The 56112-nt window shown below is 53.8% G+C and carries 64 protein-coding genes, 1 pseudogene and 1 riboswitch (1 of these 66 only partly in view); of the genes and pseudogenes, 58 read left to right on the top strand and 7 right to left on the bottom strand.

The features are described from left to right. Together MOMUL_RS06640 and MOMUL_RS06635 are read right to left on the bottom strand one after the other, a co-directional pair. Window positions 1-200, bottom strand: the beginning of a protein-coding gene (locus tag MOMUL_RS06640; RefSeq protein WP_062283145.1) for a S66 peptidase family protein. It extends 778 nt beyond the left edge of the window; only the first 200 of its 978 coding nucleotides appear in the window; it begins with the start codon at window positions 198-200; the stop codon falls past the left edge of the window. Between the two features lie 181 nt (window positions 201-381). Continuing rightward, entirely contained in the window at window positions 382-624 is a 243-nt protein-coding gene (locus MOMUL_RS06635; protein WP_054936558.1) for a DUF1540 domain-containing protein, read from the bottom strand. Between the two features lie 243 nt (window positions 625-867). Between MOMUL_RS06635 and MOMUL_RS06630 the strand changes: the two genes are divergently transcribed. From MOMUL_RS06630 to MOMUL_RS06605, 6 genes are all read left to right on the top strand, one after another. Continuing rightward, complete coding sequence (locus MOMUL_RS06630) at window positions 868-1104, top strand: SHOCT domain-containing protein (RefSeq protein WP_062283142.1); 237 nt, start codon at window positions 868-870, stop codon at window positions 1102-1104. 54 nt (window positions 1105-1158) lie between these two features. Beyond that, on the top strand, window positions 1159-2055 hold the full coding sequence (htpX, locus tag MOMUL_RS06625; RefSeq protein WP_062283141.1) for a zinc metalloprotease HtpX: 897 nt from the start codon (window positions 1159-1161) through the stop codon (window positions 2053-2055). Next, the gene (gene pspAB, locus MOMUL_RS06620) at window positions 2052-2624 is read left to right on the top strand and encodes a PspA-associated protein PspAB (RefSeq protein ID WP_062283138.1); all 573 of its coding nucleotides are present in this window, start codon (window positions 2052-2054) and stop codon (window positions 2622-2624) included. Before htpX ends, pspAB begins: the two co-directional genes overlap by 4 nt. A 23-nt stretch (window positions 2625-2647) precedes the next feature. Beyond that, window positions 2648-3349 (top strand): PspA/IM30 family protein, encoded by a 702-nt coding sequence (locus tag MOMUL_RS06615; RefSeq protein WP_062283135.1) that lies wholly within the window; start codon window positions 2648-2650, stop codon window positions 3347-3349. Next, window positions 3346-3624: a PspA-associated protein PspAA gene (gene pspAA / locus MOMUL_RS06610; protein WP_062283132.1), complete on the top strand. Its 279-nt coding sequence runs from the start codon at window positions 3346-3348 to the stop codon at window positions 3622-3624. Before MOMUL_RS06615 ends, pspAA begins: the two co-directional genes overlap by 4 nt. A gap of 523 nt (window positions 3625-4147) precedes the next feature. Further along, window positions 4148-5446 (top strand): S-layer homology domain-containing protein, encoded by a 1299-nt coding sequence (locus MOMUL_RS06605; RefSeq protein WP_062283129.1) that lies wholly within the window; start codon window positions 4148-4150, stop codon window positions 5444-5446. Here the strand turns inward: MOMUL_RS06605 and MOMUL_RS06600 are convergent. Continuing rightward, window positions 5408-6013 carry a DedA family protein gene (locus MOMUL_RS06600; protein ID WP_062283126.1) on the bottom strand — a complete coding sequence of 202 codons (606 nt, stop codon included), beginning with the start codon at window positions 6011-6013 and terminating at the stop codon, window positions 5408-5410. The two genes, MOMUL_RS06605 and MOMUL_RS06600, sit on opposite strands and share 39 nt — an antisense overlap. 235 nt (window positions 6014-6248) lie before the next feature. Here MOMUL_RS06600 and MOMUL_RS06595 point away from each other — a divergent pair, with 235 nt between their 5' ends. The 35 genes from MOMUL_RS06595 to MOMUL_RS06425 all read left to right on the top strand — a co-directional run bounded on the left by MOMUL_RS06595 (window position 6249) and on the right by MOMUL_RS06425 (window position 36072). Further along, the gene (locus MOMUL_RS06595) at window positions 6249-6821 is read left to right on the top strand and encodes a xanthine phosphoribosyltransferase (RefSeq protein WP_062283382.1); all 573 of its coding nucleotides are present in this window, start codon (window positions 6249-6251) and stop codon (window positions 6819-6821) included. A 315-nt stretch (window positions 6822-7136) separates the two neighbouring features. Next, complete coding sequence (locus MOMUL_RS06590; protein ID WP_062283123.1) at window positions 7137-7616, top strand: 4Fe-4S dicluster domain-containing protein; 480 nt, start codon at window positions 7137-7139, stop codon at window positions 7614-7616. Between the two features lies 1 nt (window position 7617). Beyond that, window positions 7618-9417 (top strand): aldehyde ferredoxin oxidoreductase family protein, encoded by a 1800-nt coding sequence (locus MOMUL_RS06585; RefSeq protein WP_062283120.1) that lies wholly within the window; start codon window positions 7618-7620, stop codon window positions 9415-9417. A gap of 3 nt (window positions 9418-9420) precedes the next feature. Then, window positions 9421-9690 carry a MoaD family protein gene (locus MOMUL_RS06580; protein WP_062283118.1) on the top strand — a complete coding sequence of 90 codons (270 nt, stop codon included), beginning with the start codon at window positions 9421-9423 and terminating at the stop codon, window positions 9688-9690. Window positions 9691-9784: 94 nt separating this feature from the next. Continuing rightward, window positions 9785-11008 carry an NAD(P)/FAD-dependent oxidoreductase gene (locus tag MOMUL_RS06575; protein WP_062283115.1) on the top strand — a complete coding sequence of 408 codons (1224 nt, stop codon included), beginning with the start codon at window positions 9785-9787 and terminating at the stop codon, window positions 11006-11008. A gap of 211 nt (window positions 11009-11219) precedes the next feature. Beyond that, entirely contained in the window at window positions 11220-11450 is a 231-nt protein-coding gene (locus MOMUL_RS06570; RefSeq protein WP_161484968.1) for a hypothetical protein, read from the top strand. A 56-nt stretch (window positions 11451-11506) separates the two neighbouring features. Further along, window positions 11507-11902, top strand: coding sequence for a type VII toxin-antitoxin system MntA family adenylyltransferase antitoxin (mntA, locus tag MOMUL_RS06565; protein ID WP_062283109.1), 396 nt, complete (start codon window positions 11507-11509; stop codon window positions 11900-11902). A 1-nt stretch (window position 11903) separates the two neighbouring features. Next, the gene (gene hepT / locus MOMUL_RS06560) at window positions 11904-12365 is read left to right on the top strand and encodes a type VII toxin-antitoxin system HepT family RNase toxin (RefSeq protein WP_062283106.1); all 462 of its coding nucleotides are present in this window, start codon (window positions 11904-11906) and stop codon (window positions 12363-12365) included. 74 nt (window positions 12366-12439) lie between these two features. Further along, window positions 12440-14350 (top strand): sigma 54-interacting transcriptional regulator, encoded by a 1911-nt coding sequence (locus MOMUL_RS06555; protein ID WP_062283103.1) that lies wholly within the window; start codon window positions 12440-12442, stop codon window positions 14348-14350. A 265-nt stretch (window positions 14351-14615) separates the two neighbouring features. Then, the gene (locus MOMUL_RS06550; RefSeq protein WP_062283101.1) at window positions 14616-15935 is read left to right on the top strand and encodes a four-carbon acid sugar kinase family protein; all 1320 of its coding nucleotides are present in this window, start codon (window positions 14616-14618) and stop codon (window positions 15933-15935) included. 18 nt (window positions 15936-15953) lie between these two features. After that, window positions 15954-16976, top strand: a complete 1023-nt coding sequence (pdxA, locus tag MOMUL_RS06545; RefSeq protein ID WP_062283099.1) for a 4-hydroxythreonine-4-phosphate dehydrogenase PdxA — start codon at window positions 15954-15956, stop codon at window positions 16974-16976. 34 nt (window positions 16977-17010) lie between these two features. Next, a complete protein-coding gene (locus MOMUL_RS06540; protein ID WP_084785510.1) occupies window positions 17011-18075 on the top strand; it encodes a uroporphyrinogen decarboxylase family protein in 1065 nt (354 codons plus the stop codon). A gap of 108 nt (window positions 18076-18183) precedes the next feature. Continuing rightward, window positions 18184-19227, top strand: coding sequence for a TRAP transporter substrate-binding protein (locus MOMUL_RS06535; protein WP_062283095.1), 1044 nt, complete (start codon window positions 18184-18186; stop codon window positions 19225-19227). Window positions 19228-19290: 63 nt separating this feature from the next. After that, window positions 19291-19776 (top strand): TRAP transporter small permease, encoded by a 486-nt coding sequence (locus MOMUL_RS06530; protein WP_062283092.1) that lies wholly within the window; start codon window positions 19291-19293, stop codon window positions 19774-19776. Window positions 19777-19779: 3 nt separating this feature from the next. Further along, window positions 19780-21057, top strand: coding sequence for a TRAP transporter large permease (locus tag MOMUL_RS06525; RefSeq protein ID WP_062283089.1), 1278 nt, complete (start codon window positions 19780-19782; stop codon window positions 21055-21057). 14 nt (window positions 21058-21071) lie between these two features. Further along, window positions 21072-22205, top strand: a complete 1134-nt coding sequence (locus MOMUL_RS06520; protein ID WP_062283086.1) for a uroporphyrinogen decarboxylase family protein — start codon at window positions 21072-21074, stop codon at window positions 22203-22205. Window positions 22206-22258: 53 nt separating this feature from the next. Next, entirely contained in the window at window positions 22259-23452 is a 1194-nt protein-coding gene (locus MOMUL_RS06515) for a hydroxyacid-oxoacid transhydrogenase (RefSeq protein WP_062283083.1), read from the top strand. A gap of 24 nt (window positions 23453-23476) precedes the next feature. After that, a complete protein-coding gene (locus tag MOMUL_RS06510) occupies window positions 23477-24454 on the top strand; it encodes a thiamine pyrophosphate-dependent dehydrogenase E1 component subunit alpha (protein ID WP_236713016.1) in 978 nt (325 codons plus the stop codon). Window positions 24455-24479: 25 nt separating this feature from the next. Next, entirely contained in the window at window positions 24480-25451 is a 972-nt protein-coding gene (locus tag MOMUL_RS06505; RefSeq protein ID WP_062283081.1) for an alpha-ketoacid dehydrogenase subunit beta, read from the top strand. Between the two features lie 32 nt (window positions 25452-25483). Then, a complete protein-coding gene (locus MOMUL_RS06500; protein WP_062283078.1) occupies window positions 25484-26638 on the top strand; it encodes a dihydrolipoamide acetyltransferase family protein in 1155 nt (384 codons plus the stop codon). A 44-nt stretch (window positions 26639-26682) separates the two neighbouring features. Further along, window positions 26683-27861: a uroporphyrinogen decarboxylase family protein gene (locus MOMUL_RS06495; RefSeq protein ID WP_153018275.1), complete on the top strand. Its 1179-nt coding sequence runs from the start codon at window positions 26683-26685 to the stop codon at window positions 27859-27861. 20 nt (window positions 27862-27881) lie between these two features. Then, the gene (locus MOMUL_RS06490; RefSeq protein ID WP_062283073.1) at window positions 27882-28649 is read left to right on the top strand and encodes an SDR family NAD(P)-dependent oxidoreductase; all 768 of its coding nucleotides are present in this window, start codon (window positions 27882-27884) and stop codon (window positions 28647-28649) included. A 67-nt stretch (window positions 28650-28716) separates the two neighbouring features. Next, window positions 28717-29451: a 3-oxoacyl-ACP reductase family protein gene (locus MOMUL_RS06485; RefSeq protein ID WP_062283072.1), complete on the top strand. Its 735-nt coding sequence runs from the start codon at window positions 28717-28719 to the stop codon at window positions 29449-29451. A 50-nt stretch (window positions 29452-29501) separates the two neighbouring features. After that, window positions 29502-30779, top strand: a complete 1278-nt coding sequence (locus MOMUL_RS06480) for a nickel-dependent lactate racemase family protein (RefSeq protein WP_062283069.1) — start codon at window positions 29502-29504, stop codon at window positions 30777-30779. 116 nt (window positions 30780-30895) lie between these two features. Next, the gene (locus MOMUL_RS06475; RefSeq protein WP_062283066.1) at window positions 30896-31153 is read left to right on the top strand and encodes a ribbon-helix-helix domain-containing protein; all 258 of its coding nucleotides are present in this window, start codon (window positions 30896-30898) and stop codon (window positions 31151-31153) included. Then, window positions 31113-31607: a type II toxin-antitoxin system VapC family toxin gene (locus MOMUL_RS06470; protein WP_084785509.1), complete on the top strand. Its 495-nt coding sequence runs from the start codon at window positions 31113-31115 to the stop codon at window positions 31605-31607. The genes MOMUL_RS06475 and MOMUL_RS06470 overlap by 41 nt, the downstream gene beginning before the upstream one ends. A 12-nt stretch (window positions 31608-31619) precedes the next feature. Continuing rightward, complete coding sequence (locus MOMUL_RS06465; RefSeq protein ID WP_062283060.1) at window positions 31620-31820, top strand: hypothetical protein; 201 nt, start codon at window positions 31620-31622, stop codon at window positions 31818-31820. Between the two features lie 86 nt (window positions 31821-31906). Continuing rightward, window positions 31907-32698, top strand: a complete 792-nt coding sequence (locus MOMUL_RS06460; RefSeq protein WP_062283057.1) for a hypothetical protein — start codon at window positions 31907-31909, stop codon at window positions 32696-32698. Continuing rightward, complete coding sequence (locus tag MOMUL_RS06455) at window positions 32699-33370, top strand: MBL fold metallo-hydrolase (protein ID WP_062283055.1); 672 nt, start codon at window positions 32699-32701, stop codon at window positions 33368-33370. Window positions 33371-33507: 137 nt separating this feature from the next. After that, window positions 33508-33768, top strand: a complete 261-nt coding sequence (locus MOMUL_RS17275; protein ID WP_236713015.1) for a ribbon-helix-helix domain-containing protein — start codon at window positions 33508-33510, stop codon at window positions 33766-33768. Beyond that, window positions 33768-34097: a type II toxin-antitoxin system PemK/MazF family toxin gene (locus MOMUL_RS06445; protein ID WP_062283050.1), complete on the top strand. Its 330-nt coding sequence runs from the start codon at window positions 33768-33770 to the stop codon at window positions 34095-34097. Before MOMUL_RS17275 ends, MOMUL_RS06445 begins: the two co-directional genes overlap by 1 nt. Further along, window positions 34094-34735, top strand: coding sequence for an IMPACT family protein (locus MOMUL_RS06440; RefSeq protein ID WP_062283048.1), 642 nt, complete (start codon window positions 34094-34096; stop codon window positions 34733-34735). The genes MOMUL_RS06445 and MOMUL_RS06440 overlap by 4 nt, the downstream gene beginning before the upstream one ends. A gap of 54 nt (window positions 34736-34789) precedes the next feature. Then, the gene (locus MOMUL_RS06435) at window positions 34790-34996 is read left to right on the top strand and encodes an AbrB/MazE/SpoVT family DNA-binding domain-containing protein (RefSeq protein WP_062283046.1); all 207 of its coding nucleotides are present in this window, start codon (window positions 34790-34792) and stop codon (window positions 34994-34996) included. Beyond that, window positions 34993-35178 carry a PIN domain-containing protein gene (locus MOMUL_RS06430; RefSeq protein ID WP_062283043.1) on the top strand — a complete coding sequence of 62 codons (186 nt, stop codon included), beginning with the start codon at window positions 34993-34995 and terminating at the stop codon, window positions 35176-35178. The genes MOMUL_RS06435 and MOMUL_RS06430 overlap by 4 nt, the downstream gene beginning before the upstream one ends. 258 nt (window positions 35179-35436) lie before the next feature. After that, window positions 35437-36072, top strand: coding sequence for a cell wall hydrolase (locus tag MOMUL_RS06425; RefSeq protein WP_236713014.1), 636 nt, complete (start codon window positions 35437-35439; stop codon window positions 36070-36072). Here the strand turns inward: MOMUL_RS06425 and MOMUL_RS06420 are convergent. Then, entirely contained in the window at window positions 36054-37301 is a 1248-nt protein-coding gene (locus MOMUL_RS06420) for a competence/damage-inducible protein A (RefSeq protein ID WP_084785508.1), read from the bottom strand. The genes MOMUL_RS06425 and MOMUL_RS06420 overlap by 19 nt on opposite strands. Before the next feature lie 57 nt (window positions 37302-37358). Further along, window positions 37359-37490 (bottom strand): hypothetical protein, encoded by a 132-nt coding sequence (locus MOMUL_RS17520; RefSeq protein ID WP_269085191.1) that lies wholly within the window; start codon window positions 37488-37490, stop codon window positions 37359-37361. A gap of 204 nt (window positions 37491-37694) precedes the next feature. On the opposite strand from MOMUL_RS17520, the gene MOMUL_RS06415 reads away from it, so the two are divergent. After that, window positions 37695-38858 carry a S1C family serine protease gene (locus tag MOMUL_RS06415; RefSeq protein ID WP_062283038.1) on the top strand — a complete coding sequence of 388 codons (1164 nt, stop codon included), beginning with the start codon at window positions 37695-37697 and terminating at the stop codon, window positions 38856-38858. A 182-nt stretch (window positions 38859-39040) separates the two neighbouring features. Here MOMUL_RS06415 and MOMUL_RS06410 read toward each other — a convergent pair whose 3' ends face one another. Then, window positions 39041-40543 carry an amino acid permease gene (locus MOMUL_RS06410; protein ID WP_062283036.1) on the bottom strand — a complete coding sequence of 501 codons (1503 nt, stop codon included), beginning with the start codon at window positions 40541-40543 and terminating at the stop codon, window positions 39041-39043. A gap of 112 nt (window positions 40544-40655) precedes the next feature. Between MOMUL_RS06410 and MOMUL_RS06405 the strand changes: the two genes are divergently transcribed. From MOMUL_RS06405 to MOMUL_RS06395, 3 genes are all read left to right on the top strand, one after another. After that, window positions 40656-42392: a M1 family aminopeptidase gene (locus MOMUL_RS06405; protein ID WP_062283033.1), complete on the top strand. Its 1737-nt coding sequence runs from the start codon at window positions 40656-40658 to the stop codon at window positions 42390-42392. Window positions 42393-42462: 70 nt separating this feature from the next. Further along, a complete protein-coding gene (locus MOMUL_RS06400; RefSeq protein ID WP_062283030.1) occupies window positions 42463-43404 on the top strand; it encodes a polysaccharide deacetylase family protein in 942 nt (313 codons plus the stop codon). An 85-nt stretch (window positions 43405-43489) separates the two neighbouring features. After that, window positions 43490-43578: riboswitch (cyclic di-GMP riboswitch) on the top strand. Window positions 43579-43652: 74 nt separating this feature from the next. Further along, on the top strand, window positions 43653-45443 hold the full coding sequence (locus tag MOMUL_RS06395) for a methyl-accepting chemotaxis protein (protein ID WP_062283027.1): 1791 nt from the start codon (window positions 43653-43655) through the stop codon (window positions 45441-45443). A 60-nt stretch (window positions 45444-45503) separates the two neighbouring features. Here MOMUL_RS06395 and MOMUL_RS15695 read toward each other — a convergent pair whose 3' ends face one another. Beyond that, complete coding sequence (locus MOMUL_RS15695; protein WP_084785507.1) at window positions 45504-45731, bottom strand: DUF1540 domain-containing protein; 228 nt, start codon at window positions 45729-45731, stop codon at window positions 45504-45506. Between the two features lie 123 nt (window positions 45732-45854). Here MOMUL_RS15695 and MOMUL_RS06390 point away from each other — a divergent pair, with 123 nt between their 5' ends. The 13 genes and pseudogenes from MOMUL_RS06390 to MOMUL_RS06330 all read left to right on the top strand — a co-directional run bounded on the left by MOMUL_RS06390 (window position 45855) and on the right by MOMUL_RS06330 (window position 55990). Further along, the gene (locus MOMUL_RS06390) at window positions 45855-46343 is read left to right on the top strand and encodes a chemotaxis protein CheW (RefSeq protein ID WP_062283025.1); all 489 of its coding nucleotides are present in this window, start codon (window positions 45855-45857) and stop codon (window positions 46341-46343) included. Further along, entirely contained in the window at window positions 46340-48394 is a 2055-nt protein-coding gene (locus MOMUL_RS06385; RefSeq protein ID WP_062283023.1) for a chemotaxis protein CheA, read from the top strand. Before MOMUL_RS06390 ends, MOMUL_RS06385 begins: the two co-directional genes overlap by 4 nt. Next, window positions 48378-49430 (top strand): protein-glutamate methylesterase/protein-glutamine glutaminase, encoded by a 1053-nt coding sequence (locus MOMUL_RS06380; protein ID WP_153018274.1) that lies wholly within the window; start codon window positions 48378-48380, stop codon window positions 49428-49430. The genes MOMUL_RS06385 and MOMUL_RS06380 overlap by 17 nt, the downstream gene beginning before the upstream one ends. 213 nt (window positions 49431-49643) lie before the next feature. Then, entirely contained in the window at window positions 49644-49934 is a 291-nt protein-coding gene (gene flgM / locus MOMUL_RS06375; RefSeq protein WP_062283018.1) for a flagellar biosynthesis anti-sigma factor FlgM, read from the top strand. Then, window positions 49931-50341, top strand: coding sequence for a flagella synthesis protein FlgN (locus MOMUL_RS06370; protein WP_062283016.1), 411 nt, complete (start codon window positions 49931-49933; stop codon window positions 50339-50341). The genes flgM and MOMUL_RS06370 overlap by 4 nt, the downstream gene beginning before the upstream one ends. Window positions 50342-50454: 113 nt before the next feature. Continuing rightward, window positions 50455-52239: a flagellar hook-associated protein FlgK gene (gene flgK / locus MOMUL_RS06365; RefSeq protein ID WP_062283014.1), complete on the top strand. Its 1785-nt coding sequence runs from the start codon at window positions 50455-50457 to the stop codon at window positions 52237-52239. A gap of 46 nt (window positions 52240-52285) precedes the next feature. Next, window positions 52286-53188, top strand: coding sequence for a flagellar hook-associated protein FlgL (flgL, locus tag MOMUL_RS06360; RefSeq protein WP_062283012.1), 903 nt, complete (start codon window positions 52286-52288; stop codon window positions 53186-53188). Between the two features lie 121 nt (window positions 53189-53309). After that, window positions 53310-53735, top strand: a complete 426-nt coding sequence (fliW, locus tag MOMUL_RS06355; protein WP_062283009.1) for a flagellar assembly protein FliW — start codon at window positions 53310-53312, stop codon at window positions 53733-53735. Window positions 53736-53821: 86 nt separating this feature from the next. Further along, window positions 53822-54058, top strand: a complete 237-nt coding sequence (gene csrA / locus MOMUL_RS06350; RefSeq protein WP_062283007.1) for a carbon storage regulator CsrA — start codon at window positions 53822-53824, stop codon at window positions 54056-54058. A gap of 99 nt (window positions 54059-54157) precedes the next feature. Continuing rightward, window positions 54158-54784, top strand: a complete 627-nt coding sequence (locus tag MOMUL_RS06345) for a Uma2 family endonuclease (protein WP_062283004.1) — start codon at window positions 54158-54160, stop codon at window positions 54782-54784. Window positions 54785-54927: 143 nt separating this feature from the next. Next, window positions 54928-55223: pseudogene (locus MOMUL_RS16900) on the top strand (hypothetical protein); the annotation flags it as partial. 93 nt (window positions 55224-55316) lie between these two features. Continuing rightward, window positions 55317-55514 (top strand): type II toxin-antitoxin system HicA family toxin, encoded by a 198-nt coding sequence (locus MOMUL_RS06335; RefSeq protein WP_062282998.1) that lies wholly within the window; start codon window positions 55317-55319, stop codon window positions 55512-55514. Window positions 55515-55540: 26 nt separating this feature from the next. Continuing rightward, on the top strand, window positions 55541-55990 hold the full coding sequence (locus MOMUL_RS06330) for a type II toxin-antitoxin system HicB family antitoxin (RefSeq protein ID WP_062282995.1): 450 nt from the start codon (window positions 55541-55543) through the stop codon (window positions 55988-55990). Window positions 55991-56112 lie beyond the last annotated feature (122 nt).

Genomic DNA, 56112 nt, shown 5'->3' with positions numbered 1-56112 from the left:
CCGGCATCGCTGCCGGCCAGGTAACCGGCGGCCTTGCTTATATGGGCCCCGGTACGGACGCGGTAGCCCAGGCTGCGCCAGAATTGGATGCCCCGGGCCAGGTACGCCGGGTCCGGCAAGGGACTGGCCGGGGCAATGATACCGATGGTATCGCCCTCCACAAGGGCCGGGGGTTTTAAAATGGGGGTCGGTCCGGACATGGCACTTCCCTCTGCCTGGAGTATCAATTCCTGCGCGCCTGGTTTACTTACATTACGTCCAGGCCGGCCTCCGGTTGGCCCTGGTTTAACTGGCACCGGGCCCCCCTGATCCATATTATATGCTCCACTAAAATAAAAACGGCAGGGTTTACCTGCCGTTTGCCAATTTAAACGGGCAGTGCTATTTGCGGGTGATGCCGTCGGCATTCTTTTCAGCAGAGCCCTTGGCAATGAAAGTCTTGCAGCAGGTTTCCGCCGAAGACTTAACAGGGGTGGCTGAAATAGTGCCGGCCATGGGGGCATCGACATTCTGGGGTTGAGAGTTACTCATGGCGTCGGAAGTAACCAGGATCTGTGAAGCATCACAGACATTACCACTGGACCAGTAATGGCAGTTGTTAACGCTGCAGGTAATGCGCGGCATAAAAGGCACCTCCAATAATTAATCTGGCCTTCTAAAGAAAATATCCCCCGGCAGCAGCCTTTTTATGCGCTTAAATACCATTAGATAATTTATATCCCACCGGTATATACTAATTTTGAAGTTTTGGTGAAGTTCCTTGACAGAGGTGAAGCCGGTAAATAAGATAAAGTTAAGCTTTACATATGGGGGGTATGCCAAAATCGACCCTGAACTTGCCAAAAATGGTTGAGGAGGTTATGATATATGATGTGGGGATATTATGGCAATTGGGGGATGGGCCTCTGGATGCTAGTCTGGTGGGTTTTACTAACCGGGATCCTGGTCCTGGCGGTCTATGGCCTGGTAAGCCTGTTTAACCGCCGCACCGGACAGCAGCCCGTGCTGCGTCCCGACCCCCTGGGGATTTTAAAGGAACGTTATGCAAGGGGTGAAATAACCACCGACGAGTATCACCGCATGCGTGAGGAACTCAGGGAATAGATTTGTAGTTGGAACACTTACCACATCTTACTTCTATTTTCGGGGAGGGTGGCTATGCGACGCCAACTTGGCAGCGATGCCGGTTTAACGGCGCGGATGTTTTTAACCATGTTTTTGCTGGCAGCCCTGTATCTCTTCTTCCTGGCCGTCCTGTGGCAGGCCGGGGTCAGTTATACAGGTATGATCATTTTTGTCGGGATCATGCTGGCCGTCCAGTATTACTTTTCCGACCGCATGGTGCTCTGGTCCATGGGCGCCCGGGAGGTGTCACCCCGCGAGGCCCCGGAGCTCCATGCCCTGGTGGAAAGGCTGGCCGCCCTGGCCGACTTACCCAAACCCAGGGTAGCTATTGTTGATACTCCCATGCCCAATGCCTTCGCCACCGGCCGTAATCCGGCCAATGCCGTCGTGGCAGTGACAACCGGCATCCTGGAACGCCTGGACCCGCCGGAACTGGAGGCCGTCCTGGGCCATGAATTGAGCCATATCAAAAACCGGGATATGACGGTGCTGACGCTGGCCAGCTTTTTTGCTACCGTCGCTTCCTTTATTGTGCAAAACTTTTTCTACTGGGGCGGCGCCTTTGGCGGCCGCGACCGGGACGAGCGCAACAATACCATGCTGGTTTACTTGGTGTCCCTGGTGGTCTGGCTGGTCAGTTACTTCCTCATTCGTGCCCTGTCCCGTTACCGGGAGTTTGCCGCCGACCGGGGTTCGGCCATCCTTACCGGTTCGCCGGGCCAGCTGGCCTCCGCCCTGGTAAAGATCAGCAGCAGCATGGCGCGCATCCCCGACCGGGATTTACGCCAGGCCGAGGCCTTTAACGCCTTCTTCATTATCCCGGCCTTAAATGGCAACAGCATCATGGAGCTTTTCTCTACCCACCCGTCCCTGGAGCGCCGCCTGGCCTACCTGCGTAAACTGGAGCGGGAAATGGAGGATTGGCGGTGAGCTTATGGGACGCCCTCCTGGGGCGGACCCGGGTACCGCCGGCGCGGACGGAGCCCCTTTTTGCCCTGAGCACGGCCATTATTACCTTGGAAAGCGAGCTGGGCTGGCAACCCGGCGGCCGGGCCGGGGTGGTGCTGCGGCCTGGGGAAGATAGTTTTTTTGCCGGCGCCCGGGAAGAGACGGAGGAACTGGTATCCCTGGCCGCCCGGGAAATGGAGGGCACCCTGGAGAGTAAAAAGGATGAGTATGGCTACCAGTGGCTCATCTTCGCCGACCGCGACTGGGAGGACCTGGTGGCCCTGGCCCACATGGCCGGCCAGAATTTTAAGGACAAGGGCGCCGGCGACCGCCTGCTGGCGGCGGTTTTTAAGCTGCAGAAAAAGGACCAAGTCCTCTATCTCATTTTTAGCTATAAGCGGGGAGCCTTTTATCCCTTTATCCCCGTTGATGAACGGAATAAGAAGCGGGATAATGCCGGGGAAATGCGCCTGGCGGCTTTAATGGAGAAGGAGCTTCCCTGGGAAAAGGATCTAACCCGCTGGTATCCCCTCTGGGGTTGCCCGGTATAACCCACGAAAGGAGCTTTTGTACTATGGGCATCCTGTCGCGTATGTCGACAATTTTCAAATCCAAGATGAATAAGATCCTCGATCAGGTAGAAAACCCCCAGGAAACCCTGGAATATTCCTACAACCGCCAGCTGGAAATGCTCCAGAACGTCAAACGTAACCTGGCTGATGTCGTTGCTTCCAAAAAACGCCTGGAACTCCAGGCCGTCAAGCTGAAGGATAGCCAGAAAAAGCTGGAAGAACAGGCCCGCCAGGCCCTGCAGCTGGGACGGGAGGACCTGGCCACCACCGCCCTGGAGCGGAAAGCAGCCATCCAGCAGCAGCTGGATGGCCTGGAAGAGCAGATTAAAGGGCTGGAGGCCGAACAGGCCAAACTGGCTGCCGTGGAGGCCAAACTCCAGGCCAAGGTAGAGGCCTTCCGGACCAAGAAAGAAATAATCAAGGCCCAGTATTCGGCGGCCCAGGCCCAGGTCAAAATCGGGGAAGCGGCTACCGGCCTGTCGGAAGAGCTGGCCGACGTCTCCCTGGCCATCCAGCGGGCCGAAGAAAAAACTGAGCAAATGCGGGCCCGGGCGGCAGCCATTGACGAACTGGTAAATTCCGGAGTGCTGGAAGACGCCCTGCAAACGGCCGATCCCCTGGAGAGGGAATTGAAGCAGGCCAGCGCTGCCAGCCAGGTCCAGGCGGAACTGGAACGCTTGAAGAAAGAGGTGGGCAAAGCTTGATTATCCGCATTTTAACGGAAGGTCAGTACCGGCTGGAAGGGGAGGCCTTGAGCGAACTCGACCGTTTGGATGACAGGCTGCTGGATGCCCTGGCGGCAGGTAACCGGGAGGAATATGATACTAATTTCCGGGAGGTCCTGGCCTTGATCCGCGGCCGGGGCAGCCGCATTCCCGATACCGAACTGGTAGAATCGGATCTCATCCTGCCGGCACCGGACACCACCTTTGAAGAGGCCCGGAGCCTCTTTGCCGGTTACCCGCGGCAGCTGAGTTAAGCTAAAATATAGGCGCTGAAAGGCAGGCAGGTATCTTTTTGAGATACCTGTTTTTTTGTTGGCGCAAAATGGTAAGATATAGTATAATAGGAATTAAATGGAGTCACAACCATCGAAAGCATAAAAATTGCGGGCTGGCATTTGTCTGAAGCGAGCGAGCTTCTACCGAGCGGCGAAGCGGTCCTGGCGAAGCCGAGGGATGATAAGCGGGGCCGAGGACAGAGAGGCCTGCGGCCGGATTCTAAAGGCAAGGACGCCGAATAGGCCGCCCAGCACTCACAGTAACCAAGTTACAGTAACCAGTTCTTCGGTTTATGCAGTCGCACTACCTTTGGAGGTACCTGAGTTTAGTGAGTGCTGGGCGCCCGAGCCCGAGGCTGACCCAGCACTCAACTCGCAACGGTTTTGTTCGCGAAGAGACACCTATTACAAACGAGTTGAGTGCTGGGCGCTCCGCGAGGACTTTGGTGCGAGCTAGACAATGCCAGCCTGTGACAAAGTTATTTTTGCGGGAGGGGAGAAAATGCGGAAAGCTAGTTTGGCCGGGCTAATCATGTTTTTCCTGCTCCTGCCGTGGGGAACGGCCTGGGCCGGGCCGGCGGCGAGCTCACTGCTGGCCCTGTTGCCGCCTGAACAGGCCAGGGCAGCAGCATTAACCCGGGGCGGTTTTGCCGTTATGCTGGCGGCAGCGGCTCAGATTAAAAGTGAGGCTGCTGGCGACAACCTGCCCGGAGACGTCCCGGCCGGTAGCTGGTATGCACCGGCTTTAAAGGCCCTCTGGCAGGAGGGGATGATCCATGGCTATCCCAACGGCACCCTGCGTCCCGACCAGGAGATAACCACCCTGGAGGCTGTTATTCTCACCGCCCGGGTCCTGGGGTTACCCAATGAGATCAGTTCGCCCGCTACCGCACTGCAACCGGGGGATATACCCTACGGCTTCAACCAGTATGCCTTTTTCCAGCGCCAGGGGTTACTGCCGCCGGGGGGACCAATGGCCGTCCTGGAACCGGCAGCAGCGGCTGGCTGGCTGGCAGAAGTCTTTAGCTCAGACCCCAGGGCGAAAGATCTGATGGATAAATGCCGCCAGGCCCTGGCCCGGCAGCAGGGTATTGCTACCCGGGGTGAGGCCAGTATTAAATTTCACAGCCGGCCGGGTTTGCCGGCTACGATGGAACTGGACCGGCTGGCAATTAAGGGAGAGGTTCTCAATGAACTTCTCCTGCCGGGGCAAATGCACCAGGTTGCTGAGCTGGAACTGGAAAGCCGTAAGACCCTGCGCGTAGAACAGGTTGTTAGCAATGGCAGCCTGTACCGCCGGGTTACAGAGGCTCCGGGCCAGCCCGGTGACTGGCAGCAGTTAAACCTGGCTCCCGATGTTACCCTCTTAATGCGCCAGCAGCAAAACCTGGGGTTGCCGGCAGGAATCTTTCCCTACTTGCACTATCGCTTCCTGGGAGTAACCAAAGTTGCAGGCCAGGAGGTCCTGGGGATCAGTTTTTATACCCGCCTCAATACACCCGGGAGTGTTACCGGCCTCTTACCGCCGGCAGCCCTGGGCGAGGGCCTGGAAGCCTACCTGAACCCGCCTGGCAAACTTGTCCGTTCCTTCTCTTACTGGGGTTTAGTTTACATTAATCCCCAAACCTTTTTACCCGTCAGGAGCGTTATTAACCTCATCCTGGCCTTTGCTCCTGCTTACCGGGGGCAGCCGGCACCTATGGCGGCCATGGAGATGCGCTACCAGGTAGACAGTTATACCTATCAGGCCATTAAGATTAACCTACCGTTTCCGGTGCCGCCGCCAGTAAAGGAACACTAGCAGGATGAGGCCTGCGACGATAACCACATCAAAGCGGTGGAAAAGGGGACCCAGGGCTTCCCAGTTGGCCCCCAGCTGGCGGCCGGCGTAGACCAGGAAGATGGACCAGGGCAAGGAGCCCAGGAAGGTATAAATGACAAAGCGGCCAAAGGGCATGGCGGCAATGCCGGCCGGCAGGGAAATAAAGGTCCGGATGACGGGCATCAGCCTGGTAAAGAAGACGGTTGCTTCGCCGTAGCGCTGAAACCATTTTTCCGCTACGGCGAATTCTTTTTCGGAGAAAAAGAAATAGCGGCCATACTTTCTTAAGAAAGGGCGACCGCCCCAGAGACCCACAAAGTAGGCGATAATGGAACCAATGGTACCGCCAATGGTACCGGCCAGGACGGTACCCCAGAAACTGAGCTGGCCGGTGCTTACCAGGTAACCGCCAAAGGGCAGGATAATTTCGCTGGGGAGAGGTATGCAGGCGCTTTCAATGGCCATACCTATGGCTATACCTGTATAGCCGAGGCTGGCAATGAACTCCGTAATGGCATGAAAAACCGGCGCTAAAAGATTCGTCAAGGCAGGTTTCTCCTCCTCAGGTGGGTTCTACCCGCTGGTATCTGCTGGCGTTCTGGATAATTATATCAGGCTTACAGGCAGGTAACAAGGCTTTATTCAAATCCAGCAAAGTTCGTTGCTTTTGCCCGGCTTTTCCTGCCGAACAACCTTCTCATTTGGCCCGGCTTACGCTATAATAGCATTATCGTAATAACGTTCAACGAGCAGGGGGAGGAGCAAAGAAGCTTTGTCTGTTGTGGAATTGTTAAAAGAAAAAATCCGCCAGGAAGGGCGGGTTATTTCCGACGATATTTTGAAGGTAGATTCCTTTTTAAACCACCAGATTGACCCTATCCTAATGTTAAAAGTTGGTGAGGAGTTTGCCTGCCGGTTTGCCGGCAGCGGTATAACCAAGGTCCTGACGGTGGAAGCTTCCGGGATAGCCGTAGCCTTGATGACGGGCCTCTGCCTCAAGGTACCGGTGGTTTTTGCTAAAAAAAAGCAGCCTTCCACCATGGAAGGTGATACTTACTGCGGCCGGGTGCGTTCTTTTACCAAAGAGGAGGTCATAGACATAGTAGTGGCCGGCAGTTACCTGGGACCGGAAGACCGGGTGCTGATTATCGATGACTTCCTGGCCTCCGGGGAGGCGGCCAGGGGATTGTTAAAGATTATCGACCAGGCCGGGGCCACCCTGGTGGGTATCGGTACTGTCATTGAAAAGGTCTTCCAGAGTGGCGGCGAGACTTTGCGGGAGCAGGGCATCCGGGTGGAGTCCCTGGTGCAGATCGGCAGCCTGGCCGGGGGGCAAGTTGAATTTTTAAATTAATTTTACACAAGTTAGCAGGATTTTTTTACCGGGCGGCGAAGATATAAACTAAACAAGTGGATTAGCTTACTTCCGAGTTGCCGCTTCCCTCCGGGAAGGGCAAACGTCAGGGCCGGGGAGCAATCCCTTGACCTGCTATTGGGCAAAGGAAGGTACTCTTGTGAGGAGGGAGTACCTTTTTGTTTTACTGCGTAAATAACACCGGCCCGCGAAAGAGTTATTTTCGGGAAAAAAGGCCTCGAGAGGGGGTGATGCCACAGGGATGTCGCAAAAAATGACGAATATATGCTGAAAATCGCGAAAGGAGGAATTATTTTGGCCAAGGTACTGGTCGTAGATCAGGACAAGTGCACTGCCTGCCGCCGCTGTGAACTGGCCTGTTCCTTAAAACATACCGGGGAATTCAACCCGGCGGCAGCCCGGCTGTCGGTGGCAGCCTTCCTTGATGATGATTATTACCTGCCGGTAGTCTGCCAGCACTGTGATGAGCCAGCCTGCCAGGCCGTCTGCCCGGCCGGGGCCATCAGCCGTGATGAGAAAACCAATGCTGTGGTGATTAACGAGGACCGCTGCATCGGCTGCCGCATGTGTATCATGGCCTGCCCCTTTGGTGCGGTTGATTATTCGGTAGCGGAGCAGAAGGTAGTCAAATGCGACCTCTGCCAGGGCGAGCCGGAGTGCGTCCTGAACTGCCCCTGGGGCGCCCTGGAGTATAAAGAACCGGCCGGCCAGGCCCTAGGCAAGCGGCTGCAAATAGCCCGCAGGGTCCAGGCTGCTCTACGGGAGGTGGTCTAAGATGTACGGCTGGATTGGCCAACTGCTGAGGGTTAATTTAAGCAGCGGCGAGTGCCGGGTTGAAAAGTTAGACCCTGCCCTGGCCCGGGATTATGTCGGCGCCAGGGGCCTGGCCAGCAAGATCCTTTATGATGAAATTGACCCTAAGGTTGATCCTCTAGCACCGGAAAACAAGCTCATCTTTATGACCGGTCCCCTGACCGGGACCATGGCCATTTCCGGCAGCCGCTATAACGTCGTCACCAAGTCGCCCCTTACGGGAGCCATTGCTGCCTCCAGCTCCGGCGGCTACTTTGGCGGCGAACTGAAATATGCCGGCTTTGACGGGATTATTTTTGAGGGCAAGGCAGCCGAACCTGTTTACCTCTGGATTGAAGATGGCTCTTGTGAACTGCGGCCGGCCGGGGAGCTGTGGGGTAAGAATACCCACGAGACGGAAGATGCTATAAAAGCAGCCACCTGCCCCAATGCCAGGGTGGCCTGCATCGGCCCGGCGGGGGAAAAGCTGGTTCGCTTTGCCTGCGTTATCAATGACAAGCACCGGGCTGCCGGCCGTTCGGGCGTCGGCGCCGTCATGGGCTCGAAGAACCTGAAGGCCGTCGCCGTCCGCGGCCATGGTGGCATTAAAGTTGCCGACGGGCCGGACTTCCGGGATGCGGTCCTGGCGGCCCTAGCCAAGATTAAGGCCAACGACGTTACCCACGGCGGCCTCCCAACCTATGGTACCGGCGTGCTGGTCAATGTTATCAACGCCCACGGCGGCCTGCCGACCCGTAACTTCCAGACCGGCATTTTTGCCGGGGCGGGCAAGATCAGCGGTGAGGCCCTGGCCGAGAACTACCTGGTACGCAAGAAGGGCTGCCTGGCCTGCCCCATCGCCTGCGGCCGCGCCACCCTGGTGCCAGGGGGCCCCTATGCCGGCCACGGCGAAGGGCCGGAGTACGAAGCTCTCTGGTCCCTGGGGGCTGACTGCGGTGTAGACGACTTAGCGGCGGTGACCAAAGCTAATTACCTGGCCAATGAGCTGGGGTACGATCCTATTTCCTTCGGCGCTACCCTGGCCTGTGCCATGGAGCTTTATGAGAAGGGTTACCTGCCGGCGAAGGATACTGAGCTGCCTCTGGAATTTGGTAACGCCGCCGTACTGGTAGAGACGGCCCGCAAGGTGGGTTACCGCGAAGGCATCGGTGACCTCCTGGCCGAGGGCTCTTACCGCCTGGCAGAGCGTTACGGCCACCCGGAGCTCTCCATGAGCAGCAAGAAGCAGGAATACCCGGCCTATGACCCGCGGGCCATCCAGGGCATCGGCCTGAATTATGCCACATCCAACCGCGGCGGCTGTCACGTCCGTGGCTACACCGTAGCTTCCGAGGTCATGGGTGTGCCCGTCCAGACCGACCCCCAGTCCCCGGAGGGCAAGGCGGCCCTGGTTAAAGCCTTCCAGGACCTGACCGCCCTGGTGGATGCCAGCGGCATGTGCCTCTTTACCACTTTCGCCCTGGGAGCGCCGGATGTCGTCAGCATGCTGGCCCCGGCCACCGGCGTGCCCTATACCGAAGCCAGCGGCATCCTGGCCGGAGAGCGCATCTTCAACCTGGAGCGGCTCTTCAACTTTGCCGCGGGGCTAACGAAAGCCGACGATAACTTGGCGCCGCGGCTCCTGGAGGAACCCATGCCCGAAGGACCGGCTAAGGGTAAGACTTCCGCCCTGGCGCAGATGCTGGCCGAATACTACCAGGTGCGCGGCTGGGACGAGGAAGGCCGGGTAACGGCAGCCACCCGGGAACGGCTGGGGCTGTGAGGAATGGAAGTAGAACTCCTTAGTTTCTTACAGCGGGCGGCCGGGGAAAGCCGGGTAGATGTAGAAGCAACTACCGTCGAGCAGCTCCTGGCTGCCCTTATCTCCCGTTACGGGGAAACTTTCCGCCGGGAACTCATGACCCCGGAGGGAAAGCTGAAGGCTGGCATAGCCATCCTGGTGAACGGCCGCAATATCAACTTCCTTAAGGGGTTGGCCACTCCCTTAAGCCCGCGGGACAAAGTAACCATAATACCGCCCGCCGCCGGAGGCTAGGGAGAAGGGAGTCCGGGGCTCCAGGGCCTTCTTCTATGCTGGGCTCGGGGGCGCAGGTTATCATCCTCACCAGCTTGTCTTGGAGGCTAACGTAATGCGCTATCTGATTATCGGCAACAGTGCTGCCGGGGTGGCCGCGGCCCGGGCTGTCCGCCGCGCCGACCCGGCCGGGGAGATCACCATTGCCGGCGACGAACCTTATCCTTACTACGCCCGCGTCCTTACCTCCTATTACCTCGGCGGCCTGGTCCCACGGGAAAGGCTCTGGCTGGCGGGTGAAGAGTGGTATAGTGAGCAACGGATTCAGCTTATCACCGGCCGGCGGGCAACCGCTATTGATATCCAGCGCCGGCTGGTAACCCTGGATGACGGGGCAGAACTTTATTATGACCGCCTGCTGGTAGCCACCGGCGCGGCACCACAGCAAATTGACGTTCCCGGCAGCAACCTGCCCGGTGTTTTTACCCTGCGGACCCTGGACGACGCTGCCGCCATCCGCAAATTCGCCCGGCCTGGGGGGCAGGCGGTGGTCGCCGGCGGTGGCCTGGTAGGCCTCAAGGCGGCTGAAGGTCTGCATGCCAGGGGTCTCAAAGTGCGCCTGATAGTGTCCTCGGGGCGGCTCCTTTCCCAGGCCCTGGATGATACCGGCGCGGAACTGGTGCGCCGGGCCATGGCTGCCGCCGGCTTTACCATCCACCTGCGGGAAGATGTCATCGCCCTGGAAGGGCACGAAAAAGTGACGGGAGTAGTTTTGCGCTCCGGGGCTGCGGTGCCGGCGGATGTCGTGGTCGTGGGTAAAGGGGTACGGCCCAATGTGGACTTCCTGCAGGGCAGCGGGATAGAGGTGGACCGCGGTGTCCTGGTGGATGATTACCTGGCTACAAGCATTCCCGGCATCTACGCCGCCGGGGACGTGGCCCAGGCCTACGACCGCGCCTGGCAAAACCGGCGCCTCAACGCCATCTGGGGCAACGCCGTAGAGCAGGGCCGCCTGGCCGGGCTCAACATGGCCGGTCACCAAACGGCCTACCGGGGCGGTATTGGCCAGAATTCCCTGGTGGTCAGCGGCCTGGGGGTCATCAGCGGCGGCATCGTCAACCCGCCGGGAGAGGGGTATGAGGTGGTGACCAGCCTGGACGAAAAGCGGTCCTGCTACCGCAAGGCCGTCCTCCGGGGCCGGCGGCTGGTCGGTATGGTCGCCGTCGGTCCACCCCTGGGTGCCGGGGGCTTCCAGTCCCTCATCGGCCGGGAAATAAAGGAAAAATATGTCGCCAGTTTCCTGGACGGCAGCTTCACCTGGGCCATGGTGGGGCGGTAGCAGGAGGGCACCTGTTTTTCAACCCATGGAGCGGAAAGTTTCGCGAGATTAGGCTCGGTAGTTAACTTAAAGAGTGGGTATTCAAGCCCGCTCTTTATATTTTTTGTAGTTATTTGCTTCCGCTAGAAATTATGCTAAACTAAAAACAAAGAGCGTGATAAATTGGATGAATATTATACTCTCCCGGAGATTTTACAGTAAAAACTCGGAGATGATGGTGCTAGGAATGGGGAACCTTCTAACTGCCGGCGCGAAAAATAATAAAGAGGATACTGTAGAATTTGTCGCTGAGCGGATAGAACGCCGGCTGGCAGAAACGAAAGCGGATATTGAGGCCAGAATTGCGGCCATGGAAACACGGCTTACGTGGAGGCTATTTGCCTTCTGGATAGGCCAGGCAGCTTTTTTCTATGGACTGGTAAAAGTATATCTGGTTAAGTAGGGGGCGGGATAACAGGGCCCCCTTTATCACAAATTATTGAGATAGGTGAGATCAGTATGGATAAAAAAATCTATATGCAATTAAAAGATTACTTTAGCGAGCAACAAAATATACGTATGGCCTTTTTATTTGGTTCCCGGGCCAGGGAGCGGGCAAGAGCCGACTCGGATGTAGACATCGGGGTATACCTTGAGCCCGGTTATACCAGGCGGGATATTTACCAGATGTGGAACGAACTCGAGGATATGCTGGGCCTTAAAGTAGACCTCCTGGTTCTAAATGAAACAACGCCCTCCCTGGCCTGGACGGCTTTAAAGGGGAAGCGCCTGTTTATCCGGGATCAAAGTTTTTATATCCCGTATATGCTGGATATTTCTCGTGAAGCCGAGGATTTCCAGCAGTTTTTGCTCGACTGGTGGCGCTGGCGCATGAAGATCAGGGGGGCGGTATAAAATGGCACCTATTACCGATGAGCAGGTAATTTCCATCATTCGCCGCCTCAGGTTTCTAGCTACGGAGTTAGAGGATCTGAAGGCCTATGGAGAAATGGATTATTTTCAGTACCAGAGTGATCGCAAGAGCCGCCGCGATGTGGAGCGGATTATCGAAAACTTGATCAACGCTGCCTTAGATATTGCCAAAATTCTTATAGCCGGTGAAGACCTGGAAGTGCCGGAAACCTACCGCCAGGCCTTTATCCAGCTCGGTGAAGCGGGGATTATCGATAAAGAGCTGGCCCTGGCCCTTGCTGAAAAGGCCAGGACAAGGAATATTTTAGCCCATCAATACCTTGACATAAAATGGGAACTTATCAAAGATTTTTTAGCTACTGGTATTGCTAATATGGAGCAGTTCAAGCAACAGGTAGAGCAGAGGTTAATCGCCCGCGAGAAAGAAGGCGAAAGTAGAAGTTAATGGTAATGACGGGTGAAAATGGTACTTTGCTAATACTTCGATGGTAGCAGGATAGGGTCTATGGGAGTGGTATTATGTCTCACCTGGGCCTGGTGGCTCCCTATGCCGGCCTGGCGGCTCTGGCAGGGCAGGTGTGCGCGGAACTGGGAGAGGACGTAACCATTGCCATCGGCGACCTGGCGGAAGGGGTAAAGGTGGCCCGGGAACTGGCAGCCAGAGGTGCGGAGGTTATTATCAGCCGCGGCGGTACCGCCACGCTTATCAGCCGCCATGTAGAGGTGCCGGTGGTGGAGATTGCCGTCAGCGCCTTTGACCTGGTCCGGGCCCTGGCCGAGGCCCGGGAACTGGGCCGTTATATCGGCGTTGCCGGTTTCCGTAACGTCATTTACGGCACCAAAAGCCTGGAATCAGTCCTGGGGATCCATATTGAAGAGTTAATTATTGAGGCCGAAGAGGGCGCAGCCGGGATTATTGCTGAAGGCAAGGCTATGGGGCTGGAAGTTATCGTCGGCGATGCCGTATCCGTCCGGTCGGCCCGGGAACTGGGCCTCCAGGCGATACTCGTAACCTCCGGCAAAGAGGCCATCAGCCAGGCCATCCGCGAGGCCCGGGAGGTAGCCCTGGTACGCCGCCGCGAGCGGGCCCGGGCCGAGCAGTTCAAAGCCATTCTGGATTTCGCCTATGAGGGTATTGTGGCTACAGACCAGGAGGGCCGCATTACCCTGGTCAACCCGGCGGCCGAAAAGATCCTGGGCCTTACGGCCCACCGGGTAGTGGGACGGCCGGCGCGGGAAGTCTTGCCGGGCGTTCCCCTGGACCAGGTACGGCAGTCCGGGCAAAAGCGCCTGGGGGAACTGCACCGGGCCGGCAATACCCTGGTCGCCGAAAACGTGGTCCCGGTCATTGCCGGGCGGGAAATTGTCGGTGCCGTAGCTACCTTCCAGGATGTCAGCCACCTCCAGGCCGTGGAAACCAGGGTCCGCCAGGAATTGTATCTCAAAGGCCACGTAGCCCAGTTTACCTTTGCCGATATTGTCACCCAGAGTCCCGCTATGGCCCGGGTTATCGAGCGGGCGCGCCAGTTTGCCGCCGCCGAAGCCACGATTTTAATTACCGGCGAAACCGGCTCCGGCAAGGAAATGGTGGCCCAGAGCATCCACAATGCCAGCCAGCGGCGGGAAGGGCCTTTCGTAGCGGTCAACTGCGCCGCCGTGCCGGAAAATTTGCTGGAAAGCGAACTCTTCGGCTACGAGGAAGGGGCTTTCACCGGGGCCCGCAAAGGTGGTAAGAAGGGCCTCTTTGAACTGGCCCACCGGGGCACCCTTTTCCTGGACGAGATTGGCGAGCTGTCTTTAAACCTGCAGGCGCGGCTTCTGCGTGTGCTGCAGCAGAAGGCCATTATGCGCGTCGGAGGTGACCGGGTGCTGCCGGTGGACGTGCGCATCATTGCTGCCACCCACCGCAACCTGGAAGAAGCCGTGGCCCGGGAAACCTTTCGCCGTGACCTGTATTACCGGTTGAACGTGCTGCATATAAAACTACCGCCTTTGCGGGAACGTTTAGAAGATTTACCGTTACTCATCAAAGCCCTGGCGGAAAAAATAAGCCGGCGTTCCGGGCGCCTGCCGCCGTTATTCAGCGAGGATGTTATCACCCGCTTGCAGGCCTACGACTGGCCGGGCAACGTCCGCGAGCTGGAAAACATCATCGAGCGCCTGGTGGTCATACGCGGCGGCCAGGAGGTGGAGCCTGCCGATCTGGAGGAGATATTGGGGCCGGTGGAAAATAAGCCGGAGCCCGGCTTGCAGCTTGTTTTGCGGGGCACCCTGGAGGAAATGGAGGCGGAGATCATCCGCCGGACCTTGGCCCTTACCAATAATGATAAAGACGAAACCTGCCGGCGCCTGGGCCTCAGTAAAACCACCCTCTGGCGGCGGCTGAAAAGCTGGGAGGCGGGAGGACAACAACGGGCCAGCGGCAGCTGAGGCTAGCTTCTATCAGGAGCAAGTAGCTTTATCGTACGTTTCGAGATGAAATATAACATTTTCAAACTGAAATTAACCCCAATCTATGGCCAGACTAGCACACTTATCTGGCCATAACTTTTAGCCTCTTCCAAAATGAAATATTCCTTCTTAATAATAAAGACCGGCATAATACCCTCGCTTTAAAAATTATAAGTCAATACTATTCTGGCACGCTTCTTGCATTATAAACATGGTGACTGCCGCACCAGAGCGAGGGTATTTCATGGAAAGAATAGCCATCATCGCCGACGATTTAACCGGAGCCAGCGATACCGGCGCTCAGTTTTGCCAGCACGGCTTTAGAACCCTGGTCGTCATTGATGCCGAAACTATCGGTCAGGTAGGCTGGGAGAAGGAAGTTTTAGCCATCAATGCCGATACCCGCCACCTGACCGCCATTGAAGCCTACCAGCGCGTTTATGAGATTGCTTTAAAACTAAAAAAAGCGGCTATCAGCCGGGTTTATAAAAAGATTGATTCCACCCTGCGCGGCCATCCCGGCGCCGAACTGGAAGCGGTTATGGATGCCTGGCAGGCCGGGCTCGCCTTGGTAGTACCGGCCTTTCCGGCCAACCGGCGCTTCGTGCGGGACGGGTACTTGATAATTGAGGAAAACCCCGAAGCAGCAGCGGCGATAGAACCCGCAGTTAATATTGCCGGTGCTGCCCTCTGTCATGTCCCTGGCGTACTCCAGCAAGAGATGGGCCGCCGCGTAGGCCAGATCAACCTGTCAACAGTGCGCCGGGGTGCGACCGAACTGGCAGCGACCCTGGAGGCAGCTAAAAAAACAAACGAGGTCCTCGTCCTTGATGCCGTAACGGAAGACGATTTACAAATTATCGCCCGGGCCGCCGGGCATTTACCTGGAAAAATAGTCCTGGCCGGTGCTGCCGGTCTGGCTGCTCACTTAACTTTAGCCTGGAACCTGGAGGCCATACCCGGGCCTCCGCCAGCCAGGGAAGGAGTTGTAATTCTCATCGCCGGTTCGCGCAATCCCGTGACTGCCCTTCAGGTACGAAAGTTAACCGAGTTCAGCGGCTGCCGTCCGTATGAGGTAGATACGCAGGCTATCCTGGACGGGCAGGAGAATGCAGAAACCGAACGGGCAGTAAATGCTGCTGTTAGCCGCGAAGCAATGCCAGATTTGCTTATTATAGCTGTAGACAGCCTGTTCCGGCAGGTATCCTATAACGTTGCACATGGCGCCGACGGCAAACCAACCGCCATTCATCCGGAAGGCATGGAGCAACCTGACAGTAAAGCAATTGCTACGGCCCTGGGCACTATCGCGGCCCGCCTGCTGGATAGTCTTAAAGTGAGGGCCCTGGTAATAACTGGCGGTGATACTGCCGTCCATGTCTGCCGTGCCCTGGGTGCCAGGGGGATAAATTTAGCAACCGAAATACTTCCCGGTATCCCACTGGGATATCTGGAGGGCGGCCAGGCCGGAGGTTTGCCCATTGTCACCAAAGCTGGTGGTTTTGGACCACCTGACGCTTTTATAAAAGTATTCAAGTACCTTAATCGGGAAGCAAATCTTTAAGGCGGAGTGGGAAAGAAGATGTCCAGACCTGTAATTGCAATCACTGTAGGCGATCCCTGTGGGATCGGTCCCGAGATTACGGCTAAAGCCCTGGCCCTGCCGGAAATCTACGAAATATGCCGTCCTCTAGCGATAGCTGATGCCGGATTGATGTACGAAGCTGTCAAGATTGCTGGTGTTAACCTGTCCGTTCGCGCTGTAGGCAGTCCTACTGAAGGCCGCTATGAATATGGCACTATCGATGTCCTGGACCTGCAGAATGTAGATTTAAGCCAGCTAGAGTACGGTAAAGTGACCCGTATGGGCGGTGAAGCCAGCTTCCAGTATATAGCCAGGGCCATCGAGCTCGCCCTGGCGGGGGAAGTTGATGCCGTCACCACCGGCCCTATTAACAAGGAGGCCATCAACCTGGCCGGCCATCACTACGCCGGCCACACGGAGATCTTCGCCGACATGACAAAAACACGGGATTACTGTATGATGCTCATTGATAAAAATTTCCGGGTTTCCCACGTAACCACCCATGTGGCTTACAGCCAGGTGCCGTTACTGGTAAAAAAAGAGCGGGTGCTGAAGGTAATCGAGCTTACCCATAATGCCCTACTGAAAATGGGCATTGCCAGCCCCCGTATTGCTGTAGCGGGCCTTAACCCCCATGCCGGCGAGGACGGCCTTTTCGGCCGCGAAGAGATTGAGGAAATCAACCCGGCCATCGCCGCAGCCCGCGAGGAGGGGATGCAAGTCGATGGCCCAGTATCGCCGGATACTATCTTTGTGAAACTCCGCGGCGGCCAGTACGACGCCGTGGTAGCCATGTACCACGACCAGGGGCATATCCCCACCAAGGTTATCGGCTTCCAGTACGACGACGCCACCGGAAAGTGGGGCTCTGTGGCCGGCATCAACATCACCCTGGGCCTGCCAATCATCCGTACCTCTGTAGATCACGGTACAGCTTTCGGTAAGGCGGGGAAGGGCACGGCTAACCCTGAGAGTATGGTGGATGCGTTGAAGATGGCGGTGAAACTGGCGAGATATTAAAAATAAATTAATTTCAGCGCAGAAAAAAGGTGATATGATGGGCGCTTACGAAAAAGCATTACGAGCGCTAAGATTTGAAGAAGTTGACCATGTCCCTGTAGTATTACCGCTGGTGGGAGCCATTTATGCTCGTTTAGCAGGTATCCCGGATGAAGAGTATTACGCAGATCCTGCAACGATGTTAGATGCTCAAATATGGTTTTATGAACAAATAGCTGACGTTTTTACTTTTCCCGGCATCTGGCCGGATTTTGGTGCTGTGGCAGAATTGGGAGGAATGGGTGCCAGGATAGTTTTTTCCAAAGATGCGCCACCATATTTGCACGAGCCGGTTTTGCGTGATGTAAAGGAGATAGCCGGTTTTCAACCTCCCGATCCCAGGAAAGCCGAGTTTACAGCTAAAAACCTGGAATACCTTAAATATTTTCAACAGCATCTTCCTGATAAACTGCGAAAAAAGTACGGCTTTATGGACGGCCATCTCTTCTGCGGGGGTCCCGGTGAAATAGCAGCCCTGATGCTCGGTTATGAAAAATTTTTTTACGGGATTTATGATTTTCCGGAATTAATCCATGAGTTATTGCGTAAAGTAACAGATTTTATTAAAGCATATCTCCGGGCTCAAATTGAAATCGTAGGCCCGCCCCGGCGCATCTATGTATGGGATCACCTGCCCGGCATGCTTAATTACCAGATATATGCCCAATTTGTCCATCCCTATCTCTACGAGGTCTTTGAATTCGTAAAGGAAGCGGAGATCAGGTTATACCATAACGAGAATAATTACCCCCATTTGCTTGATTTAATCTCTGAGCTACCCTGTAATGTTTGTCATATCGGCCCCAAACATGATCTCTCGCAAAGCAAAACTAGATTAAAAAAGTGTGTCATGGGCAATTTGCACCCCATAGTTGACCTGCTCCAGGCATCGGAAGAAGAATTACGCCATCGATGTAAAACCATGATTAAAACTGCTGGTCAGGGAGGAGGTTTATGGCTTTCTACCGCTGGAGGCATGGCACCGGAAACTGGTCTTGAAAGGATAAAAATAATCATTAATGTGGCAAATGAAACTCATGCAGGGGATGACAGGATATAGGAGGTGAATAAAGTTCGAGGCAAATATATTATGTGAATATAAAAAGAGTAAACGAGGTTGCAAAAATGGTTGAGAGCTTTAAAAATATGGGATAGGAGGTTGAAAGTTATGACAAAAAAGTTTTGGGCCGGGTTATTAATGGTAAGCTTGATCTTTTTAGTTGCTGGTTGCGGTACAGGTGGCAAGACACCCGAGAAACAAACAGCTGAAAACAAAACCCAGCAAACTAACTCTGGTACGACAGAAAAGAAGGTATTGCGCCTGGGTACTCATCTACCCGATGAACATTCCGTAACGAAGACGGGCCAAAAATTAGCGGAGTTAGTAGCCCAGAAATCTAACGGGAAAATAGAGATTAAAGTTTTTCCCAATGGTACCATTGGTGATCAACGCGCCCTGGTGGAGGGCATGCAATTGGGGACCATTGATATGAGTATTAATGATGCCGGGTTATTATCTAATTTTGACCCTAAATGGGGAATTTGTGACTTGCCTTATTTATGGAAAAGCTATGAGCATGTCCGCAATGTTGAAGACGGTGAAGTCGGAAAAACGCTACAACAAGGCCTGTTAAGCAAAGGTATTCGCTCCCTCGGCTGGATGGATTCAGGGTTCCGGAACCTTTTTGTGAACAAGGAAATTCATAATTTACAAGATTTAAAGGGCATGAAAATTAGGGTACCCGAAGCCCCGGTTTACGTGAAGACTTTCCAGCTTCTGGGCGCTAATCCGACGGTAATACCGTGGGGGGAAGTATATACTTCTTTACAGACTAAAGTAGTGGAAGGTTTTGAACAACCAAATGAGGCAACCTTCACTAATAAAATGTATGAAGTAACGAAGTATATGGTTAAAACAGGACACCTGTATACTGTTCTTTCTATAAACATCAGTGAAAAGACATGGCAAAAGTTATCACCTGAGGAACAAAAGATAATTGCTGAGGCCGCTAAAGAAGCAAGCGCTTATGGCCGCAAGCTGGCTGAGGAGCTTGATGCCCAATATGGGCAAAAATTACAGGAAAAAGGCATGAAAGTTATTGATGTAAATAAAGATGAATTCCAAAAGGCCGTCCAACCCTTGTGGAAAGAATATGGCGATAAAGTGGGAGCCAATGATCTTATCCAAAAGATCGTTGAAGCCGGGAAATAAACTATTGAGGATTGATGGGAAGGGGAGCCGAAAAGCTCCCCTTCCAGTGAGAGGAGAAATCTAATGCTAAAAAAGATCACCTCCATCATCGATACTATCCAGTTTCTTTTATTTGTATCTTTTGTATCAATTTCGTTCCTGCAGGTGTTCTTTCGCTACGTTCTCAATAACTCCTTAACCTGGGCTGAAGAGATAAGCCGGTATATGTTTATCTGGCTGGTCTTCCTGGGTTCCGCTCTATGCATACAAAGGCGGACCCATATTGGTGTTGATCTTTTAATTAGTAATTTCAAAGGCCTTCCTAAAAAACTTGTATTAACTATAAATGATGCTTTAATTATAGGTTTAATGCTAATCCTTCTTCGGGAAGGCTTAGCTATTTTACCTACTTTATGGATGCAATATTCTTCGGCTTTAGGGATACCCATGGCTTATATATACGCTTCAGTGCCAGTAGGTGCAGCTCTTATGGGTATCTATAGCCTATTGGATATCTATCGAATCTGGTATAAAAATGAAACCGCCAGTACTGAAGGGCAGGTTGACTAATATATGCTAACTGCTTTGTTTATAAGTTTTGTTGTCTTATTAATTTTAGGGGTTCCTATTGCTTTTAGCATGGCGATTTCCTCGGTGATAGCTTTAATGTTTTCTTCAGTTCCAATTTCAATTACAGTACAACGAATGATTACTTCCATAGATTCCTTCTCATTAATGGCTATACCCTTCTTTATGCTTGCAGGTGAATTAATGGATAGCGGCGGTATATCGCGCCGGATGGTACGCTTCGCCCAGGCGCTGGTAGGTTTTATCCGCGGTGGCCTGGGTATGTCCTGTGTGGTGGCTAGTACAATTTTCGCCGGGATTTCCGGGTCGGCTTCGGCGGATACGGCGGCCATCGGTTCAATTCTTATCCCGTCCATGGTGAAGGCAGGTTATCCCAAGGGCTATGTTGCCAGCTTGCAGGCCTGTGCCGGCTCTTTAGGACCAATTATTCCTCCGAGTTTAATTATGATCATTTATGGTTCAATTACGGGATTATCAATTGGCAAGCTGTTTTTGGCGGGGGCTATTCCTGGTATATTAATTGCCCTGGGTTTAATGGTAGTTAACTACTGGCAGGCTAAAAAATTAAATATCATTGCGACCGGCAAATTTGAGTGGAGAGAACTGGGTCAAAGTTTTATTGAGGCCATCTGGGCCCTTATTGCTCCTCTTATCGTCGTTGGTGGTATTTTAGGGGGTGTATTTACGGCAACCGAAGCCGGAGTTATTGTGGCAGTATATTCGTTTATAGTAGGCTACTTTATTTACCGCGAGTATTCTTTAAAAGATATACCCCTCATTTTTATGAAGGCAGCTATGACTACCAGTATGGTAATGATTATTGTCGCTGGTGCAGCTATCTTCGGTTGGATTTTGGCCAGCGAACAGTTTCCGGAAATAGCTACTAGCTGGCTACTCTCTTTGTCAAATAATCCTGACATTGTAATGTTATTAATTATTGCTTTCTTGATTGTAGTCGGGTGTTTTGTGGAAACCATCGCGGCAGCCATCATTTTGATACCTGTTCTTTTTTCCATAGGGAATCAATTTGCTTATGATCCCATTCATTTTGCCACCGTAATTGCTATGTGCCTGGTTTTAGGAGGTATTACACCACCTGTGGGTGTACAACTTTTTATCACTTCGGCTATTGCCAGAACTACTATGAGAGAAACGCTCAGATATTTATTGCCCTTCGCCCTTGTGCCCTGGGGAGTAGTCTTATTAACAGCATATTTTCCAGCCCTGGCAAAATGGTTGCCCGGCCTGGCTTTTGTTAAATAAAAAGGAGGCTTAAAATGCAAACCTTCCTTGATAAGTTTATTGGCTTAAGAAATTCTTCACGCAATGAACGGTTACGAATTGCTCAAGCACCTGTTACTTTCCATGCCGGCCTGGGGCGCAGCGTCTGGGGGCGCCTGCTGGGGTTTAATCTTCTAGATTACTTCAACGATCCGGAAGTTGCTTTGGAAAGCCAGATAAAATGGAAACTTTTCTGGCATGACGAAATACCTGATGATACCATCATCGAACCAATTATCGGTATTGATTATGGCGTAGCATTAGAGCCTTCACTGTTTGGTATGCAGCCCGTATTTATGGCGGAATCCGATCCCTGGTACGGGGACCCTGTGCTTGCAAATCGCTCTGATTTAAGCCGCCTGAAAATACCTGATTTCTATCACAGCGGTTTAATGCCCCGGATCCACAGGGATTACGAAGAAATGCAAAGATTAACCGGGGGCCAGGTGGAAATCAGATTTCCGGGCTGGGCACGGGGCCCCTGGAGTGTGGCCTGCATGCTCCGCGGTTTTACCAATCTTTATTTAGATTTAATTGATGATCCGGCTTTTGTTCATGACCTGTTGGCTTTTATAACCCACAGCCGTAAAGAATGGGAGAAAGCTCGCTGCCGTTTTTTAGGCATTGATATAAAAGATACGGCTTATGAATGGCAATATGTTGTTTACCGTAATGTGGCCAACTCTGAACTTTTTAACGATGAAGTCGATGGGAATCTATTTTCCCTGGATATATATGAGAATTTTATTTACCCCTATGAAAAGGACCTTAATGATTTTTATGGGGGCACAAGGTATTATCACAGCTGCGGCAACTTGACCCCCTTCCTCCGGCGGCTTAAAGAACTGAAACCCCGGCTAATGCATATCAGCAGTGCTACTGATATAGCAGAAGCTCACAATATTTTTAACCCTGAAACAAAGTTTCAGTGTTGCATGCACCCGGTAAATGATGTGTTGATAGCTCCACAGGAAATAATGGCTGAAAAAATAAAAGCCATATTAGAAGCTGCACCCGGGAGGAAACTGGAAATTTGGGCTGACGCTCTCTACGAGGGAGACCATGATACCCTGGAGAAGGTACTCTTGTGGTTACAAACAGCCAGGAAAGTTTATCAGAACATAATTTAGCTTTTATCGCCTGTGGCGATAAATATAAAAATTACATTGGGGGTTGTAGTATTATGCGGAACGTGTGGAAGTATTCTATTGCCGGGCAGGTTATTTTTGGGCCCGATACTTTGACCGAGTTGCCGTCGTGTTTAAAGAAATTAAAAGTCAACAAGCCTTTTATTGTTACGGACAAAAATATCGGCGGCTCAAGAATAGGGTTGAGGATAAAAGAGGTACTGGCAGGGTTTGATTATGTTTTCTGGGATAACGGTATACCGGAACCAACGACGGGGACAGCTATAGCCGCGGCTGCCGTTTTGAAAGAGCAAGGCTGTGACGCAACCATCGGCCTGGGCGGCGGCAGCTCCATAGACGTTGCCAAGGCGGCTGCTATCCTGGCTACCTTTGGCGGCAACCCGGCTGATTACTTTGACGAAAACAAGGTGCCGGGCCGGACCATTCCTATTATCGCCATTCCAACTACAGCCGGGACAGGTTCAGAGGTTACCCCGGTGTCGGTCCTGGAAGACGAAGAAATGGGCTTGAAAGGTGGTATAACTGACAATAATATCCGCCCCTGGGTGGCCATAGTTGATCCCTTATTGACCTTAAGCATGCCCCCGCGGGTAACAGCGGAAACCGGCATAGATGCTCTTGGCCATGCCGTGGAGTCTTATATAGCTGTATCTAGTAAATACCTGCCCCCGGACAAAGATTATATCTTCGGCGGTTCGACCGAATTAACCGAGGTCCTGGCAGAAAAAGCAATCGGCCTGATAGCCGGTAACCTGCGCCTGGCAGTTTTCCAGGGGCAAAATGAAGAAGCCAGGTACAACATGTCTTTAGCAAGTTTAATCGCCGGGATGGCCTTTGGCAATTCCGGTCTCGGCCTGGTTCACGCATTTAGTTTCCCCCTGGCAAAACGCACTCACGCTTCCCATGGTTGTTTGATTGGATTGATGTTGCCATATGTGGTGGACTTTAATTTAACGGCCTGTATGCCTAAACTGAAGCGCATTGCTGAACTCTTCGGGGAAAGCGTAGCCGGCCTCTCTGCAATAGAAGCGGCCGGCAGAGGTGTGGCAGCTATTAAGAAGTTACAGGAAGATATCGGCATCGCCACCCGCCTGCGGGAAATAGGTATAAAAGAGGAAGAGCTACCTGCTATTGCCGCGGAAACCATAAAGATCGAGCGGTTGGTCAGGGGTAACCCGCGGCGAGTGACCGAAGCGGATCTGATTGAAATACTGAAGGCAGCGTTTTAATTCATTTTTTGAGGGGGCATAAAAGTGGACGTGACAACATCTTTGTCAAAAGAGCAACTAACAAAAATGTATTATGACATGTGGATTATCCGTAATTTTGAGGAGAATTTGCTTGATTTATACCAGAAAAACCTGGCCTACGGCGGCATGCATGTCAGCGTTGGTGAAGAAGCAATTGCCGTCGGTGCCTGCGCTAATTTAAAGCGGGAGGATACCATTGTCACCAGCCACCGCGGTCACGGTCATTGTATTGCCAAAGGGGCCGACTTGAAAGGTATGATGGCCGAGCTCCTGGCTCGCAAGAATGGCCTCTGCAAGGGAAAAGGCGGTTCCCAGCATATCGTCGATATGTCCGTAGGCGTCCTGGGGGCGCAGGGTATAGTCGGCGCAGGCTGCGGCATTGCCGTAGGTTCGGCCCTCTCGTTTAAGATCCGGGGACAGAAAAACGTATGCGTAAATTTCTTCGGTGATGGTGCCGCCAATACCGGGAGTTTTCATGAATCCTTGAATATGGCTGCCTTGTACAGCCTGCCGGTAGTCTTTATCTGCGAAAATAATGGTTATGCGGTCAGTACCTCATTCGCTCGTTCGACTAAAATTGACAAGATATCCGTTAGAGCCGGCAGTTATGGCATGCCCGGCGTGACAATTGATGGTAACAATATCTTCGAAGTCTACAAGACTGTAGGGGAAGCAGTCGAACGTGCCCGCCAGGGTGATGGCCCGACCCTGATTGAAGCAGTTACCTACCGCTGGTATGGCCATTATGTAGGCGACCCCTGCACTTACCGGCCGCCGGGAGAACTGGAAAGGTGGAAGGAAAAGGACCCGATTTTATTCCTGGAAAAATATCTGCTGGCAAATAAACTTTGCTGCCAGGAGGAGATCGATGGTTTAAAGGCTGCTGCCGGGAAAGCCATTGCTGAAGCCCTGGATTATGCCCTGGCCAGCCCGGAGCCGGAACCTGCCGATCTATTCACAGACGTTTACTTTGAAAAATAAATGGGGGAAGGAGTCTTAGACAATAATGCGACAGATTACCATGGCCGAAGCCATTAATGAAGCTTTGCGGGAAGAGATGCGCAAAGATCCAAATATATTCATCCTGGGGGAAGAGATAGGACTGCGCGGCGGTGCCTTTACGTGCACCAAGGGGTTAATGGAGGAATTTCCCGGCCGGGTCCTGGATACCCCTATTTCTGAGTCCGCCATAGCAGGAGCAGCCTATGGAGCCGCCCTTACCGGGACCAAGGCCGTAGCCGAATTCATGTTTTCTGATTTCAGCTTTATAGCTATGGACCAGATAATCAATTCCGCCGCCAAGAGCCGCTATATGTTTGGCGGCCAGGCAACTATACCGGTAGTCTTCCGCATGTCCAGCGGTTCCGGGCGCCAGCAGGCGGCCCAGCACTCTCAGAGCCTGGAGGTACTCTATGCCCATATCCCGGGTTTAAAGGTGATTATGCCTTCTACTCCTTATGATGCCAAAGGCTTGCTTAAAGCGGCTATCAATGATTATAATCCTGTGGTCTTCCTGGAACCCCGCGTCCTGTATTTTAAAAAAGGCGAAGTGCCGGAGCAAGAGTATACTATCCCTATCGGCAAAGGCGATATTAAGCGTAGTGGTGAAGATGTTACGGTAGTGGCTACCGGGGTGATGGTAGAAAGGTCCCTGGCCGTAGCCGAAAAGTTAGCCCGGGAGGGCATAAGCGTCGAAGTAATCGACCCGCGGACTATAAGACCCCTGGATACGGAGTTAATTGTGGCATCCGTTAAAAAAACAGGCCGCCTGATAGTAGTCCACGAAGCACCGCGGACTTACGGGATGGCCGGCGAGATTATCGCCCTGGTCATGGAACAGGCTTTTGACTACTTGAACGCTCCACCGCAGCGGGTGGCTGGTCATGATGTGCCCATCCCCTATAACCGCAACCTGGAGAGGCTGGCCATACCTTTGGAAGAAGATATTGAAGCTGTGGTACGGAAATCCCTGAAGTAAGCATTTTAGAAGCAAGAGGAGGCGTAACAGCTTTGGCTACCCTGGTTCTTTTACCTAAGCTCGGTGTTACTATGGAAGAAGGAAAAATCGTTAACTGGTGCAAGCAGGAGGGGGAAGAAGTAAATGAAGGCGACATTCTCTTTGAAATTGAAACCGATAAAGTAACCATGGAAGTAGAAGCCAGGGAGGCAGGTATCCTGCGGAAGATTCTCATTGCCGAAGGTGAAACGGTGCCGGTAACTACCCCCGTGGCCATTATTGGCTCGGCCGATGAAGATATCAGCGAGTTATTAGGTAGCGGCGACAATGTACAAACAAACGCCGGCCAGGCAAGGGGGGCAGCAATGCCGGGGATTGAAGAAGAAAGACCGGGAGCAGCACCAAAAGATAAACCCATCCTGGCCACACCCCGGGCGAAGAAATTGGCCCGGGAGAAAGGGGTTGACCTCAGCAAAATTGAGGGCTCCGGAGAAAATGGACGGATTATTGAGGAAGATGTAATCAAATACCTGGAGTCGACCTCCGCACAAAAGGATTCTATCCCCCTGGAAGGCATCAGGAAGATCATAGCCGAGCGGTTATCCCGGAGCGCCCAGGAACGTCCCCATGTTTACTTTACCAGAGAAATAGATATGGCAACCTGCCTCAAGCTCAAGGATGAGCTTAATTATAAAGTAACCCTGACCGATTTCTTTGTCTATGCCGTGTCCCGGGCCTTACGCGAGTACCCGGCGATCAATGTTACCCTGGCGGGAGATGAAATCCTCCGGCATGCTGAAGTGAATGTGGGCATTGCCGTAGATGCCGGTAAAGGTTTAATCGTGCCGGTAATAAAAAACGCCGATAAGAAATCTCTCCAGGAAATTGCCGCCGAACGCACCAACCTGGTGCAGCTGGCCCGGGAAGGCAAATTAATAGCCGATCAGGTAGAGGGAGGAACATTTACTGTTAGTAACCTGGGCATGTACGGCGTGGATGAGTTTACGGCCATTATTAATCCCCCCGAGAGCGCCATCCTGGCTGTCGGCGCTACCAAAAAGCGCCTGGTAGTAAGCGAGGAAGGGGATATCAGGATCAGGCCGGTAGCTAAAGTCACCCTGGCGGTAGATCACCGGGTCATTGATGGTGCCCTGGCGGCCAGGTTCTTGCAGGCAGTGACAGGGCTTTTAGAAAACATTTCCCTGTGACCGGCTTCCCAACTGCTATCAATTTTGAAAAAGAGGTAAAGGGAATGAGTAACGCCGAGTTAGAGCGTCTGGTAGAGGAAATGGTCGAGGTCGTCCACAGTGATCGCAATGCATACAACGCCCGGTTCTGGCGGCCCCAGCCACCCTGGGCCAGGGGTAACTGGCGCGGCCTGCCGGCCCTCCTGGCTGGCGGCCCGGTACCCTTTGTAGTAGAACCTGATATTTCCCTGTGGGCCGTCATCCTCGGCCTAGATATAGCGCGTTTCTGGAGCGAGCCCGAGGCTTACCTCGCCGGCCAGCTAAAGATGAACCTGCATAAATTCAGGGTTTTTCAGGATAATACTCATTTTACCGGCGAGGTAACCCCCTGGCCGGGGGTTGTTTTTGAATTAAGTTTATTTGGCATTCCCGTTGTCTGGCATGAAGATCGCGGTCCCTGGATTGCCAGTGAACCGGTGTTAAAGGAATATGATGACCTGGACAGGTTGGAGATGCCCGATTTTTATAAGAGCGGGCTGATGCCCCGGGTCCATGAATTCTATGAACGCTTTAATGAAATAGTTAAAGGCAGGTTACCGGTAATTTTCCCGGACTGGGTGTTTGGCCCCTTTGGCGTGGCCATGCACCTGCGGGGCATGCAAAACTTACTGATGGATACCATCCTCAATCCTGAATGGGTACAACGCTTATTACGCTTTATTGTTGACGCCCATAAAGAATGGAGTAAGGCCAGGGCTAAATTTATCGGCCAGCCCATTACCAAGGCTAAATTATATAACGATGAAATAGATGGCAATGTCATCAGCCCGGCCCTCTATCAAGACGCTATTTTACCTTACGAACGGGAATTAAGCGATTTTCATGGGGGTATTGTCTACTTTCATAGCTGTGGTAATTTGACCAAACTACTACCCGTAATCAGGAAGCTCCCGGACCTGGAAATGCTCCATATCTCGCCGTGGACAGATCCGGGAGATGCGTTAAAGTTATTTGCCCCGGAAGTGGCCTTTGATGTTTGCCTGGACCCGGTGGACGATGTAATTGAAGCCAGCGAGGAGCAGATGCAAAGCAAGCTGGAATACCTGGTCAATTCCCTGCGGGGTAAAGCAGCCTTCAGTATCCGGGCCGATGCCTTCCAGGTGATGAATGACCATCCGGAAGATGATTACAAGAAAATTTTACGCTGGTGTGAAATTGCCAGGCTGGTAACCGGGCAAAGTTAACAAGGCGAAGGAGAGGAAAAATGTTTAATGGCCTTTTAGATCTAGGTATAGAGGGAAGGGTTGCTATTATCACCGGTGCCGGACGCGGTGTGGGCCGCGCCACAGCCAGGGTTTTTGCTGCCGCAGGGGCAAAGGTAGTTGCTGTAGATATAGATGCTGATGAACTCAACAATACGATGTCGCAGTTGCCTAACAATCCAGATCTTCATTTGCCTCTGGTTAAAGATCTAGCGCGAGTAGAAGAATGTGAAGACGTGGTAAGGGTAACAGAAAGTACTTATGGCCGGCTGGATATCCTGGTAAATATTGCCGCCATCATCCTGCGTATCCCCCTGGACCGGGTAGATGAAACATCTTGGCAGCGAATCCATGATGTAAACCTGAAGAGCCAATTTTTCCTTGCCCGGGCTGCTGTTGAGGTAATGAAAAAGGCTAAATACGGACGGATTATCAATTTTTCTTCCCAGGGTGCCCATAGCGGCGGTTTCGATAATTCAATTGTTTATAACACCTTTAAAGGTGCCGTGTTAACCCTTACGCGCGGCCTGGCCCGCCAGTATGCCGCCGATGGCATATGTGTTAACACCATTGCCCCCGGTCCGGTAGATACCAGAATGATGGCCAACCTTCCTCCCGAAAGATTACAGGAGTTTTTAAACCTTGTCCCGTTAAAGCGCATGGCCGAACCGGAAGAAATAGCTTTATGCGCTTTGTTCCTTGCCAGTAAATGGGCGAGCTATATTACGGGAGCTGTCCTTGATGTGAACGGTGGCCTTTATATGAGGTAGTTTTCTTGAGAAAGAACAAGCGTTTTTTAGAGAGACATGAAAAAACTGTTTATGAGGTGGAACAATTATGCTTGCAGGAAGAGTTGCTATTATTACCGGTTCGGGACGGGGTATTGGCAGGGAAATGGCTGCCAGGTTCGTTAACCGGGGGGCGAAAGTAGTCGTAGCTGATTTATATAATGCTCCAGAAACCGCCAGGGAGATAGGCTATGCAGGGCAGGCCATAGGTATTACTGTAGACGTTTCAAATGTTAAAAGCATTCAAGAAATGGTAGATATTACTCTAAAAACTTACGGCAGGATTGATATCCTGGTGAATAATGCCGGCATATGCCCGACGACACCCCTGGATAAAATTACCGAAGAAGAGTGGGATCAAGTTTTAGCCGTCAATCTCAAAAGCTGTTTTTTCTGTTCGCAGGCAGTAGCGGAGATAATGAAGGGCCAGCAATATGGGAGAATAATTAACATCTCTTCCTTTGCCGGCAGGGCCGGGGGTATAGCACCGGGTTGTCATTATTCGGCTTCGAAAGCCGGCATTATCGGGTTAACTAAAGCTTTAGCCCGGCTGTTAGCTCCCTATAATATTACGGTCAATGCCATAGCGCCCGGTACTATGGTTAGCGAAATGACCCGAGCCTTTTCTGAAGAAAAAATGGAAGAGATCCTAGCGGCCATACCTCTGGGCAAGCTTGGGCAGCCCTGGCATGTGGCCGAGATGGCCGTCTACCTGGCTTCCGATGCAGCCGAGTGGATCACCGGTGCCACCATTGATATTAATGGCGGTATGTATATGGCTTAGGCATTTTGTGAACGGGTTATTTATTACTGGGCCGGAAGGGGAAGTATTAAGTGAGTTGCCGAATCAGTCTACCTTACGGAACCGACCAACTTACCTTTCGTATTCAAAGAGAAAAAATAGCAGCAGTTTTATCACCAATAGCCATGGAAGAAATACCTCCTGCTGCTGAAAAGATTCAGGAGGCTTTAGCAAATCCTATCGGTTGCCAGGCACTAAGTAAAATAGTATCACCAACCACCCGGGTAGTTATCCTCTGTGACGACAACACCCGCCTGACGCCGGCCAATCTCATTGTCCCGGCCATACTCAGGGAATTAGCCGGCGGGGGCGTCCGCAAGGAAAATATCAAAATCCTCATGGCCCTGGGTACCCACCGGCCCATGACGCCGGAAGAGTTGAAACACAAGCTGGGTGCCGGAGTTTTAACCGAGGTTGAAGTGATAAACCATGATTTCCGTAACCCGGCTACACTTCATGATTTCGGCCTTACGGAAAACGGCACACCGGTAAAGGTAAACAGACTGGTGCTGGAAGCAGATATCGTTATCGGTATTGGGAGCATCGTTCCCCATCATATTCCTGGCTACAGCGGCGGGGCCAAAATTGTCCAGCCTGGCATATGTGGAGAGGATACCACCGCGGCCACCCATTTATTGAGTGTGCGGACCCGGCGTAACATGCTGGGGATAGTGGAAAATAAAGTGCGGGAAGAGATGGAGGCCATAGCCGACAAAGCGGGAGTAAAATACGTCTTTAATACGGTTCTGGACCCCCAGGGACAGGTGGTTAAAGCCTTCTTTGGTGATATACGCCAGGCTTTCCGCGCCGGGGTGGAGACGAGCCGTCGGGTTTATGGCATTCCTGCCCCGGGGAGGACGCCCATTGTACTGGCCAGCTCTTACCCTTGTGACCTGGAGTTCTGGCAGGCCCACAAGACATTATACCCGTGCGATATGCTGGTGGAAGAGGGCGGCAGCATAATTATTGTTACTCCTTGCCCGGAAGGAGTGGCAGTCACCCACCCGGAGATGCTGGAATTTGCCGGCCAGAGCCCGGATGATATTGACGCCCAGATTGAGGAGGGGATCATAAAGGATAAGGTGGCGGGGGCGCTGGCCCTGGCCTGGGCCAAGGTGCGGCAGCACGCTGAGGTTTGCCTGGTTTCCCATGGTATCGGCCCCGAGATGGCGGCCAAACTGGGCTTTAAACACGCTGCTACAGTGGAAGAAGCTCTGGACCAGGCCTGGGCGCGGCTGGGGAAAGGAGCTAAGGTGACAGTTTTAACCCATGGAGCTGATACATTGCCCCTGTTGCCGGAAGATGAGTAAAATGCGGCCAACTCCCAGAAGGTGGAGTTGGCTACTTTTTTGCATATACGTCATTCTTAATACTTCTTGACACCTGCGCTGTAATGCTGTATGCTGTAAATAGCGAGGTGATGGACATGGAGTACAAATATCGCACCCAGCTTTACCTGGATGAAGAACAGTATCAATTTTTAAAGGAGCGTGCCGCCAGCTATAATACCAGCATGGCTGAGGTAGTCCGGCAATTGATAGCTAAGGAACAAAACAAACAGGAAGAGATCGACCCTGAGGACCCTATTTTTCACCTGGGGCAGAGAAGTATTTCCACCGGACGCAGCGATGGCTCGGTAAATCATGACCGGTATATTTACCGGCAATGCTGTGGGGACAGGTAACATGCAGCAACAGCAGGGGAGGAAAAAGGAATTTCTATTTATTGATACTTCAGCCTGGATAGCTCTTTATGATAACGACGATTCTCATCACCGGGCTGCAGTGAATTTTTTTACCCCTGATAACTTGCGGGACCACAGGCTTATCCCTGTAACTACGAACTTTGTTTTTGCTGAAGTTTATGCCTATTTCTGCCGGAATAATAGTGCGGCTATTGCAATAGGAAAGTCGTTAAAGGCGAGTAAAATCCTTAGAATTGTACGGGTAGAGGAAGCGGATGAAGTAAAAGCCTGGGAAATAGCGCAAATGCATGCTAATAAAGGTTTTAGTTATACAGATTGTACTAGCTTCGCCGTTATGCAGAGATTGAACTGCCGCCAGGCTTTTACCTTTGACAATCATTTCCGACAAATGGGTTTTGAGGTTTTACCAAAGAGCGAGAAAATAGATGAATAAGGAGATGGCGAGATGGGCAGAACGAGAAAAATGCGCCGGCGCGAGCGTCGTTATCACAGGCTGCTGGCATTAATTGAAGAACTGTACGAAAACCAAAGGTCGATGATAGCTGTTTTAGGTGAACATATGGTAAAAATACGCACGCTGTCCAGGCAGTTAGCAGCCATACGCGAGGAGAAAAAATCCGGACAAGAGGGAACCAATGAAGAATGACCGCTCCGTATCAATCTCTAGATGGACAGGCAAACTAAGAATTGCTAAAATAAGGATAAAGCGACTGGCAATTGGGAGAGATGGAGATGATGCAGGATAAAATTGATGCCCTCTATGGTCTAGTACAGCAGATAGCTATAGAGCTTAAGCAGACCAGGCAGGAGCTTAATACAACAAGAGGGGAACTCACGGAGCAGATTAATGGTGTACGGGAAGAACTCACGGAGCAGATTACCGGGGTACGAGAAGAACTGCGCGGTGAGATAGATAACGTCAGGAAAGAGCTACGCGGGGAGATTACTAACGTAAGGGAAGAACTGTTGGAGAAGCTCACAGGAGTTCGTGAGGAACTTCAGGAGCAGATCATCAGCGTACGGGAAGAACTCACGGAGCAGATTACCGGGGTACGAGAAGAACTGCGCGGTGAGATAACCAACGTCCGGAAAGAGCTGCGTGGGGAAATAACCAATGTCAGGGAAGAGTTGCGCGGAGAGATTGCCGGCGTCAGGGAAGAGTTGCGCGGGGAGATTGCCGGCACCCGGACGGAACTGGCCGCTCAGGTTGCAGATGTCCGCAGTGAGCTCCACAACACCCGGCAAGAGCTTGGCGCGCAGATTACAGGCGTCCGGGAGGAACTTTATGATACCAGGCGAGATCTTACAGAAAGGCTCAACAGGATGGAGCAGCGGCTGAACGCCACTTTTAATCAGGTCGGTATGCTGAGCGAATTCCGGGTGGAAGTCCTGCACAAACTGGAGGAGCTGGGGGAAAGCCAGAATTCAATGTCAGCCATGCTGGGGGAGCATGATATTAAAATTCGTAACTTATCCAGCAAGCTGTCCAAGTTACAATTAAATGCTTTAAGGAGGTCCGGTTAGATGCAGTGGTTAGGACATGCGAGTTTTTACCTGGAAACCCCGGCGGGGGTGCGGCTGGTGACCGACCCTTACGGCCCGCAGGTTTCACCGGCGGCGCCGGTGGTCACGGCTGACGTGGTGACTATATCCCATGAGCATTTTGACCACAATTACCTGGACAATATCAAGGGCCACCCGGTAATCTGGCGGGGTTTGACGCCGGAGGGAGACTGGGCGCAAGTTGACGTGACCTTTAAAGATGTCCACGCCTATACGGTGCCTACATACCACGACGACGCAGCCGGCGCCAAACGGGGCAAAAACGCCATTTTCGTCCTGGAGGTAGGCGATCTTCGCCTGGCCCACCTTGGTGACCTGGGGCATGTTCTTAATGATGGACAGGTGCGGCAGATTGGTAGGGTGGATGTATTGATGATCCCTGTGGGCGGGTACTTTACCATTGATGCCGGCCAGGCTTGGCAGGTGGTGGAGGCACTAAAGCCGCGGGTAGTCCTGCCCATGCATTACCTGGTCGCGGGCATGCAGGGCTTCCCCATTGCCGGGGTTGACGAATTTACGGCCGGGCGGGCCAATGTGCGCCGCTTCGGGGAGGGGAAGATCGACCTGCGGCCGGAAAGTTTACCGCAGGTAACGGAAGTTTGGGTCCTGGCAGCCAGCCAGCCGCGGGTTTAACCTGATAGAGGAGATGACTCCAGATCCCCACCGTTGGACTTGTTATTTCCCAAACGGTGGGGATTTTATATATCACTTGATCTTTATGGGGGAAATGTTAGAATGAAAGTAACGGCAGACAAGAGGGAGGCAATAATATGGAACAATTACGTACGACAGTTAGGATGCCGGCGGAGCTGCTCAAAGCTATTGAAGCAGTACGGGACCCGGAAGAGTTTCCGACCTTAAGCGATTTTGTGCGCAGGGCAGTTGAGAAGTATGTACGGGAATTAAAGCGCGCAAAAATTGCAGCCGAGTGCAAGCGGCTGGCAGGAGGAGAAAACCTGGTTACCCTTGCCGAAGCCGATTTAGCCGATTATGCAGAGCGTATGGCGCAGGCTGAAAGGGGTGAAATTTGATGCCCGGCGAAGTGCCACGGCCGGGGGACATTTTCAGGGTAAGCCTGGAAGGAACCGGTCACATCTTGCGAGGACCGCATTACGGGGTGGTGGTTTCCGATGAACCCTTCAACTATCTTTCGACGATAGTTATCGTACCACTTTCTACCGGTGCTAAATCTGCTACCTTCCGGCCGGAAATATCGTTTCACGGTAAGGTAACCAGGGCCCTGCCGGACCAGCTTCGGGCTGTAGATAAACGCCGGCTCAAAGAATATCAGGGCAGTGTGGCAGGGACTTCTTTTTTTTATGCCCTGCAGGAAGCGTTGAGGGAGCTGTTTGCACTATGAAAAGAAAAGAAGAGCAGCCTAACGGCTTAGCTGCCAAAAGTGGCGCTTCCATAGAAAATGACGCTTCCTACCTTACCGTCGCCCGGGAAGCAACAGCCGAAATTAAAATCGAGCGTTCCCGTTTCATTGGCCATGCCCGCGAAGTAGATAGTGAGGCGGCAGCCAGAGAATTCATTACCCGGATCCAGGCCGAACACCGCCAGGCGACCCACAACTGCTTCGCCTACCGGCTGGGGCTGGGGAAGCAAGAAATAGTTTATTACAGCGATGCCGGCGAGCCCGGCGGTACGGCCGGGCGGCCGATTCTTGGCGCCATTACCAGCCTGGGCCTTACCAACGTGGCGGTAGTAGTAACCCGTTACTTCGGCGGCAAAAAGCTGGGGGTGCGGGGGCTAATTGAAGCCTACGGCCAGGCGGCCCGCCGCGTCCTGGAAGAGGCAGGGAGCATCCGGCGGGTCGTGACACGGGAACTGGAGCTCACCTGCAACTATGCCGAACTGGACCAGGTACTTTATACTGTAAACAGCCGCGGCGGCAGGGTGGTAGAAACGGACTATGACAGTAAAGTCAGGTTAAAGGTAGCCGTGCCTCTCTCGCTGTGGGAGGAAATGAGGAACTGTTGGCGAAAGGATAATTGACTTCCTAACTGTAATACGATTAAAGTATCGATCATATTACTTGGAGGTATCGTTATGGAGGTAAAAGTATCCAGTAAATATCAGATAGTTATTCCTAAAGATGTACGCAAACGTCTTAACATTACAAAGGGGCAGGGCCTCGAAATTATAATCAAGGGTAATACAATTAGCCTTGTTCCAGAAAAACCTTTATCTGAACTAAAGGGGTTCTTAAAAGGAATGAAACTTGATGATATCCGCGACGAGGAGGATAGGTATTGATTACTGTTGATTCCTGTGGATGGCTTGAATATTATACGGGGGGACCTTTGGCTGAAGAATATGGCAAGTATTTAAAAGATTTAACGCAAATAGTTACACCGGTTGTAATCATCTACGAAGTTTATAAGAAAATCAAAGGGGAATACACCTGCAATACAGCTTGCCAATGGCTGATGCAATGATTTACACGATGACCCGCCTTCATGAAACCCGGATAGTGACAAGCGATAAGCATTTTAAAGACCTGGAGATGGTAATTTACCTGGAAAAGCCGCAGCAGTAAGCACCAGTGCAAGTTTAAAGCCCTTCTTTGCCAAACTATAATTAAATACTGGCAAGAAGGATGGAAGCGTATGGCCTGGTCTTCCAGGTGGAAGCGGCATGGGCGACAGTCCGTCGAAAGTAGTACAACTAAACAGATACGCTCTACCGCCCAAGTGGTGCTAACTCGCCTGCGGGAAACCGGCAGGTTTATTAAGGAACATGCTAAACCGCGGGCAATGTCCATCCTGGCCTGGCTCCGCTCCGCCTGGCAGGCTATCCGGGGCGAAATGCTGCGCACCTGGCAGAACCTCAAGCCGTTGCGCCTGCCGGCAGGCTGGCAGGCGCGGGCCTTACTTGGCGTATTCCTTCTTACCATCCTAATTCCCGGTATTACCCGCCATTTCACCCGCCCGGCCCTACCACCGCCGGCTGCCAAACCATTACCTGTAACCGTCCGGGCCGATGAAACCAACCTCCTCGCCCGCCTGGTAGCTGCTGAAGCTGAGGATGAACCCTATCCCGGCCAGGTCGCCGTTGTGGCCGTAGTTTTAAACCGCCTGCGGGACCCGGCCTTTCCCAAGACAATACCTGACATCATCTTTGAACCCTGGGCCTTTGAAAGCGTGGCCAACGGCCATTACTGGGAGGTACAGGTACGGCCGCGGGATTATGCGGCTACCCAGGACGCTTTAAATGACTGGGATCCCAGCAACGGTGCCCTTTATTTCTTTAATCCGGCAACAGCCACCAGCGCCTGGATCTGGACGCGGCCCCAGATTACCCAAATTGGCAATCATATTTTTACCCGCTGATTTAAACTCCGCCAGAGGAGATAAAGGGCGCTCTGGGAAGACTGCCACTTGATGTTTTCCCGCTCCCCAATAAAAAGCTCCCGCTGGACTTTTACCTTCCCCTGGATGTCCAGCCCCACATAGACCAGCCCCACCGGTTTGGCCGGGGTAGCGCCGCCGGGGCCGGCGATGCCCGTAATGCCAACGCCGATATCGGCGGCAAAAGCCCGGCGCACACCCTGCGCCATGGCGGCGGCAACTTCAGGGCTGACGGCGCCGTGGGCGGCCAGGGTTTCCTCCTCTACTCCCAGGTATTTCATTTTAGCTTCATTGCTGTAAGCAACCACGCCGCCCAGGAAGTAATCGGAACTGCCGGGGATATTGGTCACCCGGTGGGCCAGCAGGCCGCCGGTACAGGATTCAGCTATGGCCAGGGTCAGGCGTCGCCCGCCCAGGATGGCGCCGACGACCCCTTCCAGGGTATCATCGTCGCTGCCAAAGATATACTCACCCAGGCGTTCCCGGATGGCTGTTTCCAGGGGCCTGATTAATTCCCGCGCCTGCTCCGCGCTGCCGGCCCGGGCCGTCAGGCGTAAGGTTACCTCGCCGGGCGCGGCCAGGGGTGCCAGGGTGGGGTTGTCGCCGTGGAGCAGGTCTTTAATGGCTTCTTCTACTGCAGATTCCCCCATCCCGGCAATCTTCAGCACCCGGGAAAAGATAACCTCCCGCCGGGCACCGTAGGGTTCTAGCAGGGGCAGGAGCCGGTCCGCCACCATGGGTTCAAACTCCCTAGGCGGTCCCGGCAATAAAGCATAGATCTTGCCCTCATGTTCCAGGAAAACCCCGGCCGCCGTACCATGGGGATTGTCCAGGGCCCGGGCTCCGGCCGGGAGCAGGGCCTGCTTCAGGTTGTTGGCAGTCATAACCCGCCGCCGGGCGGCAAAATAGCGGGTGATGTTTTCCAGGGCCGCCGGGTCTTCCACCAGGGGTAAATTCAGGGCGGCGGCCAGGGCTTCGCGGGAGAGGTCGTCTTCCGTAGGTCCCAGGCCGCCGCTGACGATGATCAGGTCGGCCCGCCGCCGGGCGTCGTCAATAGCTTCCCGGATGCGCTCCAGGTTGTCGCCGACTACCACCTGGCGGTAAAGGCTGATGCCGGCCGCGGCCAGCTCCCGGCCTAAGTATGCGGCATTGGTATTGACGATCTGGCCCAGGAGCATTTCCGTACCGGTAAAAATGGCTTCCGCGAGCAAGGGAAAACCTCCTCCTAAACTTAAAAAGCGCCCTCGTACTGGCGCTTAACTTAAAGTTTAATGGGCAGTTTCAGTAGCTGTAGCCGTGGGCCCGTGCTCCCCGTGAGCGCCAAGGTTATTGACGGCAGTCACCAGGAACCCCAGGACCAGCCAGCCGGCCAGGAAAAGCACTACCTGCCACTTTTTCATATTTCCCACCCAACCTTTCTGTGCCGCGGCTTCCTTGTACAAAAGTATACCAGAGGCTTTTACCAGTTGCAATGGCCAGCATACGGCTATATAATGCTAATTGATACAACCCAATTTCTTAATTTTTTCTTAGCTTGTCTTAATCGTTTTTTTACCTTTCTATTTTATAATCATCCCAGGAAAAGATAGCAGGAGGTGTGCAGTATGTGGCAGCGCGCAGGCAAAGCTAAAATCACTGTTTTAGCTGTTTTATTGATCTTCCTGGCCGGGGTGGCGGCCACGGTAGGTTTCTATCAAATCACCGGAGCGACGGCCGGGACCCAGCAACCGTCCTACCAGCACGCGGTGGCTGTTAGCGACGCGGTGTCTGCCAGCATCCCGCCGGGGCTGGGACCGGAGGCTATTGCCGACATTGTCGATAAAGCCGGCCCGGCAGTAGTACGTATTGATACGGTTACGGAAACCAGGGTGGCCAGCCCCTTTAACGACCCCTTCTTCCGCCAGTTTTTTGGCGACCAGTTTAATATCGGTCCCCAGGAACAACGCGGTTTGGGTTCAGGGTTCATTATTTCTCCAGACGGCTATATCCTGACCAACCAGCACGTCATTGACGGGGCGAAGCAGGTTAAAGTAACCGTTGTCGGTTTCGATAAACCCTTCAATGCCCAGGTGGTGGGCGCCGACGCTCCCCTGGACCTGGCCGTCCTGAAAATCAATGCCGGCAAGCCGTTGCCCTATCTAACGCTCGGTGATGCCAACAAGGTCCGCGTCGGTGAATGGGCCATTGCCATCGGCAACCCCGACGGCCTGGACCATACGGTAACGGTGGGCGTCATCAGCGCCAAAGGGCGGCCTATCGATGTCCAGGACCGCCATTATGAAAACCTGCTGCAGACGGATGCTTCCATTAACCCCGGCAACAGTGGCGGTCCCCTGTTGAACCTGAAGGGGGAAGTGATAGGTATTAATACCGCCGTTAACGCCGGGGCCCAGGGGATTGGCTTTGCTATCCCCAGCAGCACGGTGCAGCCTGTCCTGAACGATCTGATGAATAAAGGCAAAATTGCCCGGCCATGGCTGGGGGTAGCCCTGGCCTCGGTTACGCCGGAGGCGGCCGACATGCTGGGTCTCCAGAGTCCAGAAGGTGCCCTGGTCGGCCAGGTAGTAGCAGGCAGCCCGGCGGCAAGGGCCGGCATCCAGAAATATGACGTCATTCTCCAGCTGGATGGCCAGAAAATAAAGGATGCCAATGACCTGGTAAATAAAGTCCAGGCCCTGAAGATCGGCCAGCAGGTGCAGCTTCAGGTCTTCCGCCGCGGCCAGCTCCTGGATATCAGCGTGGTCCTTGGCGAGAAGCCGAGCCAGTAAGCGTCCAATCACAGGTGACGCCAGGTAGAAAGGCAGAGGCCAGAAAAAGGAAGCCACGTGGCCCAGAAAGGCCGGGTTAGCTGGTACCATTCAGCGTGGTCCGGACGACTGAAACCCCGGGAGTGATTTCTCCCCGGGGATTTTTATTTTTCTTACAGGCGGTAGTGTCTTTCGGACTATGGCTATTTTCGCCGCCAGGGCAGGCGCAGGCGCAAAAACAGGGGTGCCAGGGCCGGACAGGAGATAAAAAACGGCCGTAAAGGGGAAAAAGGCCGCGGGTTCGGCTGGGGAAGGGGTGACGGTTCTACCCTGGCCAGGACGCTGTGGTGGCGGCTGTAAGCAAAATAAACCATCAGCCCCAGGGCCATCCAGATGGCGAAACGGATCCAGGTTAAACGGGGCAGGTTGAAGAAGAGGTAAAGGGCAAAGGCCATGGTCACCAGGGACGTCCAGGGCATGAAGGGCACTTTGAAGGGGCGTTCCAGGTCGGGCCGGGTACGCCTTAAAATGAGTACACCCAGGGAAACGATGAAAAAGGCCGACAGGGTACCGACATTGGCCAGTTCGGCGATTATATTAATAGGTAAAAAGCCGCCAATGAGAGCAATGAAGGCGCCGACAACAATGGTTGTGAGCATAGGGGTATGATAGCGGGGGTGGACCCTGGCAAAAAAGGAGGGCAAGAGGCCATCGCGGCCCATGGCCATAAAGACCCGGCTCTGGGCAAAGATGGTTACCAGGAGGACGCTGGTCAAACCGGCCAGGGCGCCAATGCCAACAATCAGCGAAGCACTCCTCACACCGGCAGCCAGAAGACCGGTAGTTACCGGGGAAGGGGTATTGAGCTGGGTGTAGCTTACCAGGCCGGTCAGGACTATAGTTACGGCGATATATAGTAAAGTAGAGATAGCGAGAGAGCCGATGATCCCCCGGGGCAGGTCTTTATTGGGATGGCGCACTTCTTCGGCGGCCGTAGAAACGGCGTCGAAGCCGATATAGGCAAAGAAGATAATGGCCGCACCGTGGATGACACCGGGGATGCCAAAGGGAAGAAAAGGACGCCAGTTGGCCGGGTTAACCCGGGGAATGCCCAGTACCAGGAAGGCCAGGATCACCAGGATTTTAACGGCCACGATAATCTTGTTGGTGGTGGCGCTGGTAGTTGTGCCGATTATGGCTAGTAGAGTCATGAGGGCGGTAATGAGGATGGCCGGCAAATTAACGAGGCCACCGCCGGCAGGAGAATTAACCAGGGCCGCAGGCAGGGAAATACCCACAGAACTGAGCATATCGGTGAAATAACCGCTCCAGCCGGCAGCTACCGCCCCCGAGGCTACCATGTATTCCAGGATCAGGTTCCAGCCGATAATCCAGGCAATAATTTCACCTAAAGAAGCATAGGCATAAGTATAGGCGCTCCCGGCCACGGGGATCATAGCGGCCATTTCGGCGTAGACCAGGGCCGCCAGCCCGGCAGTAATGCCGGAGAGGATAAAGGAAAATACCAGGGCCGGGCCGGCATAATTGGCCGCCGCTACTCCAGTTAGGACAAAAATACCCGAGCCGATTATAGCTCCTACTCCCAGGGCGATTAATTCCGGCGTGCCGATACTACGTTTTAACTTTTCATTATCCCGGGCTTCCTGCATCAGGTCTTTTATGCTTTTAGTCCGCCAGACACTCACCCTGTTCACCCCCTGGATGTGCTTAAATTTATTATGTACCTGGCCTTTTTCCCTATGCGTGTGGCAGGAGAAAGGGTGATGTTGTCGAAATAAAGGGCAAGGCGGTGGAGCGATGCCCAAAAAAATCCTCACTGGCGCCCTCATTGTCCTGCTGGCCCTGGTCCTTTTTTCCGGCCCGGCAGCAGTACCGGGACCAATTCAAACCCTACCGGAGGTTACTCTTAAAGAGGCCACATTTAAACAGGTGGTCCTGGACCCGCCACCCCTGGAAGCAGGGGGGCATATACTGGTAGCGGCGGGGGATTTTTTACCCCTGGCCGGCGGCAGTGCCGACTGGTACAAGAACAGGGGTATTTTACGGGGGAGCAAAGGAGCTGTCGTAGCCGCCGGCAGCCTGGCGGCCGAGGTCGATGGAGTCCCCCGGCGGCTTGACGCGGCCCCGGTTCTGGTAGACGATAAGCTTTACATACCCTTAAGCCTGGCCCTGGAGGTGCTGGGACTGCCTGCCTCCGGCAGGATGGGAGCTGCTCCAGAGCAGGAAAGTACTGATACATACCTCCCTCCCCTGAAGGGCCGGGCCGGTCTGCATTTCCGTTATTATCCCGTGTATGATCTCCAGGCCAGGTATGACCCTGCCAGGGGACAGCTTACGGGGGAACTCCTCCTGGCTTACCAAAATCCTTATCTTGTACCCCTGCGGAAACTATATTTCAATCTCCCGGCCAATGCTCTGTATGGTAATGGAGCGCAATTAACAGTTAGCAGGGTTTATATAAATAAGCGGCCTGTTCCTTTCAATTCCCGGGGCAGTTCCCTGGAAGTGTTCCTGCCCTTAAGCCTTGCTCCCCGGGAAACCCTTTCCCTGGCCCTTTCCTTCACTACCCAGGTACCGGAAGAGGCAGCGCGCCTGGGCCGGACCGGGGACACCCTGATGGCGGCCGGCTGGTACCCCATCCTCGCCCCTCATACTGGGGATACCTGGGCCGGGGTGGCAGGTACACCCTATGGCGACCCGTATTTTGCCGCTGCTGCCTACTACCGGGTGCGCCTCACTATGCCCTCCGGTTACCGGGTCCTGGCCAGTTCCCGGGAAACAGGGCGGCAGGAAGGGGGTGATTGGACCGTCTGGACCTTTAACAGCGAGCACCCCATCCGGGAATTTGCCTTTACGGCCGCGCCTGACTGGCAGTTTGCCAGCCGCAAGGTGGGGGCGGTCCAGATGGTAATAGCTTCCCGGGGAGAGCCGGCGGCGGCCGCCCTGGAGGTGGCCGGCCAGGCTTTAGACTTTTTCCAGGCAGCCTATGGACCCTATCCCTACAGTTACCTGCACCTGGCTTTTGTCCCTCTGGATAACTTGGCCGGCATGGAATACCCGGGCTTTATTATTTTAAGTAACCGCAAAAGTTATAGTCCTGCTACTGTTGTCCACGAAATCGCCCACCAGTGGTGGTACAACCTGGTAGGGAACGACAGCCGCCAGGCGGCCTGGATTGATGAAGGCCTGGCCGAGTACAGCACTCTCCTTTTTTACCGCCAGCGCGACCAGGCCCTCTACCAGGCTAAACTGGCCGAGATCGGGCGCCTGGCGGGCCAGACAGCTCAACCCATTAACTTATCTCTTGAAGAATATGGTAATGAGCAGGCCTACCGCCTGGCCGTCTATAACCGGGGAGCCACATTCTGGCTGGAGCTGGAAGGCGCCGCCGGTACAGCCAAGCTGCAGCAAGCCCTGGCTTATGTCCAACGTTATTACCGCTATGAAATCGTTCCCCCGCAAGCTATGGTTACTATTCTTACATATTATGGCAGGCTGGCAGCGACCAATTTTACGCCGTATTTACGGAACTAACGGCCCTGAAAAACGTCTAAAAAAGTAGAAGGAACTTCATGAGGAGAAAGGGCAAAAGGGGCGAACCGGTATGAGCCAGGCAGGTAAATATGTGGTGGGGCACTGGCCCTGGGTGGCCAGGATTGGCAAGCACCCGCGGGCCGCCTGGCCGGAAGCGTTGCTGCGGCTGGGGCACCTGGTGACTATAGCTGCCTTAATGGTAGTTGTTACCACCATTGGTGGTGCCGGCTGGCAGCAGGCTGGAGTTACCGGACCGGCATTGGCCTCGCCACCTGTTACCGGCCCTTACCAGCTGGCCGGGGGCAAGCCAGGATTGTCCATTACCCCGGTTAAACCGGTGGCTGTAGCGCCGATAACTCCACCCCGGCCGGCGCCACCCGTCCCGGAGCCGGAACCCAAGCCCGTGCTCCAGCCCCTGCGCCAAGTGCCGGGGGCCGGCCACCGGGTGGCCCTTACTTTTGACGACGGCCCCTTTCCCCGGTGGACTGAACGTTATTTAACAGTCCTGGCAGCCACCAGAACCCCGGCCACCTTCTTTATGGTCGGGCGGCAGGTCGAAGCCCACCCGGAGCTGGTCAGGGCAGCCCTGGACGGCGGCCATGAAGTAGCCAGCCACTCCTGGCGCCATGCCAACCTGGGGAAGGCGTCCCAGGCTGAAGCTGAGGCAGATCTCCGGCAGGCGGCTGCCGTCCTGGAGAAAATAAGCGGCCGGCCGGTAAAATATTTCCGCCCCCCCTACGGCGCCATGGGTCCCAATTTGCTGGTGGCAGCAGCCAGGTTGGGTACCCCCATAGTCACCTGGAGTGTAGATCCTAAGGACTGGTCCAATCCTGGTCCCAGGGCCATCGTCCTGCGCGTCATGGCTAACGTCCGGGACGGCAGTATCATCCTCCTCCATGAAGGCCACCCCGGTACCCTTGTGGCCCTACCGCTCCTGATTAAAGAGTTGCGGGGTAAAGGCTATGAACTGGTAACCGTATCGGAACTGATAGCCAGTGGTGAACAAAAATAATAATGATGCCTCTCGCTTCTTAAGATGGTAGACCTTGCATAATTACGACCTCCTGCGGTATAATTAAGGCGAAAATAGAAAAATTTCCCCGAAAAGGCAAACCTGCCGAAAGGCAGGGGCGCAAAGCTACAGGGTCTAAAGCCCGGTTGCGGGCCAGGACAGCCAGTTGCCACGGGTGGGACGGGGCTACCCAGGGGGTAGCCTTTATTATTATTTATTAAACCAAACCGGAGGAGGGGGTTCCTTTTATGCGTTTGCACTTATTTAAGAAAAAGGACCGGGCAGGGCAACCGGTGGATCAAAAGCCGGCTAGAGCGCCCCGCCCGGGGAAGGCCCGGGCAGGGTTTTTCAGTCGCTGGCGGCTGGGGGCTAAATTAACAGCCGGCTTTATCCTTATCATTGCCATATTTGTCGGCGTGGTAATCTACGTCAATTTTAATCTCCAGCAGGTAGACCGGCTTTCCTGGGAAGTAACCCTTGCCCATGAGCAAAACATGCTCTTTACCGAGATGACCAATGCTATCTGGGATGCCTACCGCCGGGCCACCGATTACATAATCAACGGTTCCCAGACCCACGCCCTGGGTTTCGACGATGCCCTGAAGCGTTTCCATGATGCCCGGACCCGGCTGGAAGAACAAGAGCTCGACAGCCAGACGGGCGGGTATCTCGCGGCCATGACCCAGGCGGCCAAGAGTTTTACTGATACCTTCAAGAACAGCATCGTAAACGTCAGCCAAGAAGGCCGCATGGCGGCCCTGCCTATTTTGAGCTTCCAGATGGGGGCTTCCCTGGATAATATCAATAACATCGGCAACCACATGGCCAAAAGTATAACCGAGGAAACGGCTAAAACCGAAGCTCAACTGGTAGCGGACATCAGGCGAGTCCAGGCAACTTTGCTGGGTGGCTTACTCCTGGCCCTGATCCTGGGCCTGCTGGTAGCATGGTTTATCAGCCGCATGGTCGGTAAATCCCTGGGCCAGGTGGCAGCCTATGCTACCCGGATCGCCGGCGGCGATCTCACTGCCGAACCCCTTCATGTTATAACCAACGATGAGGTGGGCAAGCTGGCCGCCGCTTTCAACACTATGGGAGAAAACCTGCGCCAGCTTATCGGCCAGGTGCGGGATATGACTAACCAGGTGGCCTCGGCCAGCCAGGACCTGGCCCGTATGTCCCAGGAAGTGGGGGACGCCGCCCGCCAGGTGGCTGCCACCACCCAGGAAATGGCCAAAGGTGCCGAAGACCAGGCCCAGCAGGTCAGCGAGACGGCGGCAGCGACAGACGCCCAGGTGACCAGGGTGGAAGAAGTCCACCGTAACACCGAGGATATGGCAGCCGCCTCCGACCAGGCCGCGGTCAAAGCCAGCGAAGGTGCCCAGGCGGTGGCCGAAGCCACCCAGCAGATGGAGGCCATCTCCAGGCGCATGGACAGCCTAGCCCGGGCAGTTGGCGAGCTGGGAGCCCGTTCCCAGCAGATTGGCCAGATTGTAGGTGTTATCTCTGGCATTGCCGAGCAAACCAATCTCCTGGCCCTGAATGCGGCCATTGAAGCGGCCCGGGCCGGGGAACAGGGACGCGGCTTTGCCGTCGTGGCCGACGAGGTGCGGAAACTGGCTGAGCAGTCGGCTGAAGCCACCAAGCAGATTGTCGGCCTGGTGCAGGAGATCCAGCGGGAGACAGAGCGCGTGGTCAACAGCATGGCCGAAGGCTCCCGGGATGTCCGCCAGGGTACGGAAGTGGTTACCCGCACGGGTATGGCCTTTGCCGCCATTGAACAGTCCATCCAGACCCTGGTCAGCAAGATCAAGAATGTGGCCGGCAAGGCGGAGGAGATGTATGAGGGTTCCCGCCAGGTCAAAGGCCGGGTCGAAAGTATAGCTGCCGGTATTGAAGAAATGGCTGCCAGCACCCAGCAGGTTTCCGCCTCCACGGAAGAGCAGACGGCAGCAGTGGACCAGATTAGCCAGGCGGCCCAGCAGCTGGCTGCAGCCGCAGGTAACCTCGAAAGGGCTGTGGCCCGGTTCAAGCTATAATAGTTAAGCGAGGCCATTCAAACCTGCAGGTTGGCCGGCTTCCTGCTTCCAACTTCCAATCTATGCCCGGGCCTGGAAGGTTTCGCACTCGGTATCGCGGTCGTTGTGGGCGCTGGAGTTATTCGGCGCCCCCTGGACGGCTACGGTAATACTGCCGGCGTGGCAATCGCCATCCTGCCAGTAGATGCAGTTGGCCACCCGGCACTTGACTTTAGGAGGCATAATCAATACTCCCTTCATTAATTCATAACCAGTAGGGCCGGAAACGGCCTGAACGCCAGGTCGCAAAGGCCAGGTTTATTCCCGGTAACTTTTAGCCTGGTCAACGGGGGGCAAAAATATGCCTGCTCCCAGAGGAATTTGCCTTGCAATGCAGAATTTACCTGTGAGGTAAAGAAGGGTGGGATATTAATGGCAACGGAAACAGCAGCGGAAATCCAGCTGGTAGTCTTCCAGCTGGCCGGTGAAACTTATGGCGTTGATATTAACCACGTCCAGGAAATCATCCGTATGCAAAGCATTACCCAGATTCCCAGGACACCGGTTTTTATCGAAGGGGTAATCAACTTACGCGGCCGCATTATCCCGGTCATTGACCTCCATAAACGCTTTAACCTGCCGCGGGCTGAGCTCACGAATAACACCCGCATTATGGTGGTTGAGCTGGGCCAGGTGACGGTGGGCATGATTGTCGATTCCGTTTCCGAAGTCCTGCGCCTGCCGGCTGCCAGCATTGAGCCGCCGCCTCCCATGATCAGCGGCATTGATGTGGCCTATCTTAAGGGCGTGGGCAAGTGGAATGAGCGGTTGATTATTCTCCTGGACCTGGACCGGGTGCTGCGGGAAAGCGAACAGCGCCAGCTGCAGCAGGAAATAGCTGCCGGGGTGGATTTAAGATGAGCGAGCTGGATATGTCCCAGTACCTGGGTATTTTCCTCGATGAAGCCGGGGAGCAGCTCCAGCAGCTGGATGAAGCCATTGTCAAGCTAGAGCAAACTCCCGATGATCTTGACCTGTTAAACACCATCTTCCGGGCGGCCCATACCCTGAAGGGCTCTTCAGCATCTATGGGCTTTAACCGCCTGGCCACCCTCACCCATCGCATGGAGAGCGTACTCGATCTCTTACGCCAGGGGAAGCTCGCCGTTTCCCGGGAGATCATTGACATCCTCCTGGCCAGCCTGGACAAACTGCGAGTGCTAAAAGACAGCATTGCTGCCGGCAACGGGGATGAGGGTGAGTTGGGAGATATAGTGGCCCGGCTGGAAGCCGTCCTGGCCGGCGAGGCGGGGGCCAGTCCCCGGGACAAGGTACCTGGCAGCGAGACCCTCACCCTCGACGACATTGAACAGAATGTCATCCGCGCAGCTCAAGTGAAGGGTTTCCAGGCCTATGAGATCCGGGTGCAGCTCGAAGAAGGCTGCCAGATGAAGGCGGCCCGGGCCTACCTGGTCTTCAACAACCTCAAAGAGGCCGGCGAGGTCATCAAAAGCGTTCCCCACACCCAGGATTTGGAAGCCGAGAAATTTGAGGATACCTTTACCCTGGCCTTTGTCAGCCGGGAAGATGCCGACACCCTGGCCAATATCGTCAAGTCCATATCGGAAATCAAAAATGTAACGGTACGGCCCATTAGCCTGGATGAAGACCGGCTGGTGGCAGCTGAAGTTTCTGCCCTTGAGCAGGAGAATGGTAGCCTTGCCGCCAGGGCAAAAGCAAATAGCAAGGCTAGTGAGCAACGCATTACCCAGACAGTTCGGGTAGATGTCCAGCGCCTGGAAAACCTCATGAACCTGGTTGGTGAACTGGTCATTGACCGCACCCGCCTGGCCGAAGTGGGCAATGGGTTGAAGGCCCGCCTGGGCAACGAAGAACTCCTGGAAACCCTGGAGGAAGTCTCCCTGCACATTGGCCGAATTACCTCCGACCTCCAGGAAGAGATCATGAAGGCCCGCATGTTCCCCATTGACCAGGTCTTCAACCGCTTCCCCCGCATGGTCCGGGACCTGGCCCGGAAGGCCGGCAAGGAGATCGACTTTATTATTGAAGGCCGGGAAACGGAGCTGGACCGGACGGTTATCGAGGAAATCGGCGATCCCCTCATCCACCTGCTGCGCAACGCCATTGATCACGGCATTGAAGCCCCGGAAGCAAGGCTGAAGGCCGGCAAGCCCCGGCACGGTACGGTTCGCCTGCGGGCCTTCCACCAGGAAAACCAGATTGTCATTACCGTAGAAGACGACGGCGCCGGCATGGACCCGGAAAAGATAAAAGCCAGGGCGGTGGCGAAAGGGCTGATCAGCCGTGAGGCGGCCGCCAGGCTGGGTCACCGGGAAGCCCTGGATCTCATCTTCCTGCCGGGCCTTTCGACATCAGAGAAAGTTACCGATGTTTCCGGCCGCGGCGTTGGTATGGATATCGTCCGTAACCATATTGAAAAGATCAACGGCACCATTGACATCCGCACCACCCCCGGCAAGGGAACGTGTTTCACCATTAAGCTGCCCTTGACCCTGGCCATTAACCGTTCCCTCCTGGTCCAGGTGGGCGGGCGGGTTTATGCCTTCCCCCTGGCCAATGTGGTCGAAATTATCGACATCACCCCCGCCGACATCCAGCACGTCCACCGCCAGCAGGTGGTAGTCGTCCGTGGCCGGGTGCTGCCCCTCATTTACCTGGGCCAGGCCCTGGGCCTGGCCAGGGCTATGCCGGCGGGAGAAAATTATGCCGTAGTTATAGTCGGCCTGGCGGAAAAACAGATTGGCTTTATTGTCGACAACCTCATCGGCGAGCAGGAGATTGTCATCAAATCCCTGGGGAATTTTATTGGCAAGATACCGGGCATTGCCGGGGCTACCATCATGGGCGATGGCAGTGTGGCCCTGATCTTAGATGTCCGCAGCCTGGTGGATAACCTGGGGGTGGAGGCGAGCCGTGAACTGGCCAGTTAAGGTCCTGGTCGTCGACGATTCCGCCTTTAGCCGGCGGCTGCTGATCGACATCTTAAAAGCCGATCCCGGCATCCAGGTAGTGGGTTATGCCCGTAACGGCGAGGAAGCTCTGGAAAAAGTCGCTTCCCTGCAGCCGCAGGTCGTAACCCTGGACCTGGAAATGCCGGTCATGGATGGCCTGGCGACACTGAAAAACCTCATGGCCAGCAGTCCGGTGGCTGTCATCATGCTGTCCGCCCATACGGCCGCCGGGGCTGAGGTGACCATTAAAGCCCTGGAGCTGGGTGCCGTAGATTTTGTCCTGAAGCCGGCAAAATCCGGGGACATAAAAGAGCTGGCCAGGATCTTGCCGGAAAAAATTAAGGCTGCGGCCAGGGTACCGGTAGGGCGTCTCTGCCGAGGTAAACCTTGCCGGGAAATTATCCCGGCACCTTTTATTTCTCCCCGGCAGGGCCAGATAGAGGTTGTCGCCATTGGCACCTCCACAGGAGGGCCGGCGGCCCTGCAGCAGGTCCTGACTGCCCTGCCCGGCGACCTGCCTGCCGGTATAGTGATTGTGCAACACATGCCCCCGGGTTTTACCGGCCCCCTGGCCCGGCGCTTAAATGAACTGGCCGCCCTGGAAATCAGGGAGGCGGTAGCGGGGGATGTTGTCCGGCCCGGCCTGGCCCTCATCGCCCCGGCCGGCAAACAAATGCTCCTTGAACGGCACGCGGGCAGCGTCCAGGTGCAGCTGGCCGCAGAGGCCGAAGTGCCTACTCTCTTTAAGCCCTCGGTAGATGTGCTCATGCTCTCCGTAGCCAGGGTATATGGTCCCAGGAGCCTGGGGGTAATACTCACTGGTATGGGGAACGATGGCGTCCGGGGCCTCAAGGCTATTAAGGAGCGGGGCGGCCAGGTTTTAGCCCAGGATGAAGGGACCTGTATCGTCTATGGCATGCCACGGGCAGCGGTGGAAGCCGGCCTGGCCGACCAGGTGCTGCCCCTGCCGGCCATAGCCGGGGCTATTGTATCCTTAGTTGCTCCTCGCACTTAACATGCAATGCTTGGAGCGGAGGTTAAATTATACTTTATTTAACTATGGTTTATAAAACGGAGTGGGTACGGAGTGGGTACGGAGATGGTAGGGTTTTACTGTTAAGTTTGATTTAATTCCAGGCTTTGCCTGCTACCGGCCGGGTAAAGTTTACCGCCGCCTTGCCGATATAGAAACTAGAGATAAGAAAATATCTATCAGGGGTGTAAGGGTTTGAAGATTACAGGACAGGGACCGGTATCCTGGAACCAGGTGCGCGCAGCTTACGAGCAGCCTGCCGGCGTTAAAGGGCAGGGACGGGTGGATAAAGCTCCCCTCAGCGCCGACACTGTCCAGCTTTCCGCCGGCAGCCAGCTCATCCGGGAATTAAAGGCCCGCCTGGAGGAAGTAAACGACACCCGCGCCGGCCGGGTAGAAGCCATCCGCGCCGCCCTGGCTGCAGGTACTTATAACGTATCGCTGGAAGAAGTGGCCGGCGCCATCTTGAAGGAGATGGGCCGGTGAGGGAGCTGGCAGCAGTGCTGCAGGCAGAACTCGATGTGGTGCGGGAACTGCTGGTAGTTTGCCGGCAGGAGCAGGACGCCCTGGTGGCCGACAATATAGAGGCCATCCGGGCAGCTGCGGGGAGAAAAGGAGAACTGGCCCGCCGCCTGGCGGTCCTGGAAGAGGAACGGCAGCGGGTGATGGCAGCAGGCCCGACGAACGCGGCAGGCCCACTGGCCTGCCGGGAAAACGGTGATGATGAGGTAAGTCGCCTCCGCGACGCCCTCCGGCAGGCGGTGCGGGAGCTCCAGGAAGTCAACGAGACCAACCGCCTCCTGGCGCGCCAGTCCCTGGCCTATGTGCAGAAGATGCTCTCCCTGTTGCTACCGGAAGGTCCGGGCCCCGGTATAATGGACCGGCGGGTCTAACCGCTGTTTAGCGGTGGCACGGCGTCCGGTTGTACTTTCACGTTGGTAGTCAGCCAGCTGATAACCGTACTGGTAAAGTGGTTGCAAGAACTTTTAGCAAAGGGTGAAGATAGGTGCCCGGAACATTTTTCGGCTTTAACACCGCCCTGCGCGGCATGCAGGCCCAGCAGCGGGGCATTTACACGACTGCCCACAATATCGCCAACGCCAACACCGAGGGCTATACCCGCCAGCGGGTGGTCCTGGCCACCTTGCCCGCCTATCCCGTCCCATCCATGAACCATCCCGGTGGTACGGGCTGGCAGATAGGTACCGGTGTCGACAGCCAGGAAACCCGCCGCCTGCGGGACGAATTTTTAGACACCCAGATCCGCCGGGAAACCGGCTCCCTGGGCCAGTGGGAACAGATCCAGGATGTTTTAAAGCAGGTGGAGATCGTTTTCAACGAGCCCTCTGACACCGGCCTGAGTACTCTAATGAGCCAGTTCTGGGCCGCCTGGCAGGAACTGTCCAAGTACGCGGAAAGCTCCCCTGTGCGGACTACCGTCGTCGAGACGGCCAGCGCTTTGGCGGAGGCGTTTAATCACAGCGCCCAGCAACTAGAAACAATCATCGCTGATATCGACCAAACAATTGAGTTAAAGGTCACCGAAATAAACTCCATCGCCCAGCAGATTGCCGACTTAAACGGCCAGATAAAAAATATCGTCGCCGCAGGCGACCAGCCCAATGATTTGATGGACCAGCGGGATCTGCTGCTGGACCGGCTGAGTAAGATAGTCAGGATTAATGTCCAGGCCAATTCGGACGGTACAATCAACGTAACCATAGAAGGAGCGCCATCTGGCGACTCTACCCTTAAAGGACAATTAGTAGACGGGACAACATCCAATGACTTGTTTATAGCTAAAGATGTAGATGTAGATTCAAATCAGGTTTACGTAGGAATCATTAAAAATTATGGTTTGTTAGATCCCAGTAACCCTATCGTTAAACTATCATCAAGATTAAACTCAAATTCCTATAGTATAACTTATAATGATAGTGATAAATCAATATTACTTTCAGATGGTAGTAATACTTATAGCTCTACCGTTACTAATACTGAAGTTCCTATACAAGATTTAGCAGTAATAAAATTAAATGATCCTTTACCGTCACCTACTACTGAACCTGTAAAGTTTGATACCTTGGATATAAGTGCTTATAAACAGAACCCTGACGTAAACGGCGAGATTAAAGGTCTCTTACTGGCCCGCGATAATGTAAAAGAATACCTGGATAAGTTAAATATTCTCGCTAAAGGTCTAGCGGAAAACATAAATAAACTTCATAAAGAAGGTTACAATTTGAGCGGCCAAAAAGTTGATAGTAATTATGAAAACTTCTTTGTTGCCTTAGATCCATCTAACCCCCAAAATTTTATTTCTGCGGCTAATATCACAGCTGGTAATATCGCCGTTAATCCCAATATCCGTAATGATGTAAGCCAGATAGCCGCAGCTTATCCTGATCCCCCAGATGATACATCAAGTATTGCTCCAGGTAACGGTTATAATGCCTTAAGGATTGCTCAACTACAACAAAAACTTTACGTTGAAAATAACGGAACTTTACAAGAGAGCACTTCAGGTGGTGTAACTATAGACGACTATTACAAAAACTTCACAGCCAAACTGGGCGTTGACGCCCATGAAGCCAGCCGCATGACCACCAACCAGGGCGTCCTGGTGGACCAGCTTACCAACCGCAGAGAATCTATTTCCGGCGTCTCCCTAGACGAGGAAATGGCCAACATGCTCCAGTACCAGCGAGCTTATGAAGCCTCGGCCAGGATGATTACCACCCTGGACGCCATGCTTGACAAAATCATCAACGGCATGGGTGTGACCCGTTAAACCCTTTTGTCCAGGAAAATTACCGTCCATTACGGGGTGAATAAAGGTGCGCATCACCAACCGCATGCTCAACAACAACGTCATCCGCAACATCAACCGCAACCTGGAGATCATGTCCCGTACCCAGGAACAGATGGCTTCCGGCAAGAGGGTTAACCGCCCTTCCGATGACCCCATCGTCGTCGCACGGATCCTGGCCTTCAAGACCTCCATCGCCGCCAACGATCAATATAAAAAAAATATGGAGGACGCCAAGGGGTGGCTGGACGCCTCGGAAAGCGCCTTGGGCATGGCCACGGAAGTGCTCCAGCGGGCCAGAGAACTGGCTGTTTACGGCTCTAATGGAACGATGCCCCGTGAGTCCATGCAGGCTTTGGGAAAAGAGGTAGATCAGCTCCTCGACGAGATGGTGCAGGTCGCCAATACTTCTTACGGTGGCCGCTACATATTTGGCGGCAGCCAGACGACGACAACGCCATTTGAAAAAATCAGTGATCAGAGCGGTAAGGTTTCTTCTGTAGATTATAAGGGTAATCCAGCGGCTTTAAATTGGGAAATTGCCCCGGGAGTGGTTGTTGCCGTTAACGAAAACGGCGGAGAAATATTTAAAGACGTTATTGATATATTTAAATTGTTAATTGATCTGCGAAATGGTCTGGATGAAGGTAGTTATACCGACGTTCAATCTACCCTCAGCAAGTTCGACCAGGCTATCGACCACATTCTCAACATCCGCGCCACTCTGGGCGCCAAGAGCAACCGCATGGAGATGGCCATGTCCCGCCTGGACGACAACCAGATCGGCCTCACCCAAACCATGTCCAAGCTGGCAGATATCGACCTGGCTGAAACCGTTATGAACTACAAAAACCAGGAGAACGTCTACCTCGCCTCCCTGGCCACGGGCGCCATGGTCCTGCAGCCGAGCTTGATTGATTACCTGCGCTAAAGTTACCTCGAAATGACGGCCCGCCCCCGGCGATTTAATAGCCGGGAGGGGGCTGAACTCATGCGGCGGCCGGCAAAAGCGGCCGCCAAAATATATCTGGCGGTAGAAGGTGGAGATAATCGTGCTGGTGCAAACCTCGCGCTTCGGCATGGTGGAAGTCGACCCGGCTGAAATATTAACTTTCCCGCAGGGCATTCCTGCTTTTGAAGATATACGGCAATTTTTCTTCTATCCCATCCCGCAAAACCCGGCCTTCACCTGGCTCCAGGCCGTTAACGATCCAGAAGTGGCTTTCCTGCTGGTCGACCCCTTTCTCTTTTTTCCCGGCTATGAAGTGGAGATACCGGACAGCCTGCAGAGAGACCTGGAGATCAAAGATGCTGCCGACGTCCTGGTCCTGGCCGTAGTGACCGTCCCCAACGGCGACGTCCGGCGCATGACGGCCAACCTGGTGGCTCCTATGATCATCAACAGGGCCGCCCGCCTGGGCCGGCAGTTTGTCATGGAGGGCACCAAATATACTACCCGGCACCCCCTTTTCCAGTGATTGGTCGCCGGGTAAGGTGGCCGGGAGAGTGAAACAATAGGTAGTGCCGGGGAAGCCCCGAAAACTTCCAAAAGGAGCGGTAAGCAGTGCTCGTCTTAACCCGGCGGGTCAACGAAACCATCGTCATCGACAACAGGATAAAGATAACGGTCATCAGCATCGAGCAGGATAAAATCCGCTTAGGCGTCGACGCCCCACCGGAGGTACCCATCGTCCGCGAAGAGCTGCTTTCTGCCGTCCGGGACGAGAATAAAGCTGCCGCCAGGACAACGGTTATAGCGGCCGGGGAACTACCCATGAAAACAAAGCCGGGTGAGCAGTAGTAACATGAGTACCAACCATTTGTATGATATGATCAATTCAGCAAATTGGTGTAAGGCGGCAGTCTTGTCAACTATGTCCTTAAGGCAGGTGAAACTGAAATGAGCCAACAGGATAACCATAACCTGCTTAAGGAGGCCTGCACCCAGTACGCCGTCGCTGATGCCCGCCCTCTCCCACCTGGTAAAATGACCTTTGAACAATTCCTTACCTGGGCCGACGAAGACACCCTTGCCGAATGGGTGGAGGGAGAGGTCGTACTTATGACGCCGGCATCATTGAACCACCAAAGGTTGGCAGGCTTTCTCATTGTTATTTTGAGGGAATTTGTTACCACCCATGATTTAGGCGAAGTACTATTTGCTCCCTTTCTAGTACGACTACCAGATCCCTTAAAATGCGCCCGCGAGCCCGACTTAATCTTTGTATCTAAAGAGCGCCTGCATCTTTTAAAACCTACATACATGGATGGGGCGCCGGACCTGATAATCGAGATAACTTCGCCGGAAAGCCTTGAACGTGACCGGAACATTAAATTTAAGGAATACGAACAGGCCGGCGTGAAAGAATACTGGCTTATTCATCCCGATACCCGCCAGGCCGAGTTTTTCCAGCTCCAGGATGGCCGTTACTGGAAAATACAGCCCGGTGAAGACGGAGTTTACTGCTCCCGGGTGCTGCCGGGTTTTAGGCTTAACTTAAACAAATTATGGGAAGAGATACAGTGACCTATGTTTGTGCCCCCTGTTCACGTCGCCCCGGCACAAGCCGGGATATTTTTGTGTCTATCGGAAATATCAAGGAGGTCAAGTGGGTGTTGCGAAGCAGGTATGGCCTGGACTGCGCCATTATAAACGGTGAAGTAATAATTATAACGGCGGCCAATCACGTTATCCATCTAAGCCGCATGTGGAACCCGGCCAAGGAGGACCAGGCTACCAACCGCGTTTACCGGATCGGCCAGGTAACCCTGTTTATGACCACATCCCTATGGCTGTACATCACCTTTTCGGCGATGGGCCGGGCCAGGGTTCCTTTGATCAAAAATTGCACCGGCTTTTGCAAGCCAAAAGAGAACTGAGCCAGGCAGTTTTGATGCCAGCCAATATTCTGGGGGAAAGTAGCGACGACTTTTGCTGCTGTCTAAAGCGGTGGGGTATCCACTGACCAGCTGCTGCCGAACAGGCCCAAACCCAAAAGTTAGGGCATTGATATATGTAATTACCTATGTTACATTATAACTATAAGGAAAGTGGTGCCATGAAAAGTTACTCATCCCGTGAAATACTGCAAATCCTAAAAGAGGACGGCTGGATAATTAAAGGGCAAGAAGGTTCTCACGTACAATTAGTACATCCTACCAAGCCGGGGAAAGTAACAGTGAAGCACCCCAAGAAAACCCTTAAAACAAAAACTGTCATAAGCATATTCAAACAGGCTGGGCTCAAAATAAAATAATCCCCCTGAAAGGAGGCATAGTAAGTATGGATAAAAAGACTTACACGGCAAAGTATATTTACCCGGCGGTTTTTGACCCCTGCGAAGAGGGAGGCTATTGTGTAACCTTCCCTGATCTGCCCGGGTGTATAACCGAAGGAGATACGCTAGAAGAGGCTTACGAAATGGCTAAAGAAGCCCTTTCTCTCCACTTATGGGGCCTGGAAGATGACGGTGACCCTATTCCGAAACCCACATCCCCGGCTGATATAAAGGTACCAGAAGGAGGTTTTGTTAGCCTAATCGAGGTCTGGATGGTGCCTATCCGCGATAAAATGGCTAACAAGGCGGTAAATAAAATGCTTACCTTACCCAGGTGGTTAAATGACCTGGCAGAAGAGAAGCAAGTTAATTTTTCGTATGTCCTGCAAAACGCCTTAAAAGAATACCTGGGTGTATCGGAGGTTGATAAACCAATAATAAAATTTGAAAGATAGCGCGTTGCTTATTGGACCCCAAGTAAGGCTTGGGGACCTCGGGCCTTATAGCTGCCAGGTTGCATCACAAGTTCGTGGGCATTGATATTAAAGCTGGAGTACTTTTTTAGGTCTGGTGTCCC

Source organism: Moorella mulderi DSM 14980, from assembly GCF_001594015.1.
GTDB lineage: Bacteria > Bacillota > DSM-521 > Neomoorellales > Neomoorellaceae > Neomoorella > Neomoorella mulderi.
This window is presented reverse-complemented; position numbering and strand designations above follow the sequence as displayed.

Excerpts from the sequence above, each read along its gene's own strand:
- MOMUL_RS06635 (WP_054936558.1), bottom strand. The coding sequence starts at position 624 with ATGCCGCGCATTACCTGCAGCGTTAACAACTGCCATTACTGGTCCAGT.
- MOMUL_RS06630 (WP_062283142.1), top strand. The coding sequence starts at position 868 with ATGATGTGGGGATATTATGGCAATTGGGGGATGGGCCTCTGGATGCTA.
- htpX (WP_062283141.1), top strand. The coding sequence starts at position 1,159 with ATGCGACGCCAACTTGGCAGCGATGCCGGTTTAACGGCGCGGATGTTT.
- MOMUL_RS06615 (WP_062283135.1), top strand. The coding sequence starts at position 2,648 with ATGGGCATCCTGTCGCGTATGTCGACAATTTTCAAATCCAAGATGAAT.
- MOMUL_RS06605 (WP_062283129.1), top strand. The coding sequence starts at position 4,148 with ATGCGGAAAGCTAGTTTGGCCGGGCTAATCATGTTTTTCCTGCTCCTG.
- MOMUL_RS06585 (WP_062283120.1), top strand. The coding sequence starts at position 7,618 with ATGTACGGCTGGATTGGCCAACTGCTGAGGGTTAATTTAAGCAGCGGC.
- MOMUL_RS06580 (WP_062283118.1), top strand. The coding sequence starts at position 9,421 with ATGGAAGTAGAACTCCTTAGTTTCTTACAGCGGGCGGCCGGGGAAAGC.
- MOMUL_RS06575 (WP_062283115.1), top strand. The coding sequence starts at position 9,785 with ATGCGCTATCTGATTATCGGCAACAGTGCTGCCGGGGTGGCCGCGGCC.
- MOMUL_RS06570 (WP_161484968.1), top strand. The coding sequence starts at position 11,220 with ATGATGGTGCTAGGAATGGGGAACCTTCTAACTGCCGGCGCGAAAAAT.
- mntA (WP_062283109.1), top strand. The coding sequence starts at position 11,507 with ATGGATAAAAAAATCTATATGCAATTAAAAGATTACTTTAGCGAGCAA.
- hepT (WP_062283106.1), top strand. The coding sequence starts at position 11,904 with ATGGCACCTATTACCGATGAGCAGGTAATTTCCATCATTCGCCGCCTC.
- MOMUL_RS06555 (WP_062283103.1), top strand. The coding sequence starts at position 12,440 with ATGTCTCACCTGGGCCTGGTGGCTCCCTATGCCGGCCTGGCGGCTCTG.
- MOMUL_RS06550 (WP_062283101.1), top strand. The coding sequence starts at position 14,616 with ATGGAAAGAATAGCCATCATCGCCGACGATTTAACCGGAGCCAGCGAT.
- pdxA (WP_062283099.1), top strand. The coding sequence starts at position 15,954 with ATGTCCAGACCTGTAATTGCAATCACTGTAGGCGATCCCTGTGGGATC.
- MOMUL_RS06540 (WP_084785510.1), top strand. The coding sequence starts at position 17,011 with ATGATGGGCGCTTACGAAAAAGCATTACGAGCGCTAAGATTTGAAGAA.
- MOMUL_RS06535 (WP_062283095.1), top strand. The coding sequence starts at position 18,184 with ATGACAAAAAAGTTTTGGGCCGGGTTATTAATGGTAAGCTTGATCTTT.
- MOMUL_RS06530 (WP_062283092.1), top strand. The coding sequence starts at position 19,291 with ATGCTAAAAAAGATCACCTCCATCATCGATACTATCCAGTTTCTTTTA.
- MOMUL_RS06525 (WP_062283089.1), top strand. The coding sequence starts at position 19,780 with ATGCTAACTGCTTTGTTTATAAGTTTTGTTGTCTTATTAATTTTAGGG.
- MOMUL_RS06520 (WP_062283086.1), top strand. The coding sequence starts at position 21,072 with ATGCAAACCTTCCTTGATAAGTTTATTGGCTTAAGAAATTCTTCACGC.
- MOMUL_RS06515 (WP_062283083.1), top strand. The coding sequence starts at position 22,259 with ATGCGGAACGTGTGGAAGTATTCTATTGCCGGGCAGGTTATTTTTGGG.
- MOMUL_RS06505 (WP_062283081.1), top strand. The coding sequence starts at position 24,480 with ATGCGACAGATTACCATGGCCGAAGCCATTAATGAAGCTTTGCGGGAA.
- MOMUL_RS06495 (WP_153018275.1), top strand. The coding sequence starts at position 26,683 with ATGAGTAACGCCGAGTTAGAGCGTCTGGTAGAGGAAATGGTCGAGGTC.
- MOMUL_RS06490 (WP_062283073.1), top strand. The coding sequence starts at position 27,882 with ATGTTTAATGGCCTTTTAGATCTAGGTATAGAGGGAAGGGTTGCTATT.
- MOMUL_RS06485 (WP_062283072.1), top strand. The coding sequence starts at position 28,717 with ATGCTTGCAGGAAGAGTTGCTATTATTACCGGTTCGGGACGGGGTATT.
- MOMUL_RS06475 (WP_062283066.1), top strand. The coding sequence starts at position 30,896 with ATGGAGTACAAATATCGCACCCAGCTTTACCTGGATGAAGAACAGTAT.
- MOMUL_RS06470 (WP_084785509.1), top strand. The coding sequence starts at position 31,113 with ATGACCGGTATATTTACCGGCAATGCTGTGGGGACAGGTAACATGCAG.
- MOMUL_RS06465 (WP_062283060.1), top strand. The coding sequence starts at position 31,620 with ATGGGCAGAACGAGAAAAATGCGCCGGCGCGAGCGTCGTTATCACAGG.
- MOMUL_RS06460 (WP_062283057.1), top strand. The coding sequence starts at position 31,907 with ATGATGCAGGATAAAATTGATGCCCTCTATGGTCTAGTACAGCAGATA.
- MOMUL_RS06455 (WP_062283055.1), top strand. The coding sequence starts at position 32,699 with ATGCAGTGGTTAGGACATGCGAGTTTTTACCTGGAAACCCCGGCGGGG.
- MOMUL_RS17275 (WP_236713015.1), top strand. The coding sequence starts at position 33,508 with ATGGAACAATTACGTACGACAGTTAGGATGCCGGCGGAGCTGCTCAAA.
- MOMUL_RS06445 (WP_062283050.1), top strand. The coding sequence starts at position 33,768 with ATGCCCGGCGAAGTGCCACGGCCGGGGGACATTTTCAGGGTAAGCCTG.
- MOMUL_RS06440 (WP_062283048.1), top strand. The coding sequence starts at position 34,094 with ATGAAAAGAAAAGAAGAGCAGCCTAACGGCTTAGCTGCCAAAAGTGGC.
- MOMUL_RS06435 (WP_062283046.1), top strand. The coding sequence starts at position 34,790 with ATGGAGGTAAAAGTATCCAGTAAATATCAGATAGTTATTCCTAAAGAT.
- MOMUL_RS17520 (WP_269085191.1), bottom strand. The coding sequence starts at position 37,490 with ATGAAAAAGTGGCAGGTAGTGCTTTTCCTGGCCGGCTGGCTGGTCCTG.
- MOMUL_RS06415 (WP_062283038.1), top strand. The coding sequence starts at position 37,695 with ATGTGGCAGCGCGCAGGCAAAGCTAAAATCACTGTTTTAGCTGTTTTA.
- MOMUL_RS06405 (WP_062283033.1), top strand. The coding sequence starts at position 40,656 with ATGCCCAAAAAAATCCTCACTGGCGCCCTCATTGTCCTGCTGGCCCTG.
- MOMUL_RS06400 (WP_062283030.1), top strand. The coding sequence starts at position 42,463 with ATGAGCCAGGCAGGTAAATATGTGGTGGGGCACTGGCCCTGGGTGGCC.
- MOMUL_RS06395 (WP_062283027.1), top strand. The coding sequence starts at position 43,653 with ATGCGTTTGCACTTATTTAAGAAAAAGGACCGGGCAGGGCAACCGGTG.
- MOMUL_RS06390 (WP_062283025.1), top strand. The coding sequence starts at position 45,855 with ATGGCAACGGAAACAGCAGCGGAAATCCAGCTGGTAGTCTTCCAGCTG.
- MOMUL_RS06385 (WP_062283023.1), top strand. The coding sequence starts at position 46,340 with ATGAGCGAGCTGGATATGTCCCAGTACCTGGGTATTTTCCTCGATGAA.
- MOMUL_RS06345 (WP_062283004.1), top strand. The coding sequence starts at position 54,158 with ATGAGCCAACAGGATAACCATAACCTGCTTAAGGAGGCCTGCACCCAG.
- MOMUL_RS06335 (WP_062282998.1), top strand. The coding sequence starts at position 55,317 with ATGAAAAGTTACTCATCCCGTGAAATACTGCAAATCCTAAAAGAGGAC.
- MOMUL_RS06330 (WP_062282995.1), top strand. The coding sequence starts at position 55,541 with ATGGATAAAAAGACTTACACGGCAAAGTATATTTACCCGGCGGTTTTT.